The organism is Micromonospora sp. NPDC049559 (genome assembly GCF_040676675.1).
Classification (GTDB): Bacteria; Actinomycetota; Actinomycetes; order Mycobacteriales; family Micromonosporaceae; genus JBFAPK01.
The window spans coordinates 1-54503 of the sequence record NZ_JBFAPK010000028.1 but is presented as its reverse complement, the minus strand read 5'-3'; the positions used below and the strand labels follow the sequence as shown (position 1 = coordinate 54503).

Annotated in this window: 54 protein-coding genes and 6 pseudogenes (1 of these 60 running past the window's edge); 40 read left to right on the top strand and 20 right to left on the bottom strand. The window is 71.6% G+C overall.

Annotated elements, in window-relative coordinates; translation table 11 throughout:
- Positions 1–1544, top strand: the 3' portion of a protein-coding gene (locus AB0J86_RS26320) for an Hsp70 family protein (RefSeq protein ID WP_363860326.1). Its footprint begins 592 nt before the window's first position; the window shows 1544 of its 2136 coding nt (coding positions 593–2136); its start codon lies beyond the left edge, outside the window; the stop codon is at positions 1542–1544.
- Between the two features lie 74 nt (positions 1545–1618).
- On the opposite strand, the gene AB0J86_RS26315 is transcribed toward AB0J86_RS26320, so the two are convergent.
- Genes AB0J86_RS26315 through AB0J86_RS26305 form a run of 3 tightly spaced genes read right to left on the bottom strand, consistent with a single transcriptional unit; the run spans position 1619 to position 2474 of the window.
- Positions 1619–1870 (bottom strand): hypothetical protein, encoded by a 252-nt coding sequence (locus AB0J86_RS26315; protein ID WP_363860276.1) that lies wholly within the window; start codon positions 1868–1870, stop codon positions 1619–1621.
- 8 nt (positions 1871–1878) lie between these two features.
- Complete coding sequence (locus AB0J86_RS26310; RefSeq protein WP_363860275.1) at positions 1879–2274, bottom strand: hypothetical protein; 396 nt, start codon at positions 2272–2274, stop codon at positions 1879–1881.
- Positions 2271–2474, bottom strand: a complete 204-nt coding sequence (locus tag AB0J86_RS26305) for a hypothetical protein (RefSeq protein WP_363860274.1) — start codon at positions 2472–2474, stop codon at positions 2271–2273. Before AB0J86_RS26305 ends, AB0J86_RS26310 begins: the two co-directional genes overlap by 4 nt.
- Positions 2475–2838: 364 nt before the next feature.
- Between AB0J86_RS26305 and AB0J86_RS26300 the strand changes: the two genes are divergently transcribed.
- Complete coding sequence (locus AB0J86_RS26300) at positions 2839–3591, top strand: helix-turn-helix transcriptional regulator (protein ID WP_363860273.1); 753 nt, start codon at positions 2839–2841, stop codon at positions 3589–3591.
- Positions 3588–3776 (top strand): DUF397 domain-containing protein, encoded by a 189-nt coding sequence (locus tag AB0J86_RS26295; protein WP_363860272.1) that lies wholly within the window; start codon positions 3588–3590, stop codon positions 3774–3776. Before AB0J86_RS26300 ends, AB0J86_RS26295 begins: the two co-directional genes overlap by 4 nt.
- A 66-nt stretch (positions 3777–3842) precedes the next feature.
- Here AB0J86_RS26295 and AB0J86_RS26290 read toward each other — a convergent pair whose 3' ends face one another.
- Positions 3843–4250: a hypothetical protein gene (locus AB0J86_RS26290; RefSeq protein WP_363860271.1), complete on the bottom strand. Its 408-nt coding sequence runs from the start codon at positions 4248–4250 to the stop codon at positions 3843–3845.
- A gap of 89 nt (positions 4251–4339) precedes the next feature.
- On the opposite strand from AB0J86_RS26290, the gene AB0J86_RS26285 reads away from it, so the two are divergent.
- From AB0J86_RS26285 to AB0J86_RS26275, 3 genes and pseudogenes are all read left to right on the top strand, one after another.
- Entirely contained in the window at positions 4340–5050 is a 711-nt protein-coding gene (locus tag AB0J86_RS26285; protein ID WP_363860270.1) for a DNA alkylation repair protein, read from the top strand.
- Positions 5051–5326: 276 nt separating this feature from the next.
- Positions 5327–7474, top strand: a complete 2148-nt coding sequence (locus AB0J86_RS26280) for a right-handed parallel beta-helix repeat-containing protein (protein WP_363860269.1) — start codon at positions 5327–5329, stop codon at positions 7472–7474.
- A gap of 81 nt (positions 7475–7555) precedes the next feature.
- Positions 7556–7736 (top strand): annotated as a pseudogene (locus AB0J86_RS26275) (SigE family RNA polymerase sigma factor); the annotation flags it as partial.
- Between the two features lie 413 nt (positions 7737–8149).
- Here AB0J86_RS26275 and AB0J86_RS26270 read toward each other — a convergent pair.
- Positions 8150–8392 (bottom strand): hypothetical protein, encoded by a 243-nt coding sequence (locus tag AB0J86_RS26270; protein ID WP_363860268.1) that lies wholly within the window; start codon positions 8390–8392, stop codon positions 8150–8152.
- Between the two features lie 249 nt (positions 8393–8641).
- On the opposite strand from AB0J86_RS26270, the gene AB0J86_RS26265 reads away from it, so the two are divergent.
- Positions 8642–8935 carry a hypothetical protein gene (locus AB0J86_RS26265; RefSeq protein ID WP_363860267.1) on the top strand — a complete coding sequence of 98 codons (294 nt, stop codon included), beginning with the start codon at positions 8642–8644 and terminating at the stop codon, positions 8933–8935.
- 237 nt (positions 8936–9172) lie between these two features.
- Here AB0J86_RS26265 and AB0J86_RS26260 read toward each other — a convergent pair whose 3' ends face one another.
- Positions 9173–9955 carry a DUF1963 domain-containing protein gene (locus tag AB0J86_RS26260; protein WP_363860266.1) on the bottom strand — a complete coding sequence of 261 codons (783 nt, stop codon included), beginning with the start codon at positions 9953–9955 and terminating at the stop codon, positions 9173–9175.
- 483 nt (positions 9956–10438) lie between these two features.
- Here AB0J86_RS26260 and AB0J86_RS26255 point away from each other — a divergent pair, with 483 nt between their 5' ends.
- The 3 genes from AB0J86_RS26255 to AB0J86_RS26245 are packed head-to-tail and all read left to right on the top strand — an operon-like array spanning position 10439 to position 12665.
- Positions 10439–11050, top strand: a complete 612-nt coding sequence (locus tag AB0J86_RS26255) for a dihydrofolate reductase family protein (protein ID WP_363860265.1) — start codon at positions 10439–10441, stop codon at positions 11048–11050.
- 53 nt (positions 11051–11103) lie between these two features.
- Positions 11104–11427, top strand: coding sequence for a YciI family protein (locus AB0J86_RS26250; RefSeq protein WP_363860264.1), 324 nt, complete (start codon positions 11104–11106; stop codon positions 11425–11427).
- Positions 11424–12665 (top strand): DUF6596 domain-containing protein, encoded by a 1242-nt coding sequence (locus AB0J86_RS26245; protein WP_363860263.1) that lies wholly within the window; start codon positions 11424–11426, stop codon positions 12663–12665. Before AB0J86_RS26250 ends, AB0J86_RS26245 begins: the two co-directional genes overlap by 4 nt.
- A 126-nt stretch (positions 12666–12791) precedes the next feature.
- Here the strand turns inward: AB0J86_RS26245 and AB0J86_RS26240 are convergent, their stop codons facing one another.
- From AB0J86_RS26240 to AB0J86_RS26230, 3 genes are all read right to left on the bottom strand, one after another.
- Positions 12792–13280, bottom strand: coding sequence for a MarR family transcriptional regulator (locus AB0J86_RS26240; RefSeq protein ID WP_363860262.1), 489 nt, complete (start codon positions 13278–13280; stop codon positions 12792–12794).
- Positions 13281–13288: 8 nt separating this feature from the next.
- Complete coding sequence (locus AB0J86_RS26235) at positions 13289–14536, bottom strand: NAD(P)/FAD-dependent oxidoreductase (protein ID WP_363860261.1); 1248 nt, start codon at positions 14534–14536, stop codon at positions 13289–13291.
- Between the two features lie 170 nt (positions 14537–14706).
- On the bottom strand, positions 14707–15756 hold the full coding sequence (locus tag AB0J86_RS26230) for a hypothetical protein (protein WP_363860260.1): 1050 nt from the start codon (positions 15754–15756) through the stop codon (positions 14707–14709).
- A 101-nt stretch (positions 15757–15857) separates the two neighbouring features.
- On the opposite strand from AB0J86_RS26230, the gene AB0J86_RS26225 reads away from it, so the two are divergent.
- From AB0J86_RS26225 to AB0J86_RS26215, 3 genes are all read left to right on the top strand, one after another.
- On the top strand, positions 15858–16355 hold the full coding sequence (locus tag AB0J86_RS26225; protein WP_363860259.1) for a VOC family protein: 498 nt from the start codon (positions 15858–15860) through the stop codon (positions 16353–16355).
- 140 nt (positions 16356–16495) lie between these two features.
- Positions 16496–17170 carry a uridylate kinase gene (locus AB0J86_RS26220; RefSeq protein ID WP_363860258.1) on the top strand — a complete coding sequence of 225 codons (675 nt, stop codon included), beginning with the start codon at positions 16496–16498 and terminating at the stop codon, positions 17168–17170.
- A gap of 179 nt (positions 17171–17349) precedes the next feature.
- Complete coding sequence (locus AB0J86_RS26215; RefSeq protein ID WP_363860257.1) at positions 17350–17949, top strand: helix-turn-helix transcriptional regulator; 600 nt, start codon at positions 17350–17352, stop codon at positions 17947–17949.
- Between the two features lie 43 nt (positions 17950–17992).
- On the opposite strand, the pseudogene AB0J86_RS26210 reads toward AB0J86_RS26215, so the two are convergent.
- A pseudogene (locus AB0J86_RS26210) lies at positions 17993–18634 on the bottom strand (LysR family substrate-binding domain-containing protein); the annotation flags it as partial.
- A 154-nt stretch (positions 18635–18788) separates the two neighbouring features.
- Positions 18789–18929: pseudogene (locus AB0J86_RS26205) on the bottom strand (LysR family transcriptional regulator); the annotation flags it as partial.
- 72 nt (positions 18930–19001) lie between these two features.
- Between AB0J86_RS26205 and AB0J86_RS26200 the strand changes: the two are divergent.
- From AB0J86_RS26200 to AB0J86_RS26170, 7 genes and pseudogenes are all read left to right on the top strand, one after another.
- Positions 19002–19418, top strand: coding sequence for a RidA family protein (locus tag AB0J86_RS26200; RefSeq protein ID WP_363860325.1), 417 nt, complete (start codon positions 19002–19004; stop codon positions 19416–19418).
- The gene (locus tag AB0J86_RS26195) at positions 19405–20499 is read left to right on the top strand and encodes a dipeptide epimerase (RefSeq protein WP_363860256.1); all 1095 of its coding nucleotides are present in this window, start codon (positions 19405–19407) and stop codon (positions 20497–20499) included. Before AB0J86_RS26200 ends, AB0J86_RS26195 begins: the two co-directional genes overlap by 14 nt.
- A 155-nt stretch (positions 20500–20654) precedes the next feature.
- The gene (locus AB0J86_RS26190) at positions 20655–21224 is read left to right on the top strand and encodes a TetR/AcrR family transcriptional regulator (RefSeq protein WP_363860255.1); all 570 of its coding nucleotides are present in this window, start codon (positions 20655–20657) and stop codon (positions 21222–21224) included.
- Between the two features lie 5 nt (positions 21225–21229).
- Positions 21230–22378, top strand: a complete 1149-nt coding sequence (locus AB0J86_RS26185) for a TDT family transporter (RefSeq protein ID WP_363860324.1) — start codon at positions 21230–21232, stop codon at positions 22376–22378.
- Between the two features lie 178 nt (positions 22379–22556).
- The gene (locus tag AB0J86_RS26180; RefSeq protein WP_363860254.1) at positions 22557–23105 is read left to right on the top strand and encodes a nucleotidyltransferase family protein; all 549 of its coding nucleotides are present in this window, start codon (positions 22557–22559) and stop codon (positions 23103–23105) included.
- A 125-nt stretch (positions 23106–23230) separates the two neighbouring features.
- A pseudogene (locus tag AB0J86_RS26175) lies at positions 23231–23668 on the top strand (inositol monophosphatase family protein); the annotation flags it as partial.
- 251 nt (positions 23669–23919) lie between these two features.
- Entirely contained in the window at positions 23920–24525 is a 606-nt protein-coding gene (locus AB0J86_RS26170; RefSeq protein ID WP_363860253.1) for a short chain dehydrogenase, read from the top strand.
- Between the two features lie 116 nt (positions 24526–24641).
- Here AB0J86_RS26170 and AB0J86_RS26165 read toward each other — a convergent pair whose 3' ends face one another.
- On the bottom strand, positions 24642–26606 hold the full coding sequence (locus tag AB0J86_RS26165; RefSeq protein ID WP_363860252.1) for a hypothetical protein: 1965 nt from the start codon (positions 26604–26606) through the stop codon (positions 24642–24644).
- A 70-nt stretch (positions 26607–26676) separates the two neighbouring features.
- Complete coding sequence (locus tag AB0J86_RS26160) at positions 26677–27282, bottom strand: macro domain-containing protein (RefSeq protein ID WP_363860251.1); 606 nt, start codon at positions 27280–27282, stop codon at positions 26677–26679.
- Here AB0J86_RS26160 and AB0J86_RS26155 point away from each other — a divergent pair.
- Entirely contained in the window at positions 27281–27655 is a 375-nt protein-coding gene (locus tag AB0J86_RS26155) for an STAS domain-containing protein (protein ID WP_363860250.1), read from the top strand. The two genes, AB0J86_RS26160 and AB0J86_RS26155, sit on opposite strands and share 2 nt — an antisense overlap.
- Here AB0J86_RS26155 and AB0J86_RS26150 read toward each other — a convergent pair.
- The gene (locus AB0J86_RS26150) at positions 27569–28546 is read right to left on the bottom strand and encodes a sigma-70 family RNA polymerase sigma factor (protein ID WP_363860249.1); all 978 of its coding nucleotides are present in this window, start codon (positions 28544–28546) and stop codon (positions 27569–27571) included. The genes AB0J86_RS26155 and AB0J86_RS26150 overlap by 87 nt on opposite strands.
- Before the next feature lie 140 nt (positions 28547–28686).
- Between AB0J86_RS26150 and AB0J86_RS26145 the strand changes: the two genes are divergently transcribed.
- Positions 28687–29517, top strand: coding sequence for an alpha/beta fold hydrolase (locus AB0J86_RS26145; RefSeq protein WP_363860248.1), 831 nt, complete (start codon positions 28687–28689; stop codon positions 29515–29517).
- A 258-nt stretch (positions 29518–29775) separates the two neighbouring features.
- Here AB0J86_RS26145 and AB0J86_RS26140 read toward each other — a convergent pair whose 3' ends face one another.
- Positions 29776–30480, bottom strand: a complete 705-nt coding sequence (locus tag AB0J86_RS26140; protein WP_363860247.1) for a TMEM175 family protein — start codon at positions 30478–30480, stop codon at positions 29776–29778.
- A 100-nt stretch (positions 30481–30580) separates the two neighbouring features.
- Positions 30581–31810: an alpha/beta fold hydrolase gene (locus tag AB0J86_RS26135; protein WP_363860246.1), complete on the bottom strand. Its 1230-nt coding sequence runs from the start codon at positions 31808–31810 to the stop codon at positions 30581–30583.
- Positions 31811–32321: 511 nt separating this feature from the next.
- On the opposite strand from AB0J86_RS26135, the gene AB0J86_RS26130 reads away from it, so the two are divergent.
- The gene (locus AB0J86_RS26130; protein WP_363860245.1) at positions 32322–33797 is read left to right on the top strand and encodes an endo-1,4-beta-xylanase; all 1476 of its coding nucleotides are present in this window, start codon (positions 32322–32324) and stop codon (positions 33795–33797) included.
- Positions 33798–33955: 158 nt separating this feature from the next.
- Here AB0J86_RS26130 and AB0J86_RS26125 read toward each other — a convergent pair whose 3' ends face one another.
- Positions 33956–34720, bottom strand: a complete 765-nt coding sequence (locus tag AB0J86_RS26125; protein WP_363860244.1) for a hypothetical protein — start codon at positions 34718–34720, stop codon at positions 33956–33958.
- Positions 34717–35418, bottom strand: coding sequence for an ATP-binding cassette domain-containing protein (locus tag AB0J86_RS26120; RefSeq protein WP_363860243.1), 702 nt, complete (start codon positions 35416–35418; stop codon positions 34717–34719). The genes AB0J86_RS26125 and AB0J86_RS26120 overlap by 4 nt, the downstream gene beginning before the upstream one ends.
- 89 nt (positions 35419–35507) lie before the next feature.
- Between AB0J86_RS26120 and AB0J86_RS26115 the strand changes: the two genes are divergently transcribed.
- The 3 genes from AB0J86_RS26115 (at position 35508) to AB0J86_RS26105 (ending at position 38939) form a co-directional block, all read left to right on the top strand.
- Entirely contained in the window at positions 35508–36848 is a 1341-nt protein-coding gene (locus tag AB0J86_RS26115) for a histidine kinase (RefSeq protein WP_363860242.1), read from the top strand.
- Positions 36849–36913: 65 nt separating this feature from the next.
- Entirely contained in the window at positions 36914–37561 is a 648-nt protein-coding gene (locus AB0J86_RS26110) for a response regulator transcription factor (RefSeq protein WP_363860241.1), read from the top strand.
- A 121-nt stretch (positions 37562–37682) separates the two neighbouring features.
- Positions 37683–38939: a phospholipase D-like domain-containing protein gene (locus AB0J86_RS26105; protein ID WP_363860240.1), complete on the top strand. Its 1257-nt coding sequence runs from the start codon at positions 37683–37685 to the stop codon at positions 38937–38939.
- A gap of 174 nt (positions 38940–39113) precedes the next feature.
- Here AB0J86_RS26105 and AB0J86_RS26100 read toward each other — a convergent pair whose 3' ends face one another.
- On the bottom strand, positions 39114–39872 hold the full coding sequence (locus AB0J86_RS26100; RefSeq protein WP_363860239.1) for an alpha/beta hydrolase: 759 nt from the start codon (positions 39870–39872) through the stop codon (positions 39114–39116).
- A gap of 182 nt (positions 39873–40054) precedes the next feature.
- Between AB0J86_RS26100 and AB0J86_RS26095 the strand changes: the two genes are divergently transcribed.
- Both AB0J86_RS26095 and AB0J86_RS26090 read left to right on the top strand, forming a co-directional pair.
- Positions 40055–40624, top strand: coding sequence for a TetR family transcriptional regulator (locus AB0J86_RS26095; protein WP_363860238.1), 570 nt, complete (start codon positions 40055–40057; stop codon positions 40622–40624).
- A 229-nt stretch (positions 40625–40853) separates the two neighbouring features.
- Positions 40854–41798, top strand: coding sequence for an NADP-dependent oxidoreductase (locus AB0J86_RS26090; protein WP_363860237.1), 945 nt, complete (start codon positions 40854–40856; stop codon positions 41796–41798).
- A 45-nt stretch (positions 41799–41843) separates the two neighbouring features.
- Here AB0J86_RS26090 and AB0J86_RS26085 read toward each other — a convergent pair whose 3' ends face one another.
- Complete coding sequence (locus AB0J86_RS26085) at positions 41844–42608, bottom strand: BTAD domain-containing putative transcriptional regulator (protein WP_363860323.1); 765 nt, start codon at positions 42606–42608, stop codon at positions 41844–41846.
- Between the two features lie 626 nt (positions 42609–43234).
- On the opposite strand from AB0J86_RS26085, the gene AB0J86_RS26080 reads away from it, so the two are divergent.
- From AB0J86_RS26080 to AB0J86_RS26025, 12 genes and pseudogenes are all read left to right on the top strand, one after another.
- Positions 43235–43579 carry a TcmI family type II polyketide cyclase gene (locus tag AB0J86_RS26080; RefSeq protein WP_363860236.1) on the top strand — a complete coding sequence of 115 codons (345 nt, stop codon included), beginning with the start codon at positions 43235–43237 and terminating at the stop codon, positions 43577–43579.
- Positions 43576–45381 (top strand): acetyl-CoA carboxylase, carboxyltransferase subunit beta, encoded by a 1806-nt coding sequence (gene accD, locus AB0J86_RS26075; RefSeq protein WP_363860235.1) that lies wholly within the window; start codon positions 43576–43578, stop codon positions 45379–45381. The genes AB0J86_RS26080 and accD overlap by 4 nt, the downstream gene beginning before the upstream one ends.
- Complete coding sequence (gene accB / locus AB0J86_RS26070; RefSeq protein WP_363860234.1) at positions 45378–45851, top strand: acetyl-CoA carboxylase biotin carboxyl carrier protein; 474 nt, start codon at positions 45378–45380, stop codon at positions 45849–45851. Before accD ends, accB begins: the two co-directional genes overlap by 4 nt.
- Before the next feature lie 20 nt (positions 45852–45871).
- Positions 45872–47251, top strand: a complete 1380-nt coding sequence (locus AB0J86_RS26065) for an acetyl-CoA carboxylase biotin carboxylase subunit (protein ID WP_363860233.1) — start codon at positions 45872–45874, stop codon at positions 47249–47251.
- Positions 47252–47550: 299 nt separating this feature from the next.
- Positions 47551–48420, top strand: coding sequence for an SRPBCC family protein (locus AB0J86_RS26060; RefSeq protein ID WP_363860232.1), 870 nt, complete (start codon positions 47551–47553; stop codon positions 48418–48420).
- Positions 48413–48865 (top strand): cupin domain-containing protein, encoded by a 453-nt coding sequence (locus tag AB0J86_RS26055; protein WP_363860231.1) that lies wholly within the window; start codon positions 48413–48415, stop codon positions 48863–48865. The genes AB0J86_RS26060 and AB0J86_RS26055 overlap by 8 nt, the downstream gene beginning before the upstream one ends.
- The gene (locus AB0J86_RS26050) at positions 48862–50133 is read left to right on the top strand and encodes a beta-ketoacyl-[acyl-carrier-protein] synthase family protein (RefSeq protein ID WP_363860230.1); all 1272 of its coding nucleotides are present in this window, start codon (positions 48862–48864) and stop codon (positions 50131–50133) included. The genes AB0J86_RS26055 and AB0J86_RS26050 overlap by 4 nt, the downstream gene beginning before the upstream one ends.
- A pseudogene (locus AB0J86_RS26045) lies at positions 50130–51341 on the top strand (beta-ketoacyl synthase N-terminal-like domain-containing protein); the annotation flags it as partial. The gene AB0J86_RS26050 and the pseudogene AB0J86_RS26045, both read left to right, overlap by 4 nt.
- Before the next feature lie 116 nt (positions 51342–51457).
- Positions 51458–51832, top strand: coding sequence for an antibiotic biosynthesis monooxygenase family protein (locus tag AB0J86_RS26040; protein WP_363860229.1), 375 nt, complete (start codon positions 51458–51460; stop codon positions 51830–51832).
- Positions 51833–52032: 200 nt separating this feature from the next.
- Positions 52033–52401 carry a SchA/CurD-like domain-containing protein gene (locus AB0J86_RS26035; protein WP_363860228.1) on the top strand — a complete coding sequence of 123 codons (369 nt, stop codon included), beginning with the start codon at positions 52033–52035 and terminating at the stop codon, positions 52399–52401.
- Positions 52402–52674: 273 nt separating this feature from the next.
- Positions 52675–53907, top strand: coding sequence for a monooxygenase (locus AB0J86_RS26030; RefSeq protein WP_363860227.1), 1233 nt, complete (start codon positions 52675–52677; stop codon positions 53905–53907).
- Positions 53908–54294: 387 nt separating this feature from the next.
- Positions 54295–54503 (top strand): annotated as a pseudogene (locus AB0J86_RS26025) (glycosyl hydrolase); the annotation flags it as partial.

The window sequence follows — 54503 nt, the reverse complement described above, 5'->3', positions numbered from 1 at the left end:
CCGGGCTCGACGACGTCGGCGGCCTCGACCTCGACGCCGCCGTCGTCGCCCACGCCCGGTCGCTGACCACCGCCACCGGCGACGCCTGGGGGCGGCTGGAATGGCCCCGAACCCCCGCCGACCAGCGCGCCCACCAACTGCTGTGGCGCGATGCCCGTACCGCGAAGGAACAACTGTCCCGCCACACCACCGCCGACCTGCACCTACCCCTGGTCGACACGGTCGTGCACGTGACCCGCGACGAGTTCGAGACGGCGGCCCGCCCCCACCTGGACCGCACCGTCGACCTCACCGCCACGCTGCTCCGCGACGCCGCCGTACCCCGGCAACAGATCGCCGGGATCTTCCTGGTGGGCGGCTCCTCCCGGGTACCGCTGGTCGCCTCCCTGTTGCACCGCACCCTGCGCATCGCCCCCATCGCCCTCGATCACCCCGAGATCGTCGTCGCCGAGGGCGCGCTACACGCCGTACCCGGCGCGGTCGCGGCGCCGCTCGCCGACACCGGACCGGCCGGCGGCGACATCCCATCGTCGCGCCCGCCGGATCGGCCGGACGTCGCCGCCGCGCCCGACGAGCCGAACACGCGGCCCGAACCGGAACCGGAACCGGTCGGGTCGCGGCCGAAGCTCTGGCCGGCCTGGGCGCTGCTGGCCTGCGCGCCCGTCGTCGCCGTCGTGGCGTGGCTGGTAATCCTGACCCAGCGAGCCTTCGATACGGGTATCGCGGCCGGCCTCGTCGTCGTGCTGGCGGTGGCGGCCGTCGCGGCCGGGACGCTGGCACGCCGCTCCGTCGGGCGGCGAGCCGCACCGGAGGCCGCCGTGCCGACCCGCCGCCGCGACATCGTGGTCACCGGCGCGGTCATCCTGGCGCTGTTCGGCGCCGTCGCGAGTTTCGCGGTGGGGTCGCTGGTCGCCACGGTGCTGCTCGGCGGCGATCTGGTCTGGGACAACATGGCGCCGGGGCCACGCATCGCGCTGGTTCTCTGCCTGCCGGCCGCGGTCGTCACGGGCGCCGGCATCTGGATGATCCGCCGGGGGACGAGTCCGAGCCCGTCGGGCGAACCGGCACCGATCGGGTCGAGGCCGGCGTTGTGGCCGGCGTTGACCCTGCTGGCCTGCGCGCCTGTGATGGCTGTCGTGGCGTGGCTGATGGTCCTGGTCGAGGCGACCTGGCCGCGCGCGGTCTGCTACGTGGTCATGCTGGCCCTCGTGGTCGCCGGGGCCGTGACGCTGGCCCGGCGCGCCGTCGGACGGCGACCTGCTCCCCGAAGCCGCGGCCTCGTGATCGCCGGAGCGGTCGCGCTCACCCCGTCCAGCCTGGCCGCCAGTCACGAGTTCGGCGCGGTGGTCCTCGCCCCGCTGCTGGTCGAACGGGGCGTCATCGTCGGCCCTCCGACGCTGACGTTCCTCCTGTTCGCGAGCCTCACGTCCGCCGCCATCTGGCTCGTCCGCCTCGGGGCGGGAACAGGCGAGCCAGCCGACGATGCCGGAGTCCCGACCGACCAGCCGCCACCACGAGGCAACCAGCGTGCCGTTCGGCCCTGACGGCATGGTCCTCGCCACCGGCAGCCGGGACGGGACCGTACGGCGGTGAGAGGTTGGGCAACGACGCTCGTGGATCACGGTTGGGCGGGCCGCCTTCCGGCCGGACGCTTTCCGGCGAGGCGTAGTCCGGCGGGTTGCACGAAGACGTCGCGTCGTTCGACCGCGTCGCCCCGGCGGTCCAGGACGTAGCCGGTCAGCCAGCACCAGCCGTGATAGGTCTCCCAGTCCGGCACCCGCACGATGCGCAGGACGATGGCGCGGTCGTCGGCGAACTGCACCGAGGCGCGGCCGTCGACGACCACCACGTCACCCGGCTGGTACGGCACGCGCGGACTCATCGGGGCGGCAGCGGCGCGGGCAGGCCGGGGCCGTCGGGCGGCAGGCGTACCCAGCAGTCGTAGAGCAGCCCGCAGGTGGGGCAGTTGCCGTGGTCGTCGGGGGTGTGGGCGCGGGCGAGTTCGTAGCCTCGCAGCAGGATGTCGGTGGCGCTGGTGGGGCGGGGCGGTCCGGGCAGGGGAAGCCAGCCGAGGAAGCGGTTGTGCAGCCAGCCGGCGGGGATGTGGCGCAGGTCGGTGGCGGCGTCGGCGAGGCAGCCGGTGAGATAGACGGCCAGGCTGGTCAGGGCGCCGGTGAACTCGTGGCGCAGTTCGGTGCGGCGGATGTCGCAGGGCCAGTCCCGTTCGCACCAGGTGCAGGTCCAGCCGGGGCGTACCGGGTGGTGGAGGGTCACGTCTGCTCCTGTTCTTCGGTGTCTTCCTGCCGTGGCCAGTGGTCGCGGCTGATCGGGATGCGGTGAGTGGCGTGGCAGGGGAGGATGGCGCCGCAGGCGCAGCGGTTGACCAGCCACAACGGTCGGTGCCGGCGGGCGAGGGTGAGCGCGACCGCGGTCAGGTACTCCCCGTAGGTGACGCGCTCGCCGCGTCGGGTCACCGTCGGTTCCGCGCGTTGCGCGCGCGTCGCCGGTTCCGCTCTTTTCCGGGTACGCCCCAACGCCCGTCATCGGTCCGCGCGGAGGCATTAGCGGTACGTCTCATAATTGATCTCCCTGCGCTTCCGGCGCCGATTCCGGCCAATGCGGTCCGGTCTTTGATCGAGTTCTGATTGGTGGCGCGGCGCCCGTTACCGGAGCGCGTGGGATCGACGGGTATCCGGGCGCCGCGCTGCCTCCACCCTGGACTTTCACCCCCGACGGTTGGAAGATGGGCGCCGTTGACAAGTGCTCGCGTGGCGTTCTTGTGGTCGGCTGTGATGACCGGTGTGGAAGGGTGAAGACGTGAATTCTTTGGCTCTCGTGATGAAATACATCCGAGGCACCAAAGGTCTCAGCCAAGAACAGGTGGGCGAGGGCGTCCACGTGTCCGCCTCGCTCATCGGCATGTTCGAGACCGGTCGCCGGATTCCCCAACCCGATACCGCGCGTCAGCTTGACGAAGTGTTCGGAACCGGCGACCTATTCGCCAAGCTCTCCTTCCAGGAGCGCCGGGAGGGCCAACCCGTCTGGTTCCGGCCCTGGCCGGAGGTGGAGGCCGAGGCGAGGTCGCTCCGCTGGCACGAGTCGAACGTCATCCCCGGGCTCATCCAGACCGAGGCATACGCCCGAGCGGTGCTCAACAGCGGGCTGTTGCGTCCGGATGAGGCAGAGGAACAGGTGGCGATCCGGCTGGCGCGACGCGCGGCGGTCTTCGACCGGGATGAGCCACCGATCTGCACCTTCGTGATCGATGAGGCAGTTCTGCGGCGGGGCGAACCGGCGGTGCTCAAGCAACAGCTTCTCGATCTTGTAGAGATGGGGGAGCGGAGCGGCGTCTTCATCCACGTCATCCCGGCGACCGCCGGGCTGCATCTCGGCCTGGCCGGGCCGTTCGTGCTGGCCGGATTGCCGGGTGGCGAGACCGTTGGCTACGTGGACGACCAACTGTTGGGTCGAATCACCTCGGATGCCGAGTTGGTTGCCGCCTTGGAACGTGCCTGGCAGGCTGTGTGTGCGGTTGCACTGCCCTGTGATCAGTCCCGAGACCTGATTTTGAAGGTGGCGAACGACCTATGAGTACAGCGCTTCCCGTCTGGCGCAAGTCCTCGCGCAGCAACGCCAACGGAGCAGCCTGCGTCGAGGTCGCCGACAACATCCCGGGTCGGGTCCTGGTACGCGACAGCAAGGACCGCGACGGCGGTACCCTGACCTTCGCGCCCGAGGCGTGGCGCGCCTTCGTGGCGCTGGCCAAGACGCTCTGACCTCGATCATCCCGATGCCCCGGCGAGCGTGTGCCGGGGGATCTCGACGATCGCGGAGCCGCGGGGTCAGCCGCCGTCGAGAATCCTGTCCCAGTACCGCTGAAAGCCGTGCCAGCCGGCCGTCTCGTCGGGGTCGCCGGTCAGGAACTCGCCGGTGGAGATGTCGAGCGCGCGGCCACCGGTCGCGGCGACGATCTGCGTGATGACGCTCAGCACCTCGTCGCCGCTGCCACGGACGTGCAACATGACGGAATTGACGGGCTCTTCCGACCCGATGTTCAACTCCATGCTCCAGGTCTGGCCGACCAGTTGCCCCCACGCGGGGTCCGACAGGTCGAGATCCGGAAGCTCCGCGCGTAGCCGCTGCCTGATGACGGGTCCGGGGCCCAGCGGCGGCGGGCTGAAGTCCTCCGATATCTGATCGACCGAGCTGACGTCGGTCGGGGCATCGAAGATGAAAATGTCCCAGCTCACAACGTCCTCCGGCGTGCTCGGGCGACCGGGCTAGCGTACGGCGCCGGTCCGACGCGGGCCGTCACACCGTCGCGGTAGGTTGCATGGTCATGGTCACCAGCGCCGACGTCCGCCACGAGCTTGCCCGCCTCGCCGACCCGGGCCGGGCGGCGAGCGTGAGCCGGTTTCTGCAGATGGTTCCGGGTGGCTACGGCGAGGGCGACCGGGCCATCGGCGTGACCGTGCCGGATCAGCGCCGGGTGGCCGGCCGGTACTGGCGCGACCTCTCCCTGGTGGAGACGACGGAACTGCTGACGAGCGGCGTGCACGAGGAGCGGCTGACCGCGCTCTTCATCCTGGTGCGCAAGTTCGCCAAGGGCGACGAGGAGGAACGGGGGCGGGTCTACGGCACTGTCCTGGCAAACACCGGCAGCATCAACAACTGGGACCTGGTCGACTCGTCCGCGCCGTACATCGTCGGCCCCTGGCTGGTCGACAAGGACCGGAGCGTACTCGATCGGTTGGCCGGGTCGGACCTGGTGTGGGACCGGCGGATCGCCGTGATGGCCACCTTCGCCTTCATCAAGGCCGGCGACTTCCAGTGCACCTTCCGGCTCGCCGACCGGCTCCTGCACGACCCGCACGACCTCCTGCACAAGGCGGTGGGCTGGATGCTGCGCGAGGTGGGCAATCGTGACCGGGCGGCGGAGGAGGAGTTCCTGGCCCCGCGTTACCGGACGATGCCCCGCACCATGCTGCGGTACGCCATCGAGAAGTTCGAACCGCGGCGACGCCAGGAGTACCTGTTCGGCGTTGTCTAGGCCGGGGTCCTGGATCGTGCAAGCCGACGATGGCGGCGATCAGGACGAGGCTTCCCGGTACACGCCAAGCCGTCAATCTCGCCCCGGGGAAGGCCATCGGCGATGGTGAGGCCGTGGCGAGCGCTGACGAGATCATCGCAGGGCTGCGCATCCGTTTTCCGGCCGTCGTCGACGACTGGGGTCAACTGGTCCGGCCCGTGACCGCGCTGCACGAGATTGCCTGGCAGTGACGAGCTCGCCGCCCGTAATTGACCACGGACCTTAGACTGCCGAGCCATGGCGTTGCTTGATCAGGCGAATCCGGTTCTGCGGGTGGGCGAGGGTGGGCTTCCGAACATCAGGTCGGCGGTCAAGGCCGCCGGCGCCGGCGCCGTCATCGAGATCGCCGGCGGCACTTACCGTGAAGAGCTCGACATCGCCAAGGCGATCGAGCTGCGCGCGGCCGACGGATCCGGTCCGGTTCACCTGGTTCACAAGGATGCACCGCTCACCATCCGGGCGAACGCGGTGGTGCGCGGGATCAGCATCGCCGTGAGCGGCGGCGGGTGGGGCGATGCCGTCCGGATCGAGGGTGCGGGCGCCGCCCCGCTCATCGAGGACTGCCGGATCAGCGCGAGCAACGGCTCCGCCGTTAGCGCGAGCGCGGGCGCCAAACCTACCGTCCGCGGCTGCCGGATCGAGAGCTCGGACGGCAGCGGCGCCTGGGTGGAGGAGCGCGGCACCGTCCTCGTCATGGAGCGCTGTGCGATCGAGCGGTCGAGATCGGGGGTCAGCGTCTACGCGGGTGGGCTGGCGGTGTTGACCGGCAGCAACATCGACGATATCGGGTACATGGCCGTGTCCGTGTCCGGGCGAAACACGGGAGTCGAGCTGACCGGCTGCACCATTAGCGCCGTGGACGGCACCGCCGTACAAGTACAAGATCACTGTACGGCGAAGTTGACCGACTGCCAGATTTCCGGAGCGGACTGGGGCGCCGACGTGTACGGCCGGGGCGCGAGCGCCACGGTGACCCGGTCCAAGATCGAAAACACCGGCTACGGCGGGATCAAGGTCGCCGACCAGGCCCGCCTCACCGTCACCGACAGCACGCTGTCCGGCGGACGCGCGGCCCTGCAGGTGGAGGAGCGGGCGATCGTGGTCGCCGATAACGTCACGAGCGAGGACAGCACCGGCTCCGGTCTCGAGCTGTATGGCGGCGATGGGCGGTTCACCGGATGCCGGGTCACTGGCGCCGCGCAGCCGGGTGTGTACATGCGCGGCGGCACCATGTTCTTCGACCAGTGCGAAGTCAGCGGCGCCGCCGGTGCCGGCTTCTACATCTCCGGCGGCGCCGCGTCGCTGACCAGGTGCATAGCGCGCGAGAACCAGGAGGCGGGCTTCGCGCTGCACGTCGATGCGGCGCTCACCGCCTGCGCCTCGTACGCCAACGGGGAAGAGGACGAGGTGGGTGTGCAGCGGGGCGCACCAGTGCCGGTGACGAGCGTCGACGTCGGCGGCCGTACGGTCAACGAAAGCCGGCCCGAGCCGGACACCCGGCCCGCCGCCGAGCAGGGCGAGCCGCAGGCGCCGACGTCCGTGGCGGCGGAGGGCTTCGTTCACGAGTCACTCGCCGAATTGGACGCGCTGATCGGCCTGGCCGAGGTGAAGGCGCAGGTGCGGACGCTCATCGACATCATCGTCGTCGGCCAGCGCCGGGCCGCGGCCGGGCTGAAGACCCCGCCGATGAGCCGCCACCTGGTCTTCACCGGCAACCCGGGCACCGGCAAGACCACCGTCGCCCGCATCTACGGGCGGATTCTGGCCGCGCTGGGTCTGCTCGCCAAGGGCCACCTAGTGGAGTCGGCCCGGGTCGACCTGGTCGCCGAGCACGTCGGCGGTACGGCGGTAAAGACGAAGAAGGTCTTCAATCGCGCCCGCGGCGGAGTGCTGTTCATCGACGAGGCGTACGCGCTCGCGCCGGAGGACGCCGCGCGCGACTTCGGCCGGGAGGCCATCGACACGCTGGTCAAGCTGATGGAGGACCACCGCGACGAGGTCGTGGTCATCGTCGCCGGATACACCGGGGAGATGGCCCGGTTCATCGCCGCCAACCCCGGCCTCGAGTCACGGTTCGGGCGGACCATCGAGTTCCCCGACTACAGCGCGTCGGAGCTGGTGCGGATCACCGAGTCGCTGGCGACCAGCCACGACTACACCCTGACCGAGGAGACCCGCGGCGAACTGCTGGCGTACTACGCGCAGCTGCACCGTGGTGTGGGCTTCGGCAATGGCCGGACGGCGCGGCGTACGTTCGAAACCATGGTGGCCGAGCATGCCAACCGGATCGCGAAGGGCGACATCCAGGCTGCCGCAGAGCTGACCACGCTGCTGCCGGAGGACCTGCCCGACGAGTGGACCGATCGCAAGGATCCGGCCGCCTGATCTTCGATTGGCCCCAACCTTCCCCGCTACTTGTCGTCTTGGCTGGTATGCCACCTCATGTTCGGTCGGGAAGAGGCGGGCGTGGACGCTCTCGCTGCTGACCTCGACGCGTTTGTCCGGGCCGGAACGCCGGCGTTGCCCCGTTCGGCGTATCTGCTCACCGGCGACCAGCACTTGGGCCGGCGACCCCGTACAAAGCGCGCTGGGCCTGACCCATCGCGCCTGGAGGAACCTGCACGCCACCGGGAACGCCGAGGCGTACGCCCGTAGACGGTGCTGCGGCTGTCGGCGTCGGGCGCTACGCCACCTCCAACACCTGCTCTGAGTCGGCGGGAAGATCCGCGAGACGGCGCTGCCCGTCACGCAGCCGCTCCGGCGGCATCACGCGCGATGGACGCCTGCGGCGATGCGTTGTGGATCGCGACCGAGGGCGACCTATTCGTCTCACACGAGGCGAAGACTTCACCCGGCGCGCCTGAGACCGCAATCTCCGCACATGGGCGATGCCTATGCGGTGACCATCAGTAGCGCGCGATCGGCGGCAAATCCGTACACCTGATCTTCGGCCAAGGGGTTAGGGGCCCAGATCAGAATCGCCCGGCTATTCGGTGCCAGAGGCTGGCCTGTCCAGAAGCGGGCGGGGTGCCGCTGTGTCCACCGTCGCCTGATGGGCGCTCAGACAGGGGGATCAGAGTAAGCCCGCACCAAGGTGCGCAGCGCGTAGGTGAGGCCGGCGTAGCGGTCGTCGGCCGGGTCCATGGTCTGCCACTCCCGCGCAAGCATGTCGACCAGGTCAAGCATCGGCAGGTGGCTGTCGAGTAGCGCCTCGCCGCCGAACCGTTGCGCAACCTCGGCGTAGGCGTGGTTGTCTGCCTCGTTGCACCGGCGCAGGAAGCCGACGAGTTGGTGATCATCCATCCGCCGATTCTGGTGCATAGGGGGCGCTGGCCAGGATCCGCTCATCGGCCATGTCTGGACGCTCACCGGCACGCCAGCGGTCATCTTCCTTGGTGTCCGGATCGCGGCATGTGAGTGTGTTGGAGAGGCGGAATGGCGCCATGCTGGTCGTTCTGCCCTGTCGGGTCTGACCGGAGAGAAGCTCTTGTTTGCGCACATCACCTATCGTCGCTCTCGAAAGGCCAAGGCAGACGTTCATGAGGAGCCGCGGTGCCGAAGTACCCCATCCTTAGCTGGCTGGCCATGATCGGTTTCGGGCTCCTGGTGGCGTTTGTCGGGCTTATATGGGTGGCAAACCTCTTTGGTGTCGCCGACGAACACGCACGTCGAATTGCTGAGAGCCAGTGGAAAAGAGGTTGGTTCGCAAGCGAGCTAGACGCTAGGGAGAAGTTGAGGACCGGGAGCCAGGTGGGAAGGTACGTCGCGGGGGTTGGCTTTATGCTGACCGGCGTCGCGATAGCTATCTCGGCAGCGTTTCAGTTATTCGCAGGAGCTGGCGAATAAGAGTTCGATCTTGGGAAACTCAGACCAATCATTTCGCCACGATCAGGTGCACTCAACTCGGCAATAGCGGATGCCCGGCATCTGGCGTCGGCATCGCCGGCGACGCAGATCGTGGCCGTATCCGGCGCCGCCGGTGTGCTATGGGATCAACTCAGCCACGGAAAGCGCCTCGCCCAGCCGACCAGCGGCCAGGTCTTCGTGACGGATCACGAAGCTCCCGTCACTCCGGTAGTAGAACTAGTTGGCTACGGGGAAGCGGGCGAGCGACACCCACTCACTCGTCAGCCGGTGGGTCTCCTTCTCCACCTCGGAATACCATTTCGCGACCGGGATGACGATCTCGCCGGTCTTCTCGCGCCACGCGAGGGTCTGCTCCGCAATACTCTTGATCACCTCCTCGTCGGCGTACCCGCCGATATAGGCGCTGGCGTACCCGTTGTCAGGCGGCCAGAGATCATTGGCCAGGGCGCAGAGTTCGTCGAGGTGCGGCAGGTCACGCTCAAGGTCACGGGCCAACTGCTGCTGGAAGGGCGACAGGTCGTCCTCGTCCTCGTCGTCCTCGTCCGCCCCGAACCAATCGGGGAACTCCGCGCGCAGCGTGGCGCCGAGGTCGTACTGCTCGTCGACGAACGCGTGGTCGGTGGGTCCTGCCGCCACCTCGGTATCGGTGCCGGCCGGCACGTACACGACTCGCCCGTACCTCCGCTCTCCGGTGGCAGCGGCCTGCTCGTGGTCGAGGAAGAACAGCAGCGAGCCGTCTGCCGGCAGGCCGAAGCCGTCGATTCTTGGCAGCGCTGCACAGTCGACCGAGAAGATGAACGGCAACGGACTGACCTCGCCGGACGGCCAGTCCATGCCCACGGGCAGCCGGGGCAACCCGCCGAACTGCCCGACCGGAACACCGCTGGAGCCTCCGCTCAACCGGATCGACAAACGGAGGTGCTGGATGAACCGGCTGACCTCGTCGTCCGGGATGCCCAACGCGAGCGCGGCACGGCGAAGCTGCCCTTGATGATCCATAGCGCAACATGGTGCCACGAGGGCGAGCCCGGCGACCGGGTGCCCCACGGCCCACACGCGCTGTCGTAGGCATCGCTGCCACCGTGATCAGGCGCGCACATCTCGCCTTTCAGCCCTACCAGGCCGGCCTCGCGCTGCTCGCCTCACCAGGAAGTCGAGTGCGAACACGGCCGCGTTTCTCGTATCTCCGTACCGGCGTGCTGGAAGGCTCAAGTTGGGTTCATTTGCCTGCGGGTTGCGCCTTCCCAGGCGCTTGGCTGCCGTCCGGTGCTTCGCATCGTCCAGGAGGTCTCTGCGGTGGCGTGCTTGACGAGGCGGAGCGCAGCCGCTGCGAAACTCTCGTGCCGTCGGAGCGGTGACGACCGGCGTCCCCGGAAAATCCTCTGGAGAAAATTCGGGCGGGCTGTCGGATCGGGGCGGTGGCGTTCGTAGCAGGGGTGAGGCCGCCCACGAGGGGCGGCGCCAAGCAAGGGAACCGCGATCATGAAGCTGACGACCATGACCCAGGTCACCATCGATGGCGTGATGCAGGGAAACGGCGCCGCGTCGGATGAGGACCGCAGGAACGGGTTCGAGCGCGGCGGATGGGCGCTGGGCGCGGGTGACGACGAGACCAGGGCGTTCATCACGCAGACCTACCAGCGCGCCGACGCGTTCCTGTTCGGCCGGCGGACCTACGAGTTGTTCGCCGGCTCCTGGGGATCAGTCGACCAGATGCGCGCACATCCCATCGGGGTGGCCTTGAACGAGGCCCCCAAGTACGTTGCCTCGACCACCCTCACCGCGCCTGATTGGGCGGACACGACCGTTCTCCGCGGTGACCTCGCGGCGGCCATCGGTGAGCTGAAGGCCACGCCCGGAGGTGAGCTGCAGGTGCACGGCAGTGGCGGCCTGACCCGGTGGCTGCTGGCCAACGATCTGGTCGACGAGATGACTCTGATCGTGATCCCGGTGATCCTTGGCCAGGGCGCGAGACTGTTCCCGGAGACCGGTCCGGATCTCGCGCTCGACCTGGTCGAGTCGCGGGTCGACGCGAAGGGCGTGACGACCCAGGTCTTCCGGCCGGCCGGGCGTCCGCGGTACGCGACGACCTGAAGCCCCTGACCGTCGAACCACACTGTCCTGACACCATCGGAGATGATCTTCAGATGCGGTACCTGATTTCCGTAATCCACGACCAGGCCAGCCTCGCCACCCCGGACGAGGGCGCCGCGATCGACGTGTTCAACGAGCGGCTCCAGGCCGAGGGCAACTGGGTCTTCGCCGGCGGGCTCGCCGCGCCCGACACGGCCACCGTCATCGACAACCGGGGCGAGGAGACGCTGGTCACCGACGGGCCCTTCCTGGAGTCCAAGGAGTACCTCGCCGGCTTCTGGATCGTCGAGGCCCCCGACCTCGACGTGGCGCTCAAGCTCGCCGCCGCCGGGTCGAGGGCCTGCAACCGGAAGACCGAGGTACGGCCGTTCCTGTGAACAGGCACGACGTCCGCGAGGCGGTCACCCGGGCCCACCACGAGGAGTGGGCCCGGGTGGTCGCCGCCCTGACCAGGCGGTTCGGGGATCTCGACATCGCCGAGGAGGCGGCGGCCGAGGCGTTCGCGACCGCCGTCGAGCGGTGGCCGACCGACGGCGTACCCCCCAACCCCGGCGCCTGGCTGACCACCACCGCCAACCGCAAGGCCATCGACCGGATCCGGCGCGAGAACAAGCGCGACGACAAGCACAGGGAGGCTCAGCTGGTGTACGACAACACCCCACCCGAGCCTCTCGGCGCCATCGACGACGACCGGCTGCGGCTGATCTTCACCTGCTGTCACCCGGCACTGGCGATGGAAGCCCGCGTGGCGCTGACGCTGCGCATGCTCGGCGGGCTGACCGTGCCCGAGATCGCCCGCGCCTTCCTGGTGCGGGAGAGCACCCTGGAGCAACGGATCACCCGCGCGAAGACCAAGATCAAGGCGGCTCGGATCCCGTATCGCGTGCCGTCCGCCGAGGACCTGCCGGCCCGCGTCTCCGGCGTACTCGCCGTGCTGTATCTCGTCTTCAACGAGGGCTACCTGGCGACCGGCCCCGACGCCGACCCCGTACGTCACGAACTGACCGCCGAGGCGATCAGGCTCGCCCGCCTGATCCGCGCGCTCCTGCCGCGGCACGGAGAGGTGGCCGGGCTGCTGGCGCTGATGCTGCTCACCGAGGCCCGCCGCGCCGCCCGGGTCTCGGCCGGCGGCGAACTGGTCACCCTCGACGAGCAGGACCGTGGGGCGTGGGACAGGGCGCTGATCGCCGAGGGGCACCGGCTCGTGCGCGAGCGCCTCGCGGCTGCCGCCGCCGGGGTGGCTCCGGGCCGCTACCAGCTCCTCGCCGCGATCAACGCCGTGCACACCTCCGCCCGCGACATCCGCGACACCGACTGGTCGCAGGTCGTCGCCCTCTACGACCAACTCGTCCGCCTCGACCCCTCGCCGATCGTCGCCCTCAACCGGGCCATCGCGGTCGCCGAGCTCGACGGACCGGAGGTGGCGCTGGCGACCGTCGACCGGCTTGAGGACGAGCTGGCCGGCTATCACGCCTACCACGCGACCCGCGCCGACCTGCTGCGCCGGCTGGGCCGAAGTCAGCAGTCACGCGCGGCCTACGACCGGGCCATCAGGCTGGCCGGCAACACCGCCCAGACCGCCAACCTGACCCGCCGCCGCGACCAGCTGCGGTAGCGCCCACGTTTCCCGATCGAAGCCCGCGCGCGGCGGCGGCCGGCCCTGACGCAGGGCGACCGGGAGCGCGACGGCACGGGCGCCGATGTGCGCGGGAGGGTGCCGGGTCAGCCACGCGACCGGGCCTCATGCGGACCGCTGCGCGGTGTCGCCGCTGCGGAGGCGGTCCAATTCGGCGAGGTACATCGCCTGCATGCGGCCAAAGTGCCGGACCAGCAGCATGATCTCCTCGACGCTGTAGCCCTCGATGAGCCGTTCCGCCCGCTCGGCGAACCGCTCGTACGGGCGCTCCAACTCGGCGATCCGCTCCGGCCGCAGCGTGACGATCACCCGCCGCCGGTCCGCCGGATCGCGTTCGGCCGTGACGTAGCCGGCCTGCTGGAGCCGGCGGAGCATGCTGGTCACGGCCCCGGTGGTGAGGTTGGTGCGCTCGGCGACCTGCCCCGCGGTGGCGGACCCGACGTCCGCCAGGAAGTCCAGGCACTCCAGGTCGCTCACGGTGAGGCCCAGCCGGTCCGCGATGGCGTACCGGAACACCATGGACAGCCGCGAGGTCTCCCGCCCGGCGCGCATGAGGTCGGCGATCGCGGAGGCACGGTCCGGCTCGTGGGACATGCCCGCAATCATGCCTCCGGTACGGTGACCCGGTGCAGGCGCGGTAGCACGCGGGTCAGCACCCAGTGCGGCGCGGCCGCGCCCCCGGTGAGGCGGCGCATCAGCCCGGCGGCGGTGTCGACGGCGCGGAAGGCGTAGGGCACCATTTCGTCCTGGTAGCCGGCGATCGCCTCCTCCACCGGCATGCCGCTCGCCCGGGCCTCGACGAGCCTGTGGCCGAGCAGAGCGGCGTCGCGGAGCGCGGTGTTGCCGCCGTGCGCGCCGAACGGCGGCATGACGTGCACGGCGTCGCCCATCATCGTCGCCCGGGGCACCGCCCACCGTCGCGGGCGCCGGCCGGTGGCGAAGAGGTTGAGCACCGTGGCGTCCAGATCGGCGGTGTCGACCAGCCGCCGGACGAGCGGGTGGAAGTCCGTGCTCATCCGCGCGGCCAGCTCCCGCAGCGCCAGCACGTTCCCGCGGATGCCGATGGGCACCTCCTCCTGCCGGAGCAGCAGCCCCCACATGACGTAGTCGTCGCCGGTGGGCGCATAGCTGCCCGGAGCCAGGCGCGCGAACGCCTCCCGCGGGCTCTCGCCGAACCGCATGGAGGTGAAGAAGAAGGCGCGGCTCGGCCGGTCGGCGATGGCCAGGACCCCGCTGGTACGCAGCGCGTCCGGAATGACGCTCTCGCCGTTGCGCCGCAGCGGCGACCGGCCGTAGATGCCCGCCATCGGGGTGTTCGCCGGCCCGGCGTCCGGCATGATCTGCTCGCGCAGCGCCGAGCCGACGCCGTCCGCGCCCACGACGACGGTCGCCGCGACGGCCCCGCCGTCGGTGAACCGCAGCCGCGGCCCGGCCGGGCCGCCGCTGTCCACCGCGACGGCGGCCTTGCCGTAGTGGATGCGTCCGTCCAGCCCGGACATCAGGATCGACCGCAGGGTCAACCGGTCGACCTGGCGGGTCGCGTACGGCTCGTCCTTGAAGGTGATGGTGAATGCGTCCCGCAGTCGGCTGTCGGTGAAGCGCAGGCGCCCGCCGGGTTCGTCGCCCGTGGTCAGCGCCAGGCGGTACAGCGGGCGGGGCAGGCTCTCGCGCAGCGCCTCCAGCCCGTACCGGTCGAGGATGATCCGGTAGCCCTGCTGCCGGACGAAGGGGCCCGGGTCCCGCTCGTAGACGTGCACGTCGATGCCGGCGCGCAGCAGGTACTGGGCGAGGCAGAGGCCGGAGAGGCCGGCGCCGGCGATTGCCACCGAGAAGTCAGTCGATATGTCCATGCAGTTATCTTATTGACTAAGATGTTTTGGGCAAGGCCGCCGGCGTGTCAGGCCGGCGCCCGGCCCCGCCCGACGCCTCCAGCCGTGCGAGGCGCGGATAGCGGCAAACCGTCCACCGGACGTTAAAGGTGCGTCATTACGAGCAGCGATCACGATGAGGACGGCGGCGGTCAGTTCCATCCCGTGGCGTTGCAGGCAACGGTCTGGCAGTCCTCGCAGATGAAGAGGCTGCGCCAGCCGTCGCCGTACTCGCGGATCTGGTTCTCGACCGTGACGACGTGGAACATCAGCCGCCCGCAGGAGCGGCAGGACGGGTTGGTGTAGAGCCCGATCGGCGGGCCGCCGGCGGTGCCGACGACACCAGGAGTGAGCTGGATGTGCCCGTTGCAATATACGAGGTCGGCGTCGTAGCACCGAAGTTCCACCGAGCCCAGCCCGGTATCGGGGGCCTCCAGTAAGCGGTAGGTCTCCTGCTCCGCGGGTGAGGGCGGTTCGTCGTACGTGATGGCCTCACTGTGGTAGCGGCCGTAGTCGTCGATGCCCGCGTGGAGAGTCCACGAACACCCTGCCCGTATCCCGACGAGGTGTACCCGGTCGGCCGGCCAGGCTGGCAGGCCCGGCACGTCGGTGTGGCGCAGCGACAGGTAGTGCCAGGAGATCGGGGTGGTCGAGGGGCGCTGTGCTACCTGGTCGACCGGCAGGCCCACCGGGTGATCGACGGCAGCGAGTTCTCCCGGCTTGTCGATGGGGGCGAGGAAAACGGCGCGGCGGTGGGGCGAGAAGCGGTTTCGTGCTGGTCCTGTGGGTGGCACCCAGATTCCGCAGAGTTCGTACTCTTCGCGGTCTCCACCGTGGCGTACATCGTCCGCGATCGCGTCCAGGGCGGCGGCGCTGCCGATCGCGGCGAGCGCCCAGGCGTCGCGGAATGACCGGTGCTGACGCAGCCTTCGCGCCAGGTGCTCCACGCATTGATCCGGCGCGCCGCCCAACAGCAGGCACTGGTCCTCGAAGTTGACGTCGAACCGTTCCAGCATGTTGGTGATGACTGCTTCCTGGTACGGCCGGAACAGCTCCGGCCGAGTGCCCGCGAGGAAGGCGAGGTGGTCACCGAGCCCTCGGGTGTCCGAGTCGGGCCGTTGGAGGAGTTCCATCAGCGCGGCAACATCGTCCGGGGTGTCTACCGGCAGCGGTGCCATACCCGTCACGGGCCGGATCGGCATCGCGGCAAAATATCACCTCGAAATCAAGACGACCGGCTCCGGATGCCGATTGCCGTCGTAGCGGTCAAAACCTGGCCGGTATTGCTGCCAGGATTCCTGACATGAACAGTGAGATCCTGCTTCCGCAGCGGTCGGTTCCCCACGCCGGTGCCGTCCTCAACCCGTTCGTGATCGTGGATGACGCGGCCGGCCTCGTCACCTTCGTATCCGAGGTCTTCGGGGTCCAAGAGGCCACCGAGGCGAGGACGCCGCTGCCCGATGGCAAGCTGATCCATGCCCAGCTACGTCTCGGTAACGTCGATCTGATGATCGCCGATCGGCTCGACGGCTGGCCACCGCGACCCGGTCTGCTCCAGGTATGGGTTCGCGACGTGGCGACGGTGCTGCGGCGCGCCAATGGTCACGGCGCCACTACCGTCACCGAACCAACCCCGTTCTACGGTGAGTCGACCCTCGGGAGGATGCTCGACCCTTGGCAGAACGTTTGGTGGCTCTGGGCGCCGGCTCCGGGCCAGCCCGATCCGACGCCCCACTGGGACGGCGGCCCAGACGTTGTCTTCACCACGCTGGACAATGCCCTCAAGTCGTTGACGACCTGAACCGAGCCGCACCGTTCTTCGGTCACGTCCGAGGGGCAACCGAGCGGCTCGGCGCAGACTTCCAGAAGGAAACGCGGGTACAGGAAGCGGTCCTCGGGTTTCCCGTGGGTGGTAGCCCGAGGGGTAGGACGAGGCAGGACATGGAGCGAGGCACCCGCGAGGAGATGCTCGACCGCCTGGCTGAGGCGGTCGGATCCGTCACGGTCACACACCCGACGCGGGTTGCCATCGACGGACCGCCCGCCGCCGGCAAGACCACGCTCGCCGACGAGCTGGCCGCCGTCCTGCGCACCCGGGGCCGAGACGTCATCCGCGCGACAATCGACGATTTCCTCTTCCCCCGCGCGCGGCGCTACCCGCGCGGGGAGTACTCGGCCGAAGGCTGCTACTTCGACGCTCACGACTACGACACGCTGAACCGGGTTCTTCTCGATCCGCTCGGCCCGTCTGGAGATCGGCGCTTTCAACCCGCGGTCTACGACCGTACGGCGGATATCGTGCTCTCCCCGCCGGTCACGACTGCCCCCGCCGACGCCGTGCTGGTCTTCGACGGCGTCTTCCTCCTGCGCCCGGAACTGATCGGCCGGTGGGAACTGCGCGTCTTCGTGTCGACCGCGCTGGACAAGACCGTCGATCGTGCCGTGATCCGCGAGCGCCGGGTGTCATCTCGGGCCGAGGTCGAACGACGCTGGCACGAGCGTTACATCCCCTCCCAACGGCTCTACTTCGCTACGGTCCGCCCGACCGAGCACGTCGACATCGTCGTGCACAACGACGAGCCCCGGCAACCGGTCTGGGCGACCCGTACACGCTGATCGCCAGCCTCACCAGTGTTCAACTGCTGGATCAATTGTTCTTCCGCACTCGCTGACGGCCGCTCGGTACGTGCTGCGGCTGTCCGGGCCGGAGCCGGCCAGCACTCGCTGTGCCGCCGGTGTTCGGCGACTACCCTGCAACGATGCATCTCGCTGGCCGTACGCTCAGCCCCGCAGTCTTGACAGCGTTGACCTATTGGCCCGGGATCGTGCACGCAGAGCGGCCGGAACCGGTCGACCTCGCGATCCTGCCGCCGTTCTTCAACGACCTGCTGGGCGAACTTCCCTGGTGGAACACTGCCTGGCGGGTCACGCAGGTCGAACCGGCCTATCCGCGCGAGGTCGCCAGCAATCATGACCGGCAGAAGAACCGGTTCACCGAGGTCTCCGTACCAGGGACGCTCGGTGGCGATGCCGGGCAAGAGCTGGCGTTCTCCGCGCGGGTCCGTTTCGAGGGTGATCGGCTGCTGCGGTTCCAGGCGAAGATCGGGGACATGGTTGTCGGTCCAGCACTGGCGGAGGCCGGCCGCCCGGATCCGCACCCGTTCGGCGCCGTACTGCGCAAACTGATGGACAACCGCGGGGTCTCAGTGGGGGAACTGGCCAGGAAGACGTTTCGCGCCATGGCGACCATCAATGCGGCGCGAACCGGATCGCACAACCCGCACCCCGTCCTGGTCCGGGAGATCGCTCGCGCCTTGGACATACCGGAGGCGGACCTGGCCGCGATAGCCGGCGTCGACGAAACGGATGGCGATCCCCGGACCGCAGCCAGCTAGCCTCATCGGTCAGCTCGCCACGAAGGTCCGACCCGCGCGCGATCTACCGGGGTCGCGCGCCGTCGGCCAGGCGGTTGGCGCTGTCCGGCGGAGCTTGGCTGACGGTCGCCAGCAGGTGTTCGACCAAAGGGTTCCGGTCGTCCTTGCGCCAGGCGACGGCGACCCGCGTACGGGCGGTGCCGGGCTCGACCCTGCGGAAGGCCACGCCTCTGAGGCGGATGCGTCGGATACTCGCCGGCGCCAGCGAGACGCCCAGGCCGGCTTCCACGAGCGCGCACACGGTCTGCCACTCCACCGCGTGCTGACCTATCCGTGGCGTGAAGCCCGCCGCGGTGCAGAGGCCGGTGATCTGGTCGTACAGCTGCGGGCCGGCCGCGCGGGGCAGCAGCACGAAGGGCGCGTCCGCCAGCTGGGCGAGCCGTACGGTCCGTTGGGCGGCCAGCGGATGGGTGGCCGGCAGCACGGCCACGAAGGGCTCGCTGAGTATCGTCCGGAATCCGAGTTCCGCGTCGGCGGGAGGTTCGCGCAGCAGGCCGATGTCGATGCTCCTGTCGTACAGGGCGGTGAACTGCGGCGCGGTGGTCATTTCCCGGATGTCCAGCTGCACGTCGGGGAAGCGCTGCCCGAAGGTGCGCAGCAGGTCGGGCAGGACGGTCAGGGCGAGGGAGGCGGCGAAACCGATCCGTAGGCGGCCCGGCGTGGCCGCTGCCGACGGCCCGGGCCGCGGCCAGGCCGGCCGCGAGGTCGGCGAGTGCCCGCCGCGCGGCGGGCAGCAGTTCCCGGCCGGCGGGGGTGAGCGTGACCCGTCCCGGTTCGCGGCTGAACAGCGCGTGGCCGACCCTCTCCTCCAGGCGGCGGATCTGCTGGCTCAGCGGCGGCTGGGCGATGCCCAGCTGCGCGGCGGCGCGGCCGAAGTGGAGTTCCTCGGCGAGCACGACGAACGCGTGCAGTTGCGGGAGGGGGAGTTCGGGGCGCGCCATACGCCTAGAGATATCACGGCATGCCCGAGGGTGTATTGGACGTATCAGCGCCGCGCACCTAGCGTTCGGCAGATGAGAGAGCGACGCGCGATCCTCAGCGGCTCGACCTTCGAGGAGCAGATCGGCTATGCCCGTGCCGTCGTGGACGGCGACTGGGTGCACGTGTCCGGGACGACCGGGTTCGACTACACCACCATGACGATCTCCGACGACGTGGTGGAGCAGGCCGAGCAGTGTCTGCGCAACATCGAGGCCGCGCTCACCGAGGCGGAGTGCACCTTCGCCGACGTGGTGCGGGTGCGCTACCTGCTGCCCGACCGCGACGATTTCGAGCCGTGCTGGCCGGTCCTGCGCCGCTGCTTCGGCGACGTCCGGCCGGCCGCCACGATGCTCGTGTGCGGCCTCGCCGACCCTCGGATGAGGATCGAGATAGAGGTGTACGCGCGGCGGGCGCGGGCCGGCAGGGGGGATACCCGTGACAATTCGTGAGGTCCGTACCCACCGGCTCGTGGCTCCGCTGCACACGCCGTTCGTGACCGCGCTGGCCCGGCTCACGACCGTCTCCACCGTCGTGGTGGAGATCGTCGACGATGACGGTCGGTCCGGCTTCGGTGAGGCCCCGGAGGTGTGGACGGTGACCGGGTCCTCGCTGGCCAGCGCCGAGGCGTGCGTCGCCCAGATCTTCGGGCCGCTGCTGGTCGGGCGGGCGGCCGAGGACCTGGTCGAGAACTGCCGGTCGGTCGCCGCGGCGGTGATCGGCAACGAGTCGGCGAAGGCCGCGGTCGACGTCGCACTGCACGACCTGGCGGCCCGCCGGATCGGGGTACCGCTGGCCCACCTGCTCGGCGGCGCCCGACTCGCCGTGCCGACCGACGTGACGGTCTCCGCCGGTGATGCCGGCGGCCTGGCCGACGCCGCCGCGCGACGGGTCGGGGAGGGCTACCGCGTGCTGAAGGTGAAGGTGGGGACCGACGCCGACGGTGACGTGGCCCGGGTCGCGGCGGTCCGGGCGGCGGCGGGCCCCGATGTCGAGATCCGGGTCGACGCCAACCAGGGGTGGACCCCGCGGGAGGCGGTACGGGTCATCCGCGCGCTGGAGGAGTCGGGCGCCGGGGTGGCGTTCGTCGAACAGCCCGTGCACCACCGGGACCTCGATGGCCTGGCGTGGGTCAGCGACCGGGTCGAGACTCCGATCATGGCCGACGAGGCGGTCTTCGGCGTCGCCGATCTGGTCGAGGTGATCCGCCGCCGGGCGGCCGACATGGTGAACGTCAAACTGGCCAAGTCCGGCGGCCTCCGGTCGGCCCGTACCCTGCTGGAACTCGCCGAGGCCCAGCAGTTGGGCACCATGGTGGGATGCATGCTGGAGACCGAGATCGGCGTCGGGGCGGCGGCCAGCCTCGTGGCGGCGTACGGCACCAGCGTGGTCAGCGACCTGGACGCGGTCTGGTGGCTCGCGCGTGGCGCCGTGACCGGGGGCATGCGCTACGAGGGCGCGACGGTCGTGCTGCCCGAGACCCCGGGCCTGGGGGTCACCGGCGTCGCCCCCGTCGGCGGGCCGGTCACATGACGGTCGCCCGGGCCGCTGCGATCAGCTCGGCCCGGGCTGATCGCCGACCTCGGACAGGGCCACTACTTCGCCTGATCAAGAGCTTGGCCCGGCGGAGCGGTCGCCGGTGCGACCGCATATTTGACCTGGAGGTCAAATATGCCTAGGTTGAGCTCATGGGACGACCCGCGAAGTTCGAGCCGGCCGCCGCCGTCGGGATGGCCATGGATGTCTTCTGGCGCCAGGGGTACGGGGCCACCAGCCCACAGGGCCTCGCCGACGAGCTGGGTATCGGCAAGGGCAGCCTGTACAACACGTTCGACAGCAAGCACAACCTGTTCACCCAGGCATTACTCGCCTACAGCTCGTTGCGCGCCACGGCTCTCGTCGAGCTCCTGGACGAGCCCGGCCCGGTACGGTCGAGGCTGCGGGCTGTCGTCGAGGAGATGACCGGTTTCGGCGACCACCGGCGCGGCTGCCTGGTGGTGAACGCGATCGGCGAACTCGCCGAGACCGACGCGGCGGTCACCGAGATCGGCAACGCCCTCTTCGACCGGATCGAGGAAGCCTTCCGTGCCACCATCGCGTACGGGCGCTCCACGGGCGAGCTGACCGGCCACCAGCCCCCCGCCGACGCCGCGAGCGGCCTGCTGGCCACGATCATCGGTACCAGCGTCCTGGTCCGGGCCGGCGGCACCAGCGAACGCGTGCAACGCATCGTGGACTCCGCCATCGAGGCCCTGTGACCAGGATGTTCGATGCCGTGACACGCCGCGGCGGTGCCCGAGCCGTTTCGACCGAGGGTGACGCGGACCAAGAGCTTCGCTACCTTGCCCCTTCTCGGCGACCCACGGCGAACGGCGCGGGTCGTCCGCTGCTCAGCCCCAGCTGGTTCGCGGCCGTGATGGGCACCGGGATCGTCGCCAACGCGGCCGCCACCCTGCCCCGAAGCTTCCCCGGGCTGCGAACCGCCGCCACGGTCGTCTGGTTGGCGGCCGGCCTCCTGCTTGTCGTACTGATGGTCGGCTACGTCCGGCAGCGGGTGCTGCGGCTGCACGCCGCCGATCCGATACAGGCTCAATTCTTCGGCGCACCGGCCGTGGCGCTGCTCACGGTGGGTGCCGGGGCGCTGCAATTCGGTCAACCGGTGATCGGGTCGCGGGCCGCGCTGGATCTGGGCGGCGCGCTGTGGGCGCTTGGTACCGCACTCGGCCTCGCCACGGCCTGTGCGGTGCCGTATCTCATGGTCACCCGGCATCGCTTCGCGCCGGACGCGGCGTTCGGTGGCTGGCTGATGCCGGTGGTACCACCGTTGGTCTCGGCCACCACGGGCGCGCTGCTCGTCCCGCACGCGCCCGTTGGGCAGTTACGGCTGGCTCTGCTGCTCAGCTGCTACGCGTTGTTCGGGCTCGGGCTGATTGCGGTGCTGCTGGTGCTGGCCATGGTCTACAGCCGGCTGGTGCACCACGACGCGCCCACCGGCGCGATGGTGCCCACGGTGTGGATCGGTCTGGGGGCTCTCGGCCAGGTCGTGACGGGGCTGGGTGCGCTGGCCACGGCGGCGCCAGACGCGCTCCCCGCGCCGTACGCCAAGGGCGCGGCAGTCCTCGCGCTGCTGGGCGGAGTTGCGGTGTGGGGCTTCGCCATGTTGTGGCTGGCACTCGCGGTGGGATTGACCGTACGGGAGTTCCGGGCGGGGCTGTCCTTCGCGCCCAGCTGGTGGTCCTTCATCTTCCCCCTCGGGGCCCTCGTGACCGCCACCGCCGCCACCGCCGCCCGTAGCCATTCCCAGCTGTTCATCTGGCCCACCGTCGTCCTCTACGCGCTGCTCGTCGCCGCCTGGGTCGTGGTGGCCTGCCGCTCCCTGCGGCACGCCGCCGCGCACGCGATCGGACGGTGACCCGCGCCGGGCGTCCTTCCGGAACGCCGGTATTGGCGATGCCGACCGGCTCGCCCCGTCGTCATGTCGACGGTTGGCGACGGCGCGACGGCGGCCGGGCATCCCCCGAGAAGCCGCCCTCGGCCGTCGCCTCGCCGACGGTGCGTACGTCCGCTGGTCTAGGGTCCCCTGGGTGGTCATGAGCGCGCAGGACGTGGTGGGCGTCATCGAGTCGGACCCGGGAGCGATGAGAGTCCTTCGGGCTGCGGCCGGCCTTGGACTACCGGACTGGTGGATCGGTGCCGGCTTCGTACGCAACCGTGTCTGGGACGCGATCAGCGGCCTTCCGGTCTCGCCGGAGCGCGACGTGGATGTCGCCTACTTCGACCCGGCGCGGCGGGACCCACGCGAGGACGCACGCGCCGAGGCCCAGGCCGTGGCGGCCCTGCCCGGGGTGCCGTGGGAGATTCGTAATCAGGCGCGGATGCACCTGCGCAATGGCGAGAGGCCCTACACGTCGACCCTGGACGCGATCTCGCGATGGCCCGAAACGGCAACGTGCGTCGCGGTCACGTTACGGGGCGGCGGTGTTCGCCTGGTCGCCTGCCATGGGCTGGCCGACCTCGTGGGAATGGTTGTCCGCCCGTCTCCGGCCTTCGACAACGCGGCGGGCCGCGTGGAGGTGCAACGCCGCGTGGAGGTCAAGGGATGGCTCGACCGATGGGCCGGACTGCGGCTGGAGATCTAGGCCAAGCTCCGTGGGTCGGCTCTGTCGGCGGTGCTGTCGCGCGAGCGCGGCTCACGGTGGATCCAGCAGCCCGTCCTGCTCGTACGGTCCCCGTGCTCGGTCCCGGCGACGTCTATGGTTGCGTCATGTCGATCACTGACCAGGCCCTGGTCGTCGAGGCGGCGGCAGCCGGAGCCGCGGTCGTCCGTGCGCACTACGGATCATCGTTGACACGCTTTCAGAAGACCGCCGGCGACTTCGCCACCACGGCGGACGTCGAGGCCGAGAAGGCCATCCTCGACGTCCTGCGTACGGCGCGTCCGGACGACGTGGTGCTGGCCGAGGAGAGCGGCCGCACCGGTCTCGACGGGAACGGACGCATGTGGCTTGTCGACCCGTTGTGCGGAACATTGAACTACGCCGCGCGAAGCCAACTGGCCTGCGTCAACGTCGCGTTACGAACCGGGACGCGCGTTGCCGTGGCGGCTTCGGCGGACCCGTTCACCGGCGAGCTGTTCTGGACCGACGGCATCGCTGCCTACGTGCGCAGCGGTGGTGTGGACGAGCGACTCGTCCCGTCGGCCCAGGTCTGAGCCGGTATCAGGTGACCTTCCTCGGCGACGACAGGAAGTGGCGCGGCAACCCTGTGTCCGCATCCATGCCATCAGGTTATGGCTACAGGTATTGGACGGTCGCGACGGGGTGATCAAGGATCGACCACGCCAGCGGTAACAACGACGCGAGCGGAACCTATGAGCGACAGGACCGCGAAGGTCGACACCATCAACGGTCAGCCGTGGCGACACCGGCCCTGACTCCCGAAAGGAAAACCACGATGAGAATCGTCGTCGTCGGCGGCGCCGGCACCATCGGACGTCGACTGGTGCCCGCACTGCGATCCCGCGGTCACGACGTCGTCGTGGCCGGCCGCACCTCGGGCGACGTGCACGTCGACCTCACCGCACCCGCCAGCATCGAGGGCATGTACCAGGAGGTCGGGACAGTCGACGGCGTCGTCAGCATCGCCGCGCACGGGGCGCTCGACGAGTTCACGACACTGACACCGGACGCGTTGCTCGAGAACATGCGAGCCAAGTTCTTCGGGCAGGTCGATCTGGTCCTCACCGGCCAGCACTACTGCACTGACCGTGCCTCCTTCACCCTGACTTCCGGCATCTTCGCCGACCACGCATGGCCGCACGTCACTGGCGGCGGCGTCATCAGTGGCGCGTTGCACAGCTTTGTACTGTCGGCCGCGATCGAGCTACCACGGGCCATGCGGATCAACGTCGTCAGCCCCACGATGGTCGCCGACTCCGTCGACGCCTTCGCCGAACAGTTCCCCGGCATGCGTCCGGTGCCGATGGACCAGCTCGTCGACCACTACCTGCGTTGCGTCGAAGGCGACGACAACGGCCGCATCATCCGCGCGTACGGCTAGGCCGTGTCCTGCCTGGCGCGGTCTTCAACCTGCGGTTGGGCGGCATCGACCCCTACCGGACCTTACCGGCGCGGCGGCGACCAGGAGACCGGGGGCGCCCGGTTGGCGGGTACGGGTCAGACCGGGCCGGCCAGCACTGTCGCGGCGGCGCGCAGTCGCTCGTCCTCCGCGAACACCCGCCAGCCGCCGAAGTACGACAGCCGTCGTGGGCTGTCCCGCACCGCCCGGGCTATCGGGACGGCCGGTGCGGCGGGCGCGCCGATCCGGGCCAGTCGCTCCAGAGCGTTGATCATCACCGGTAGACAGCGTGCCTCGGAGAGCGGCCGTACGACCTCGGTGAGCACCGGTACCGCCACCGCCGGGTCGCCGGTGATCCGACAGTGCGCGTAGGCGGCCTCGACGCGTACCCAGTCGTCGCCGGAGCCGGCGAGCTGCCGCACCCGTTCCGCCATGCCGGCCGCGAGCCGTTCCAGCTCTCCCAGTTCCCGCAGCGTCTCGTGGCGCGGGTCGGCGTCGAGCCGGCGCGCCAACACGGAGAGCGCCACCGCCGGGTCGCCGGTGACCCGCCAGTGCGCCCAGGCGGCCGCCGGAGCCTCGGCGCGGCGTCGCAGGGCCGGCGCCGTCTCCGCTGCCGCCGGGCCGATCCCGCCGAGTGCTCTCGCCGCCGACCCACCGACCTCGTCGTGGTCGAGCAGCGGCAGCAGCAGCGGTACCGCCGGCGCGGACGCCGCACCCCACGCGCCCAGCAGCCGGCACAGGGAATGGGCCAGGCCGGAATTGTCCGCGTCGGCCAACCGGGGCAACACGTACGGCAGCAGGTGGGCGGCGTGCGCGCGCAGCGGGGCCAGCACCTCGTCGACGCTCGGCAGCCAGAACCCGGGCCAGGTGCCCGCGGCGGACATGTACTCGGGATTCTGTGCGAAACCCAGACGAGGGCCGCCCAGCCGGTCCGCGATCGCGGGTAGGCAGCGCGGATCGCCCAATCGGGCGAGCGCCCACACCGCGCCGTCGCCGACCGTGACCTGCCGTCGGGAGTCCCGCAGGGCGGCGTCCGTGACCAGCTCGGCGAGCCGACCGGCCGCCGGTGCGCTGGCGTCGGGCACGCAACCCAGGAGGTACGCCGCGCGAAAGCGAACCTCGGCCTCGTCGTCGGACAACCTTTCGATCAGGAAGTCGAGCAGCGCCGGGGCGACCGCCCGCCATTCGGCGAGCAGGTCGGCGGCCTGCGCCAGACCGGCGATCCGCTCGTCATGGTCCGAGTCGCGGGCGACGGCGAGGGCGAAACTCGTCGCGCGCGCCGGGTCACGGCGCATGAGCTGTCCGGTCGCGTTCGCGATCACCTGCCGCGAACCGCCGCCGAACCACGCGGAGTCCTGCCAGCCGGCCGCGTCGTCGTGCCGGATCGCGGCAACCGCCTCGGCGAGGCGGCTCGGCGGCAGCTCCGGTTCGGACCCGGCGAGAGCGTGCAGGGCGGCGAGGGCCAGTTGGGTGTCGGCGTTGGTTTCCGAATCGAGGAGGGCGTGCAGCTCGGAGCGGACGTCGGCGGCGCCGGGATCGCGGGCGAGCAGGTCGCCGAAGGCGAGCGCCAGATCCCAACGGGTGACCCGGTCCTGCTCGGCCCGCCAGCGCTGCCACATCGCCGAGAGAACCGGCTCGTGCGGCAGCCCGGCGCGGCTCACCAGCCAGGTTGCCTCGCGGCGCACCCGCGGGTCCGGATCGGCGAGCAGCGACAGCATCCGCGGGACCTCCCGCTCGACCGTCTCCGGCCAGTCCGGGTCGACGACGCGAGCCTGGACGATCGACGCCTCGTGGACGAAGCGGCCAATCAAGGCGACGACCACGGCGCGATGGTGGGCGGCCGTGCCGGTCGCCAGGTCCACCAGGAACGGCAGTGCGGCGGAAGCCGCCGGGCAGATCCAGCCGCCCTGGTGGTAGAGCAGGTTGTCCAACTCGTCGAGGGCCTCCCCGGCCTGGTCCGCGTCGTCCTCGGCGCACCGGCGCAGCAGCGCGGGCACCTGCGCGGCGTCGCCGTAGTTGTGTCTCAGCCGCTTCCACGGAACCCGATCAAGCTCGTCCCACACCTGGAAAACCCTTCATCTCGGCGGCCGCCCGCGCCCGGTTCGGCCCGTCGACCGCGTGTTCGGTGGGCGCTCAGTCGTGGTCGTAGACCGTGGTGGCGATGCCGCGCTCGGACAGCGCCGCGACCACCAGCGGTTCGATCCGTTCCCAGCGGCCGCCGGCCAGACCGCAGCCGATGCGCGGCATGTGGACGGAGGCGGAGAGCCGGAGCGCGTGCTCGGCGACGGCGCGCAGGCAGCGCTCGACGGCGTCGTACCGGATCGGCGGCCCGCCGCTGCCGGTACGGATGCCGCGCTGGGCGACCATGTTGGCGACCCAGGTGTCGGGGCGGACCTGGACCAACTGGGTGGCGCCGAGGCCGAAGTCGTTGCCGGCCCGCTCACGGTGCCACCGCCGATAGGCGCTTTCGGGCTCCGGCCAGCGGCGGGAGATCGCCAGGACGAAGCCCTTGCCCCACCCGCCGAGGTCGTTGCAGACGTGCGCGACGATCTTCGGCCCCTTCGCCTGCGGGCTGGTCGCGTCGCCCCTGACGATCCGCAGCGGTACCACGCGGCGGATGCTGCCATCGCCGGCACCCGCCGTCGAGCCGGTTTCGCCGCGCCGCGCCGGATGGTCGACATCCCCCGGATCCGCGTCCACGGCGGTGAGTTTCCGGGCCGCGGATGGTCCCCATTCCATGAGCGTGGTCTCCTTCTCCGTCGGTGCGACCGTCCGGCGCGCCGACATCCCTCTCCTCTGCGCCCGACTCGCCGAATCGCTCCGCGGTCGCGACGGTGCCGCCGGTGACCTCGTGGTCTGCGACGTGGCGGACGTCGCCGTGCCCGACGCGGTGACGGTCGAGGCGCTGGCCCGGCTGCGGCTGACCGCGTCGCGGTACGGCCGCAGGCTGGTCGTCGGCGGCGCCGGAGCGGATGTGCGCCGGCTCGTGCGCCTGTTCGGGCTCGCCGAGGCGCTACCCGAGGCGTCAGTCGAGGCGGGCGGGCAGCCCGAACAGCGGGAACAGGCGGGCGGTGTCGAGGAAGTTGTTGACGGCCGTGATCTGTCCGCCTGACACCTCCAGCACGATCAACGCCCACGGTTCGTGCCCCGAGCCGCCGGCGGCGGGCCGGTACTGCCCGAACGCCGGCCGGCCGCTGGCCGCGACCGGCACCAGGCGGGAGCCGCGGCAGCCGTTGCCCGTACCGGCCATCCAGGCGCTGATCTCCGCCGGACCGCGCAGCCAGAGCGGCAGCGGCGGCATGGAGAGCGTCGCCTCGTCGTGCAGCAGCGCCGTGAGCGCGTCGAGGTCGTACGCCTCGAAGGCCCGTACGTAGCGCGCGAGCAGCGCCTTCTGCTCCTCGTCGGTCGGCTCGCGGAGGGCGGCGGCGGTGTCGGCGGCCGCGAGCGTGGCCCGGGCGCGCTGGAGGGCGCTGTTGACGCTGGCCACCGACGTGGCGAGCAGGTCGGCCACCTCCTGGGCCGACCAGGCCAGCACCTCCCGCAGGATCAGCACGGCCCGCTGCCGGGGCGGCAGGTGCTGCAACGCGGCGACGAACGCCAGCCGGATCGACTCGCGCTCGGCGACCAGGTTGGCCGGGTCGTTCCCCTCCGGCAGCACCCGGCTGTCCGGCACCGGGCCGACCCAGATCTCGTCGGGACGCGGCTCGCCCGGGTCGGTGGCCAGACCTGACCCGGCCGGGCCGAGATCCATCGGCCGGACCCGCCGCTGGGCGCTGGACAGCATGGTCAGGCAGACATTGGTCGCGATCCGGTACAGCCAGGACCGCAGCGCCGAGCGGCCCTCGAAGCGCTCGTGGCCGCGCCAGGCGCGGACCATGGTCTCCTGCACCGCGTCCTCCGCCTCGAAGGCGGACCCCAGCATCCGGTAGCAGTAGCCGGTCAGCTCCCGCCGGTACTCCTCCAGCTGGGTCTCGATCGTTATCTCCGTCGCCACATCGCTCACCCGGTGACCGTAGCGGGGACCTCCGACAACGCGGGAAAAAAATTGGTACCGCCGGCGGCGATGAGTTTCCGGTGCTCGCCCGGTCAACACCAGCGTCCAGCACATCGGGAAGACGACATCGGGAAGACGAAGGAGTCATCATGACCGCGACGGAGTGGACCGCCGACACCGCCGGCTCGGGTTCGTACGCCGAGGTGAACGGGATCAACCTGTACTACGAGACGTACGGGGCGGGGCGCCCGATGATCCTGCTGCACGGGGGACTCGGCTCGGGGGAGATGTTCGGGCCCATCCTGCCCACCCTGGCCGACCACCACCAGGTCATCGCCGTCGACCTGCAGGGGCACGGCCGGACCGCCGACGTCGACCGGCCGCTCGACATGAGGACGATGGCCGACGACGTCGCCGCGCTCGTCGACCACCTCGGGCTGGAGAAGCCGGACGTGGTCGGCTACTCCCTCGGCGGCGGGGTGGCGCTCCACGTCGCGATCCGCCACCCGGAGAAGGTCGGGCGCGTGGTGGCGGCCTCGGCCCACATCCGCCGCGACGCCATCTACCCGGAGATGCTGCAGCAGCAGGGCCAGGTGAGCGCGGCGGCGGCCGAGTTCATGAAGGGCACCCCGATGTACGAGCTGTACCAGCGGGTGGCGCCCCGTCCCGAGGACTTCCCGAAGCTGCTCGACAAGATCGGCGAGGCGATGGCGAAGGACTTCGACCTCACCGAGGAGGTGCGCGGCCTGCGGGTGCCGACGCTGCTGGTCGCCGCCGACGCCGACATGGCGCCGCCGAGCCACTTCACCGAGGCGTTCAAGCTGCTCGACGGCGGTCTGCGCGACGGGGGCTGGATGGGCGAGGGGCGGCCGAAGGGCGGCCACGCGCTGGCGATCCTGCCCGGCCTCACGCACTACAACCTCTTCGCCTCCCCGCTCTTCGCGGCCGTGACGCTCGCCTTCCTCGACCAGGCGGACTGACCCGCCGAGCCCACCCCGTTCGCCCCGCCCGGCGGTACCGCCCGCAACGCTGCCTCCGCACGGCACCGCGGTTCGGTACCCGCCGGGCGGGCCGATCGGGTCCGGGATCAGGGGCAGTGCTCGAACGGGCTCTCGTACCACTGGCTGCCGTAGGAACCGCCCCACATGATGCACTTGCCCGGGGCCTCGACCTTGACCGGGGCCGGCGGCGGGGCCGGGTGGCGGGACCCGGTGACGCCCGGTCGCGGGGCCGGCCCCTCAGTCCCGGGAACCGCGCTCGCGGGCGCGTCTCAGGCTGGGGATCTCGCCCTTGATCGGCAGCCAGTAGAACGGGATGAACGCCGCGATCACCACCACGCCGGCGAAGGGGTTCAGCACGCCCACGCCGGTGCCGGCGGCGATCCACAGCGGCGCGGGGCGGAACCGTCGGCTGATCGCCCGCGCCCCGGCCGGGTCGATCGTGGGGGCGAGCAGGCGGCGGCCGTGGCGGGCGTACTCCCAGATCACGTTGAAGAGCACGGCCGCCATCCCGTACGAGAGTCCGTACAGCACGACGGCGGTCCGCTCGCCGTGCCCGGACCTGAACGCCGAGGAGAGGACCGCCGCGACGAACGGCAGGAACGCGATCTGCATCAGCAGCAGCGTGTTGAACAGCAGCACCAGCCGGTCCGCCGACCGCATGTGGTCGAACATCACGTGGTGGTTCACCCACATCTGCCCGATGAGCAGGAAGGTCAGCACGTAGGCCGCGTACGAGGGCCAGAGTTCGAGCAGTCCGTGCAGGAGCCGGCGGGTGTCCTCCGGTGGGCGGATCTCCAGTACGAGCAGCGTGACGGCGATGGCGATGACACCGTCGCTGAACGCGGTCACCCGCCGCGGATCCCGTTCCGCGCCGACCGGCCGGCTGGTCCTGGTCGCGTCCTCCGCGGCCGGCCCGCTCCCGCCCACCCGGAACCAGCGCATCAGCTTCCCGTCCCCAGCCTCGCGTCACCCGCCGGGCGGCCTTTCCCGCCCTCGTCCGCGACAAACCGAACGTCCGGGGCCCGCGGGCCAGGCGCCGACGTCAGGGGCGCATCCAACGGTCCAGCCAGCCGAACGCCTCGTCCTGCATCTCCGTTCCGAAGACGTGGCCCACTCCCGGCCAGGTCGTCGTCCGTAGCCGGGCGTCGGCCCGCTGCGAGCGCCAGACGGCGCGCAGCTTCGCGTACGCCCCGGCGGTGCCGGCGGGGGTGAACAGCGGGTCCAGCTCGCCGCCGAGGAAGAACGCCGGTCGCGGCGCGGCGATGCTCGCCACGTCGGGGATGTCGAGGTGCTGGTAGAGGCCCGGGTGCAGCATGAAGAACGCCGACTGGCCGCGCAGCGTGTTGTTGCCGACCACCATCATCTCCTTGAGGGTGGTCATCCAGCAGACCGAGACCACGGCCGACACGTGCGGCGAGAGCGCCGCCGTCTGCCAGGCCCGGTAGCCGCCCATGGAGAAGCCCAGCGTGGCGATCCGGTCCCGGTCCACCTCGGGCAGGCTCCGCAGCAGCCGTACCGCCCGGACGTCCTCGCGGGCCACCAGTCCGGCCAGCGAGGAGCCGAGGTTGAAGAGGTTGCTGGCCAGCGCCTGCTGCGCCTCGTACGTGAGGCCGGACCGGTCGCCCCAGCCGAAGGCGTCGACGGCGAGGACGGCGTACCCGCGGGCCGCGAGTTCGTCGCCGAGGAAGCGGCCACCGAAGTACCGGGCGGACCAGTCCCGTGCGGAGGCGAGCCGGGCCTCGTCGTACCAGGGGCGGATCAGCTTCTCCTTGCCGATGTCGAACCGGGAACCGTGGTCGTGCAGGAGGAGCACCGCCGGGAACGGGCCGCGCCCGTGCGGCAGCAGCATGGTGGCCCGTACCCGACTGTGCCGGGTCACGTCGAAGAGCAGGCTGCGCTGGCGGTACCCGTCGGCCGGTCGCTCGTCCACGACCTCGACCCGTAGCGGCGTGTCGTCCGGCGGCTGCCGGAGGAACTCCTCGACGGTGGCCGCGGCCGTACGCCGCCAGGAACGGAAGTCCCGAATGCGGGAGTTGCCCCAGGCGAGCGGGTAGTCCAGCTCCGCCTTGAGCCGTTCGAAGAAGACCGGCAGGTTGCCCTCGACCACGGCGGGCGACTCAACCGCCGGTCCTGGCGCCCCGGCGGGTACCGCACCCGGCGCCGCCGCCGTCGGGTCGGTGCCCACTCCGGGCGCCTCCCCGACGGGCTCGCCGGGGAGGCGCGAGTGCATCAGGGCCAGCGCGGGCAGCGCCGCCAACGCACGCCTTTTCATCGACGCCCCTCTCTGCCGAGGTGGCGCCATGCTAGGCGGCGCGGACCGCGGCGGTCAAGCGAGAAGCCCCTGGGGCAAGCCCTTTCCCCGGCTAGCCGTAGAGCAGTTCGATGTCGAGTTCGGTGACCTTGTCGACGCCGGCGCGGGGGATTCCGCGGGTCGAGGTACCCGCGCGCGTCGGAGACCGGAAGTTTCGGACAGTATCCGCGCCGCGGGGCGCTGGTGCCAGGGCCGACCGATCGCCCGCACGTTGCCCCTGGCCGTTGAACATACTGCTAGACGAGGTGTCGCGAGGCGTCCAAGGATCACCGCACCGCTGTCACGCTCCGGAAGTATTCCGGAAACTATTGTTTCAAGACCGTTGCCGTGCCAGCATGACTTGACATCGAAGTCCATCGTTCATTGGTCCGGGTCGTGCGATCCATCGACTCCCCCTCGCGCGCGAGGCGGCTGCGGTCCACCACGCGTGGTGCTCGGCGGCCGGGACGCAGAACCGAGGAAGGAGGCCATCGTGGCAACCAGTTCTCCCGCCCCCTCCGGCTCGTCGCGGAGCCGGTCGTTGCGGGTCCGGCTGCTGACCGGCGGTGCCGTCGCCGCCGTCGCGGCAATGGGTGTGGTGACGGTGATTTCGGCCGCGAACGCCGCGGCGAGCACCCTCGGCGCGGCGGCCGCGCAGTCGGGCCGGTACTTCGGCACGGCGATCGCGGCCGGCCGGCTCGGCGACTCGACGTACACGACGATCGCCGGGCGCGAGTTCAACATGGTGACCGCCGAGAACGAGATGAAGCCGGACGCGACGCAGCCCCAGCGGGGGCAGTTCAACTTCAGCTCCGGCGACCAGATCTACAACTGGGCGACCCAGCGTGGCATGCGGGTCCGCGGCCACACCCTCGCGTGGCACGCGCAGCAACCGGGCTGGATGCAGTCCCTCAGCGGCAGCAGCCTGCGCCAGGCGATGATCGATCACATCAACGGTGTCATGGCCCACTACAGGGGCAAACTCCCCTACTGGGACGTGGTCAACGAGGCATTCAACGAGGACGGCAGCCGCCGCCAGTCCAATCTGCAGGGCACCGGCAACGACTGGATCGAGGTGGCGTTCCGCACCGCCCGCACCGCCGACCCGTCGGTCAAGCTGTGCTACAACGACTACAACATCGAGAACTGGAGCTACGGCAAGACGCAGGGCGTGTACAACATGATCCGGGACTTCAAGTCCCGCGGCGTACCGATCGACTGCGTCGGCCTGCAGACCCACTTCACCGGCGGCAGCTCGCTGCCGGGCAACTTCCAGACCACACTGTCGAGCTTCGCCGCCCTGGGCGTGGACGTGGCCCTGACCGAGGTCGACGTCACCAACGCGTCCACCACGCAGTACGCCGGGCTGACCCAGGCCTGCCTCAACGTGCCCCGCTGCGTCGGCATCACCGTGTGGGGCGTACGCGACAGCGACTCCTGGCGCTCCGGGGAGAGCCCGCTGCTGTTCGACGGCGGTGGCAACAAGAAGGCCGCGTACACCTCGGTGCTCAACGCCCTCAATGCCGCCGGCCCGACGACGACGCCCTCGGTCACCCCGAGCGGCGGCACCCCGTCATCCTCGCCCACGCCGGGCGGAGCGAACCGGATCGTCGGCGCCCAGTCGGGCAGGTGTATCGACGTGCCGAACGCGTCACAGACCAACGGCACGCGGGTGCAGCTCTACGACTGCAACGGCCAGACCAACCAGGCGTGGACCCTCACGTCGAGCAGGCAGCTGACCGTCTACGGCAACATGTGCCTGGACGCCGCCGGGTCCGGCAACGCCTCGGCCGTGCAGATCTACAGCTGCAACGGGCAGGCCAACCAGCAGTGGAATGTCAACTCCAACGGAACCATCACCGGTGTGCAGTCCGGACGCTGCCTGGACGTCTGGGGCACGGGCAACGGCCAGCAGGTCCAGATCTACGACTGCAACGGGCAGGCCAACCAGCGATTCAGCCTGGCCTGACCCCGACGCGCCGAACGCGGTGTGGCGGCTTGCCGCCACACCGCTTCGCGTACTGGACACGCGGGTTCGCGTACCCGGCACGTAGGCCCACCAACATTGCGACGCGACGTGGGGCCGGCCCACGAGTCGCACCGGCGGGAGCAGCCGTCGATCCGTTCCTACCCGTCCCGGCGGCGCTGGGCGAGGTAGCCGGCCAGCAGGGCGGCTGCCGCCCACGCCGCGACCAGCGCCATCCCGCTCCACGGCCCGTACGCCCGGGCCCAGCGCGGGTCGTCGGGCGGGCCGGCCAGGTGCAGGATCACCCAGGAGCCCTGGTCGGGGAGGAACTGGGTGACGGTCCTGATCTTCGGGATGTTGCCCAGCCCCTGCGAGCCGAGGAAGAACAGCGGCAGCAGCACGCAGAGCGAGACGGTGGCGCTGCGCAGCAGGGTGGTCAGCCCCGCCGCGAAGAGCCCAACGAGCACCAGGTAGAGCCAGGCGCCCACGACGGCCTGGGCCGCCCCCGGATGATCGAGGCCGACGCGGCGGGACCCGAGCCCGGCCTGGGCCGCGGCGAAGGTGGCCGGGACCAGGACCGCAGCGGCGACCGCGAGCACGAGCCCGATCGTCGCGAGCTGGGCGGCGTACCGCACGCCACGACGCGGTACGGCGCGGAGCGCCCACCGGATCGTCCCCGACGAGTAGTCGGCGCCGACCGCGAAGACGGCGAAGGCCACGATCGCCAGCTGGCCGAGGGTGAGGCTGTAGAAGGTCGGGAAGAGCGGGTCGAACGGTGACGCGTTGTCGGGGTCGCGCCCGAGGGAGAGGCCGGCGAAATATCCGAGGCCGGCGCAGAGCGCCAGCGCCAGCAGCAGGGTCCAGGCGGTGGAGCGTACGGTGCGCAGCTTCGTCCACTCGGCCCGCACCAGGTCCGCGACGGTCATCGGGCACCCCCGACCCGGTTCAGGAAGGCCTCCTCGAGCGAGCCGGCCGCGCCGACGAACTCCCGGATCTCGGCGTCGGCCACCAGCCGCCCGCCCGAGATCACGACCAGGTGGTCCGCGGTGAGCGCCGTCTCGGTCATCAGGTGGCTGGAGATCAGCACCGCGCGACCCTCGCCGGCCAGGCGCCGCAGCAGGTCCCGCAGCCAGCGGACCCCGGCCGGGTCGAGCCCGTTGAGCGGCTCGTCGAGCAGCAGGATGGGCGGGTCGCCGAGGAGCGCCGCGGCCAGGCCGAGCCGCTGGGTCATGCCGAGCGAGAAGGTCTTCACCCGCCTGCCGGCCACGTTTGCGAGGTCTACCAGGTCGAGCACCTCGCGTACCCGGGCGGGGCCGATCCGGTGGGTCTGCGCCAACCACAGCAGGTGGTGGTACGCGCTGCGCCCGCCGTGCGCGTCCCGGGCCTCCAGCAGCGCGCCGACCTCGCGCAGCGGGTGGCGTAGCGCGGCGTACCGCCGTCCGTTGATCCGGACCGTGCCCCCGGTGGGGCGGTCGAGGTCGAGCATCATCCGTAGGGTGGTGGACTTGCCGGCGCCGTTCGGGCCGAGGAAGCCGGTGACCAGCCCCGGCCGTACGGCGAACGAGAGCCGGTCCACGGCGAGCGTGGCGCCGTACCGCTTGCTCAACTCGTGCACTTCGATCACGCCGTCAGGTTAGGGACGCGTACCCGGGGCACACAGTCCTCGAAAGTTGTCCGTCCTGGTCATCCGGGGTTGACGCGTACCCTGTCGGCATGACTCGAAGCCCGCTCGGCGCGGTGGCGGTCGGCGCCGACTGCGTGCTGCTGCTGGCGGCGCACCGGGGCTGGTGGGTCCTGGTCTTCGCGGTGCTCGCGGCGGCGACCGTGGCACTGGAGCGGCGGTGGCCGGTGGCGGCGTTCGTGGTCGTGCTGGCGCTGGCGGCCTGGACGGGGATGGGCTTCGCGCTGCTGCTCTGGGGCTCGTACCGGGCCGGGCTCGACCTCGGTACGCCGCCGCGGTTGCTGGTCACGACCGGTGCCACCGCCGGTGCCCTCGCCACCCAGCTGGCCCTGCGTGCCGCGCCGACGAACCAGGTCGGCCTCTTCGTCATCTTCGTGGTCCTGCCGCTGCTGGTCGGGCGCTACCTCGCCCAGCACCATCGCCTGCTGGAGACGCTGCGGCAACACAACCTCGACCTGCGCCGCAACCAGGAGCTGCTGGCCGACCGCGAGCGACTGCGCGAGCGCCTGCGGATCGCCCGGGACGTGCACGACGCGCTGGGGCACCGGTTGAGCCTGGTCTCCGTGCAGGCCGCCACCCTGGAGGTGGCCGACCTGCCGGCCCGGTCGCGGGAGACGGTACGGCAACTGGCCGGGTCCGCCCGCCAGGCCATGGACGAGCTGCACGAGCTGGTCGGCGCCCTACGCGGCGCGGAACCCGGTGCGGTCGAGACCGGTGACGACCGGTCACCGGGCCTCGACGCGGTCGACGGGCTGGTCGCCGGCTTCGCCGCGGCCGGGGTACCGGTCACGCTGGTGCGCCAGGGCGGGGTCGGGACGCTCGGCGGTGCGGCCGAGCGGGCGGCGTACCGGCTGGTCGAGGAGGGGCTGACGAACGCCAGCAAGCACGCACCGGGCCAACCCGTGACCGTGTCGCTGACCTGGGAGGGCGAGACGCTGATCGTGACCGTGACGAATCCGCTGCCACCGGCCGGCGGGTCGGCGCGGTCGGCGGGCGGGTCGGTGGCGGGCGCACTCGGCGGGTCGGCGCGGCCGGCGGGCCCGGCGGCGGGGGCGGGCGGTCTCGGGCACGGCCTGGCCGGGCTGCGGGAGCGGGTCGAGCTGGCGGGTGGGGTGCTGGCCACCCGCCGCAGCGACGCCGAGGGGTTCCGGCTCTTCGCGATGCTGCCGGCAGCGGCAGCGGCAGCGGCGGTGGAGGAGGAGGCCGGGCCGGACAGCGCGGTGCTGGCCGGCGCGGGTCCGGGCGGCGCGGCGGCGGACGGGGTCTTCGCGCGACCGGCCGGCCGGGCGCCGGCGAGCGTGCTGGGCTGGTTGGTGGCCGGGATCATCTTCGGCGTCCTGCCCGCCCTGACGCTGCTGGGGCCGGCGCGATGAATGGGACCGGCGCGCGTGGGACCGGCGCGATGAATGGGACGGGCGCGGCGAGTGGGGCGGGCGCGATGAGGATCCGCACGGTGGTCGCCGACGACGAGCCGCTGCTGCGCGCGGGCGTGCGCACGATAGTGGAGTCCGCCGGGGACATCGAGGTCGTCGCCGAGGCCGCCGACGGGCGGGCGGCCGTCGAGGCCGTGCTGGCGTACCGGCCGGACGTGGTGCTGCTCGACATCACCATGCCGGTGCTGGACGGGCTGGCCGTACTGGCCGAGCTGAGGCGCCGTACGCTCGACGCCCGGGTGGTCCTGCTGACCGCCTTCGGTACCGAGCCGAACGTGGTCGGCGCGCTGCGGCACGAGGCCAGCGGGTTCGTGCTCAAGCACTGCGCGCCGGACGAGCTGATCCGGGCGGTACGGGCGGCCCACGCCGGCGAGGCGTACCTCTCCCCGGCGGTGACCCGGACCGTGCTCGGCCTGGTGAAGCCCTCGGACCAGGAGCGGCGGGCCACGGCGGTGGCCCGGACGAACCGACTCGGTCCGCGCGAGCGCGACGTCCTGCGGCTGATCGGCGAGGGACTCTCCAACGCGGAGATCGCCGCGCGGCTGCGCATGAGCGAGATGACGATCAAGACGTACGTCAGCCGGATCCTGACGAAGACCGGTTGCGCCAACCGGGTGCAGGCCGCGCTGACCGCCCACCACGCCGGCCTGTGACGGGCCGGTGCCGGTGGTCCCGCGACCGGTGGGTCGCGGCCCCGGGGGCCCGGGGCACCATGTGGTGGATTTCGCCACGCGACGTTGACCGTCGGAAAATTTCCGACAACGATTCCTGTCCATGAACACGATCCGTATGGGCGCGGCGGCCCGCCGCGCGCTGGTGTGCTCTCTCGTCGCGTTGTGCGTGGTGGCGGCGCCGACCGGTCCGGCGCCGGCGGCGGTGCCGAGCGCCTCCGCCGTGGCGAGCGCCTCCGCCGTGTCGACCACCCTGGCCGGGTACCCGGTCTGGGCCCACTTCACCGACCCGACCGCCGGCCGCGACTACACCATCATCAACGAGCTGCAACGGTTGATCGACGCGGCGCCCGCCGGCTCCACCATCCGGGGAGCGATCCACTCCCTCAGCGTGGACTCCGTCGCCGACGCGCTGCTGCGGGCCCAGAACCGCGGCGTCACCGTGCTGGCGCTGCTCGACGGGAAGAACGAGTCCTCGACCGACCCGGGGATCGCCACGATCAGGCAGCTGACCAACCACCAGTTCTGCCAGAACAGCAGCGGTGGCCGGGGCTGCATCAGCACCAGCGCCGACGGCGACATGCACACCAAGCTGTTCACCTTCACCAGCACCACCGACCCGAACGGCGTCGCCCGCGGCAACGTGGTCTGGTTCGGGTCGAGCAACCTCACGTACGCCACCGGCCCGGACGCGTTCAACAACACCATCACCGTCTACGGGGACGCGACGCTCGCCGCCGGACTCAACGCCAACTTCTCCGACATGTGGAACCGTCGGCACTACAGCGGCGACGACTACTACGACGCCGCCTCCGGCCGCGGCTACTACCAGGCCGCCGCGGCCGACGCGTACGCCTCGCCGGAGGGTGCGGGGCAGACCGACACGATCGTCACCCGCCTCAACGACCTGACCCCGGACGCGGACTGCCGGCTGCGCGTCGGCATGGCGTCGGTGACCACGGGCCGGCCGCAGATCGTCAGCCTCGTGACCCGGTTCCGCTCCGCCGGCTGCAAGGTCTGGATGGTGGTGGGCACGAACGCCGACGGCGGCATCGCCATGCCCCAGTCGGTCTACAACGAGCTGCTCGGCGCCGGCGTGGCCATCCACCGCAAGGACGACGTGCACGACAAGTTCTTCGCGGCGTACGGCAAGTACGGCAGCGCCTACCAGTACCGCGTCTACACCGGCTCGCAGAACTGGACGCAGGACGCGCTCGGCGAGAACGACGAGATCTTCGTGAAGATGGCCCCGGAGAGCGGGAGCACGCATCCGCTCTACGACGGCTACTACACGCACTTCAACGACGCGTACAACACCGGGGTGACCTGCTCGAAGAGCAACTTCCCCTGCCGGTCCTGACCGACGGTGGGCCCGGCCTGGGCCGGGCCCACCGCGCTCGCGTCAGCTCGTTGGCGGCGGCGTCTCGTTGGCGGCGGCGTCTCGTTGGCGGCGGCGTCTCGTTGGCGGCGTCGTCTCCGTTGGCGCGTCACACCTGGCGCGGCGCGTCGACCGGGTCACCGCCGCCTCGACCGGCTACGCCGGAAACGTCTCGCGCAGGAAGTCGAGCAGCAGCCGGTTGACCTCGTCGGGGCGCTCCATGTTCGGCAGGTGGCCCACCCGGTCGAGTTCGAGATGGCGGGCGTCGGGCAGCAGCTCCGCGAGCCGCACGGCGATCTCCCGGAAGTCGGCGAAGTCGTCGGCGCCGGCGACGAGCAGGCTCGGGGCCGTGATGTCGGCCAGGTCGTACGGCACCCGGATCCGCTCGACCTCCTCGACGGCGGCCAGCTGCACCTCGAAGGCGTTGCGCTGCATCCGCCGCAGCCACTCCCGGGTCGCCTCGTCGGCGTGCGGCAGCCAGGTGTCGACGTTGAGTTCGGTCGCCCCGGCGACGTCGCCGGCCTCCAGCAGTGCCTCTTCGCGCTCGCCGAAGGCGAGCAGCTCCGGGCTCGGCTCGTGCCCGTCCAGCGCGGTGCAGAGCAGCGCCAGCGAGGCCACCCGATCCGGCCAGCGCGCCGCGATCTCCAGCGCCACCCGGCCGCCGCCCGAGGAGGCGACCAGCGCGGTCCGTTCGACGCCGAGCTGGTCCAGCAGCTCCAGCACGTCCCGGGCGTTGTCGTACGGGCCGTCCGGCATCGGGGTCTCACCGTAGCCGCGCAGGTCGCAGCGGACCACGCGGTAGCCGGCATCGACCAGCGCGGGCAGCTGCGGGTCCCACTGCCTGCGATCGGATGCGGTGGAGTGCAGAAGAAGTACGCCAGGACCGGTCCCGCCCACGTCATGAGCCAGGGTCATCCGATCAACCTAGACGAGATGTTCCGGATCTCGGTCGGTGGCCGAAGCGATCAGTGACCGGGTGACGGGGGCGGCGGTCCCGTTGTCGTGCCAGACCGCTGCTCTCGCGGCTGGAAGACGCTGGGCCACCGGCGACGTACGATGTCCCTGGATGGCATCACTGCCGAGGCGGACAGAGGATCATGGCGCGTTGGGAACCCGGGGCACAGGCGCGGCTGCAGAGTGCGGCGCTCGACCTGATCGCGCGGCAGGGGTTCGAGCGGACCACGGCGGCGGAGATCGCGGAAGCCGTCGGGCTGAACCGGCGTACGTTCTTCCGGCATTTTCCCGACAAGCGCGATGTGTTGTTCTCCGGCCAGGCGGAGCTCGAGGCCGCGCTGGTTGCCGGGGTCGAGCGGGCGCCGGCGGGGGAGTCGCCGATGGGTCTGGTGGGATTGGCCCTGGCCCGCGCGGCGGACGTGTTCGCGAACGTGCCGCGGGAGCGGGCGCGGGCCAACCAGGCGATCATCGACGCGGAGCCGGCGCTGCGGGAGCGTCAGCGCCAGAAGTACGCCGACCTGGCCCACCGCCTCGGTGAAGCGCTGCGGGCCCGGGGTGTCGGCGACCTCGCGGCCACGCTGGCGGCCGAGTCCGCGGCCATCGTCTTCACGCTGGCGTTCGCCCAGTGGCTGGTCGACGGCGAGTCGCGGTCCCTGTCGTTGATTACCGTCGAGACCCTGGCCGAGCTCCGCGCGCTCAACGTCCCGCGCTGACGCCACCCCGCCCGACGCCTCTCGGGGACGTCGAGGGTTTCGGCGCGTGCTTCGGGTGGCCGGAGGGTTTCCGGCACGGCGGTCGGGCTGTGCGCTGGGCTACGCGCCAGGAAAGCGGCTCTTTCCGGCGACGAGAACGGTGACCCGAGGGACGTCCTCGCACTCGCACTGTCATGTCAGTGGCTGACATTCCTCGTGCTAGGGTGATGTCACTCGGAGACATCACGGCATGGAGGACGACGAAATGAAGCGCATCCAGTACCACGAGTACGGTGGCCCCGAGGTCATGCGGCTCGAGGACTTCGAGCCAGCGCGACCCGGCAAGGGCGAGGTCCTGGTCCGGGTGCGGGCGGCGGCGGTGAACCCGATGGACGCGGGCATCCGCCGCGGCCGGCTGAAGATGGTGACCGGGCGGAAGTTCCCGCGCGCCCTCGGACACGACTTCTCGGGCGTCGTGGAGGCGGTCGGCGAAGGCGTCACCCGGGTCCGGGTCGGGGACGAGGTCCTCGGCGGGGCGAGCGTCAAGGGGGCGGGAGCGTTCGCCGAGATGGTTGTCGCCGAGGAGAACGGCGTCGCGAAGAAGCCGACGAACATCTCCTGGGAGGAGGCCGCCGCGCTCCCGACGCCCGCGGTCACCGCGTACCAGGCCCTGGTCAAGAAGGGCAGGCTGAAGGCCGGGCAGTCGGTCTTCGTCGCCGCCGCCCTCGGCGGGGTCGGCCGGTCCGCCGTCCAGCTCGCCCTGATGATGGGCGCCTCCGTGAGCGGCAGCTGCCGCGGTACCGCCAGTCAGGAGGCACGCGACCTCGGCGTCTCCCCGATCGTCGAGTTCGATTTCGACCCGACGAAACTCGCGGGGCGGTTCGACGTCGTCCTCGACGCCTCCGGCAAGCTGCCGCTCAGGTCGGCGAAGACATTGGTGAAGCCCGGCGGTCACATCGTCGACATCCACCCCGCGCCCGCGAAGTTCGCGCGGGCCGCCCTGCCGGGGCCGTACGAGGTGCTGGTCACCAGCGCGGTCCCCGCCGACCTCGAACAGGTCGTTCGGGCCGCCGAGAAGGGAGCGCTGCGGATGCCGATCGCCGCCACCGTGCCGCTGGGCGAGGCGATCCCGGCGCTCACGGAGTTCGAACGCCGGGTCGGACCCAAGGGCGGCAAGTTGATCATCACGGTCTGACGACGAGGGCCGTCGAGCTCGACGCCCGGCGGCCCGCAAGGAGGGTCAGACCCGGAACGGCTGGGCCGGGCCGTGCGCCGGTGCGCCCCGGTCGCCGGCCGGTGACCGGGGCGCCGGCCGGCCGATCGGCGCGAGGATGTCCGCGAGCAGGTCGCACATCGCCGGCGAGGGCTCCAGTTGCAGGTCGCGCAGGATCAGGTCGCGGTAGACGTAGAAGGCGTGCAGGGCCTCGTACGCGTTCCCCTCGGCCAGGTGCACCTCGACGATCAGGCGGTGCGGGGTCTCCCGCAGCGGTTCGGCGCGCATCGCCTCCATCGCCGCCTGGAGCGCCTCGCCGTGCTGGCCGGCGCGCAGGTGGGCCCGGCCGATCTCCTCCAGCATGTGCAGCCGGAGCTGGCGCAGCCGTTCCCGTTCCAGCAGGACCCAGTCGTCGTACCAGCCCGGGAGCAGGTCGTTGCGGCCGGTGGCGAGGATGCCGGCCGCCTCGCGGGGGTCCCCGCCCTCGGCGATGCGGGCGGCGGTCCGGGCGAGCTGGTCGATGTCCAGCTCGACGTTGCCGTCCAGCTGCACCGTGTCGCCGGTGGTCACCACCGGACAGCAGGCGTGCTGGCGCAGCCGCCACAGGGCCGTACGCAGGGAGGAGAGGGCGCGCTCCTCCGGGGTGTCCGGCCAGAGCAGCCCGGCCAGGTGGGTACGGGTGGCGCCCGGGCGCAGCGCGATCAGGGCGATCACCCGCTGCAGCCCGCGCGGTACCGCGGTGAGCGTCCCGTCGTGCAGCAGCCGGAACCCGTCGAGCAGGAAGAGCTGTATCGAGCGGGCGTTGCGCGGGTCCGTGGTCGGCCAGCGCCGCCCGGTGTGGACGGCCGGGCCGGCCGAGGGCGTCGCGGGGGTGGTGGTCGCACCGTTTTCCGAGGTCACGGCTCGCTCCGAGGTCACGGCTCAACCTCCTGCACCGGGAACCAGTCCCGAAGTCGTCAGCCCGCGCCACGGAGTGTCCGCGAGAGCCTACTGCCCGATATAACCTGATTGCCACTTTTAGTTATCCACGGTACTTGTCCGGGTCGGGTTTCCGACCGCCGCCACCCGCACGGCCCGTACCGTCACCCACCCGACACCCGACCGCCGCGCCGCCGCCCCGTCCCCCCGTGAGCGCGCGCCGCGTCCGGTCCGCCGCCGCCGACGCGGCGACCCACGCTCTTGAATGGGCGCTTTACCTGCTAAAACGCATCAGCATGGCGCGACCGGCGTCACCGGATCGTCACCGGGGTGGCTAGATGATCAAGCGCGCCGGGTGACACCGGATAGACGTCGGGGTCGGCATGGTGAGCCGGACATCCATTGGGATGGGCCGGCCGGACCGGACGAGGTGGACCCTCACGCGACGGCGGTCGGCGGGTTCGTGCCGGTAGGAGCATCCGGCGGTGGGGGAGATATCCATGAATCGGTTAGTGATCGTCGCCAAGGTGCTGCCGGACGCCGAAGAGCAGGTGGCACAGATCTTCGCGGAGTCGGACCGGACGGAGTTACCGGCGATCGTCGGGGTCCGGCACCGCTCCCTGTACCGGCTGGACGATCTGTACGTACACCTGGTGGAGACCGAGGACGCCGCGGCGGACGCGTTGGAGAACGCCCGGCGGCACCCCGAGTTCGTCCGGATCAGCCAGCGGCTGCGTCCGTACGTCTCGCCGTACCTGCCGACGTGGCAGGTGCCGAGCGACGCCATGGCGCACTGTTTCTACCGGTGGGATGCGCCGGTCACCGCCACCGGGAGTCCCCGATGACCCTGTCCCCGACCCTGGACGGACCGCACTGGGTGCGCTGCGCGTCCTGTTCGATGCTGCTGTACCGCAAGCGGCTCCGCCGCCACCTGGACGTCTGTCCCGAGTGCGGCGGACACCATCGCCTCGACGCCGACGAGCGGATCCGCCAGCTCACCGACCCGGGCAGCTTCACCCCGCTCGCCGGGTCCGTCGCGCAGGTCGACCCGGTGGGCTTCGTCGACTCGCTGCCGTACCCGCAGCGGCTGGCCGAGGCGCGGGCCCGTACCGGGCTGGCCGAGGCGGTGCTCTGCGGCACCGCCCGGATCGGCGGGTACCCGCTCGCGCTGGCCGTGATGGACTTCCGCTTCCTCGGCGGCAGCCTGGGCTCGGCGGTCGGCGAACTGATCACCCGTACCGCCGAGCACGCGCTCGCCCGGCGACTGCCGCTGCTGCTGGTCACCGCCTCCGGCGGGGCCCGTATGCAGGAGGGCACCCTGTCGCTGATGCAGATGGCGACGGTGAGCCAGGCCATCGCGGCGCTGCGCGAGGCGGGGCTGCTCACCGTCAGCCTCGTCACCGACCCCACGTACGGCGGGGTCGCCGCCTCCTTCGCCACGAACACCGACCTCGTGGTGGCCGAGCGCGGGGCCAGGATGGGCTTCGCCGGTCCCCGGGTGATCCGGCAGACCATCCGCCAGGCGCTGCCGGAGGGTTTCCAGACGGCGGAGTTCCTGCTCCGCCACGGGCAGGTCGACATGGTGGTGGACCGGCGCAGCCTGCGCCGGCGGCTGCAACCGCTGCTCGCCGCGGCCACCGCCCGCCGGACGGAACCGCCGGTCGCGAGGAAGGACGCGCCGGAGCCGCCGGTCGCGAGGAAGGACGCGCCGGAGCCGCCGGCAGCACGGACGGACGCGCCGGAGCCGCCGGTCGCCGGAGAACAGGGGTGGACCGGCGAGCGCGTGCTGATCACCGATCCGGGGCGGTGCCCCGAGCCGGACGCCTGGCGTAACGTGCAGACCGCCCGCGACGTCGAGCGGCCGACCACGCTCGACTACCTCGCCACCGCCTTCGACGGCTTCGTCGAACTGCACGGCGACCGGCTCGGCGCGGACTGCCCCGCGATCGTGGCGGGGCTGGCCCGGCTGGGCGAGCGGCACCTGGTGGTGGTCGGGCACCAGAAGGGACATCACACCAAGGACCTGCTGGCCCGCAACTTCGGCATGTCCACCCCGGCCGGCTACCGCAAGGCGCAGCGGGTGATGGCCCTGGCGGTACGGCTCGGTCTGCCCGTCGTCACGCTGATCGACACGCCCGGGGCGTACCCGGGGGTCGAGGCCGAGCGGAACGGCCAGGCGGCCGCGATCGCCGACTGCATTCTCACCATGACGAGCCTGCCCACGCCGGTGGTCGCGGTCGTCACGGGCGAGGGCGGCAGCGGGGGAGCGCTGGCGCTGGCCGTGGCCGACCGGGTGCTGATGCTGCAGAACGCGGTCTACTCGGTGATCAGCCCGGAGGGGTGCGCGGCGATCCTCTGGAACGATCCCACGGGTACGCCCCGGGCCGCCCGCGCGCTGCGCATCACCGCGCCCGACCTGCTGCGGCTGCGCGTCGCCGACGCGATCGTGCCGGAGCCGGCGCTCGGGGCGCAGGGCGATCCGCTCGGCGCCGCCGACCTGCTGCGGCGCGCCCTCGTGGAGTCGCTGACCCCGCTGCTCGGGGTGCCGCCCGAGACGCTGGTGCGCCAGCGCCGGCAGCGGTTCCGCCGGTACGGTGCCGCGACCCGTCCGGCCCCGGTGCCGGCGATGCCGGTGGGGTCGCGATGACCAGCGAAGCGGCCGACGGCAATCCCGTGCTCGGGCAACTGCGCGAGCAACTGCACCAGCTCGTGACCGAGGCGACCGGTCCGCTGCGCCGGGTCCGCCTGCGCAGCGGCGACACGGTGCTGGAGGTCGAGTGGCCGTACCGGGCGGCGGATTCCGATCCGCCGCCGGTCGACGCCGCCGCCCCGGTACCGCCGCCGCGGACGGTGGCGTCGACCGTGGCCGGCCCGGAGCAGCGTCTCATCCTCTCGCCGATCGTCGGTACGTTCTACCGCTCGCCGGAACCCGGCGCGGCGCCCTTCGTCGAGGTGGGCGACGTGGTCGAGCCCGGCCAGGTGATCGGCATCGTCGAGGCGATGAAGCTGATGAACCAGGTGACCGCCGAACAGGCCGGCAAGGTCGCCGAGGTGCTCGCCAACGACGGCGAGCCGGTGGAGTTCCAGCAGCCCCTTATCGCGCTGGTGTCCGGCTGACGGGCTGAGGACGGTGCCCAATGTTCGAGAAGATACTGATCGCCAACCGTGGCGAGATCGCGCTGCGGGTCGCGCGCGCCTGTCGCGAGCTGGGCGTACGGACCGTGGCGGTGTACTCGACCGCCGACGCCGACTCGGCGGTGGTCCGCTTCGCCGACGAGGCCGTCTGCATCGGACCGCCGGCCGGTCGGCTCAGTTACCAGAACCCGGCGGCGATCGTGGAGGCGGCCCGGCTCACCGGCGCCGAGGCGGTCCACCCGGGCTACGGCTTCCTCTCCGAGGACGCCGACTTCGCCGAGATCTGCGCCGACCAGGGCCTGCTGCTGATCGGCCCGCGCCCCGAGGTGATGTCGGCGCTGGCCGACAAGGCGACCGCCCGTACGTTGATGCAGTCCGCGGGCCTGCCGCTGCTGCCCGGCAGCGTCGAGACGGTGGACTCGCCCGCCGCCGCGGTGGCGGTGGCGAGCGAGATCGGCTACCCGGTGATCATCAAGGTGGCGGCCGGGGGCGGCGGGCGCGGTATGACCGTGGTCCGGTCCCCGGCCGAACTGCCACGGGCGTACGCCCGTACCCGCGCCGACGCCCGCGTGATCTTCGGTGACGACCGGGTCTACCTGGAGCGCTACCTCGCCCAGGCCCGCCACGTGGAGGTGCAGGTGCTCTGCGACGGGCACGGCAACGGGGTGCACCTGGGCACCCGGGACTGTTCCGTGCAGCGCCGGCACCAGAAGCTGGTGGAGGAGGGCCCGGCCCCGGCCCTGTCGGCCGGCACCCTCGACGCGATGTCCTCGGCCGCCGTGCGCGGCGCGCTCAGCGTCGGCTACAGCGGCGTGGCGACCTTCGAGTTCCTGGTCGACGAGGCCGAGCGCTTCTACTTCATGGAGATCAACTCTCGGATACAGGTCGAACACCCGGTCACCGAGATGATCACCGGGATCGACCTGGTGCACGAGCAGCTCTACGTCGCCAGCGGGGTACCGCTGCGACTGCGCCAGGACGAGGTCCAGGTGCGTGGCGTGGCGGTGGAGTGCCGGGTCAACGTCGAGGACCCGGACCGCGACTTCGTACCGACCCCGGGACGGATCGAGCGGTTCCGCCCGCCGGGCGGCCCGTTCACCCGGGTCGACACCCACGGCTATCCCGGTTACGTGGTCGGGCCGCACTACGACTCGCTGCTGGCCAAGGTCGTGGTCTGGGCACCGGAGCGGGACCTGGCGCTCAACCGGATGGAGCGGGCGCTGGACGAGTTCGAGGTGGCGGGCCCGGGCGTACGGACCACCATTCCCTTCCTGCGCCGGGTGCTCGACGACGCCCCGTTCCGCAAGGGCCGGTACTCCACCGGACTGGTCGAGCGGGTACTGGGCGGGCCCGCCACGGCCGCACGACCACCGGCGGCCTGACCCGCCGGCGGCCCGTGCCACCGCCGACGGGTGCCACCGCCGGCCCGACCCGGTGGTGGCCGGCCGGGCGGCGGTATCCCGGCGGGCGGTACCTGGCGGGCGGTACCCCGGCGGGCGCCTGCGCGCCCGGGGCCTGACCGGCGGGTAGCCCGGCGGACGGGCGCGGCCGCCGCCGACGGGCCCGGACGCGCGGGAGCGCGGCCGGACCGCCACCGCCCGATCCGGTACCGCACGCCCCGCCCGATCCCCGGCCACGCGTGGCCCCGGCCGACCGGCCGACCGACAGCAAGGAGGAACAGATGACCGACAGGACCGACCGAGCCGGCAACGCCACGGTCGAGGAGATCGTGTCGATACTCGTGAACAACTGTGGACTGGACGCGGACGCGGCGGCGCTCACTCCCGCGGCGTCCCTGACGGAGCTGGGCATGGACTCGCTCGCCCTGCTCGAACTCCAGGCCGTCGTCGGGCAGCGCTACCAGGTGCGCATCCCGGAGGAGACCGGTCAGCTCACCGTCCGCGAGGTCGCCGAGCTGGTCGACCGGGAGCGCGAGGACCGGGAGCGCGAGGACCGGGAGCGTGCGGAGCGGGAGCGCGCGGCACCGGCGGCGGCGGACGCGGCCGGCACCGGAAAGCCCGGCCCGCCGGGGCACACCGAGAACAGCATCGTCATCGCGGCCCCGTTCGAGCTGGTCTGGTGGCGTACCAACGACGTGGCCCGCTGGACCGAGCTCTTCACCGAGTACGCCGAGGTGGAGGTGCTGGAGCGGGCGGGCGAGACGGTGCGGTTCCGGCTGACCATGTACCCGGACGAGAACGGCGCCGTCTGGAGCTGGGTGAGCGAGCGCACCACCGACGCGGAACGCCGGGAGGTGCACGCGCACCGGGTGGAGACCGGCCCCTTCGAGTACATGCGGATCCACTGGCGGTACGAGGAACTGCCCGAGGGGACCCGGATGACCTGGACCCAGGACTTCTCGATGCGGCCCACGGCACCGGTGGACAACGCCTGGATGACCGAGCGGATCAACGCGAACAGCCGGGTGCAACTGGAGATCATCCGGGACCGGATCGAGGCGGAGGCCCGCGAGGGCGCGGGACGGACCAGCACGACGGCCGGCCGGCAGCGGTCGGGCGAGGCACTACCGACGGGAGCGGGGCATGAGTGAACACAAGCGGATCCTGGTGGCGGCGCGGGACGTACCGCCGGACCGGCGCCGCGGCGGCGAGCTGCGGGTGCTGCTCAGCCCGCGCTCGGTGGGCAGCACCTCCGGCTTCATGGGGGTGTCCCGGCTGGAGCCCGGCGAGCGGATCGCCGAGCACTACCACCCGTACAGCGAGGAGTTCCTGTACGTCGCCCGGGGCGCGATCACGGTCGACCTCGACGACGAACCGGTGGTGGTGGGCCAGGGCGAGGCGATCTACATCGCGATCAACACGCGGCACCGGGTACGCAACGTCGGCGACGAACCGGCCGAGGTGGTCTTCCACCTCGGGCCGCTCGCCCCGCGTCCCGAACTCGGCCACGTCGACACCGAGGGCACCGCGCCGACCGGGGCCGTGCCCGAGGGCGGCGCCGTCGGCCCGGCGAGCCGGCCGGAGTTCGCGACATGACGCCCCGGCGCACGGTGGTGACCGGGGTCGGGGTGGTCGCCCCCGGCGGGGTCAACCGCAAGCAGTTCTGGTCCACCCTCACCGAGGGGCAGACGGCCACCCGACGGATCAGCTTCTTCGACCCGTCGCCGTTCCGCTCGCAGATCGCCGCGGAGTGCGACTTCGACCCGCTCGCCGCCGGCCTCACCCCGCGCGAGTGCCGGCGGGCCGACCGGTACGTGCAGTTCGCGCTGGCCGCCTCGATCGAGGCGCTGGTCGACAGCGGTCTGGAGCTGGACGAGGCGCTCCGGCAGCGGACGGGGGTGGTGCTCGGCTCGGCCGTCGGGGCGACCATGACGCTGGAGCGCGAGTACGTGGTGGCCAGCGACTCGGGCACCGACTGGCTGGTCGACGCCGACTGCATGGCCCCGTTCATGTACCAGGCGATGGTGCCGAGCAGCCTCGCCGCCGACGTGGCCTGCCGGCACGGGCTGCACGGCCCGGCCCAGGTGATCTCGACCGGCTGCACCTCGGGCATCGACGCGATCGGCTACGCCCACCAGCTGATCCAGGACGGCGAGGCCGACGTGGTGGTGGCGGGCGCCTCCGACGCGCCGATCTCCCCGGTGACCGTTGCCTCGTTCGACGCGATCAAGGCGACCACGCCGGACAACGACGACCCGGAGCACGCCTCCCGCCCGTTCGACGCGGGGCGGCGCGGCTTCGTCCTCGCCGAGGGGGCGGCCGTGCTGGTGCTGGAGGAGCTGGACCGGGCGCGGCGGCGCGGCGCGCACGTCTACTGCGAGGTCGCCGGCTACGCCAACCGCAGCAACGGATACCACATGACCGGCCTGCGCCCGGACGGGGCGGAGATGGCGCTGGCCATCGTCGACGCGCTGGACCAGGGCCGGCTCGACCCCGGGGACGTCTCGTACGTCAGCGCGCACGGCTCGGCGACCCGGCAGAACGACCGGCACGAGACGGCGGCGTTCAAGCGGGCGCTGGGCGCGGCGGCGTACCGGGTGCCGATCAGCTCGATCAAGTCCATGATCGGCCACTCGCTCGGCGCGATCGGCTCGATCGAGATGGCGGCGTGCGCGCTGGCCATCGAGTTCGGGGTGGTACCGCCGACGGCGAACTGGGCCAACCGCGACCCGGAGTGCGACCTGGACTACACGCCGAACGTGGCGCGGGACGTCCGGGTCGACGTGGCGCTCTCGGTCGGCAGCGGGTTCGGCGGTTTCCAGTCCGCGATGGTCTTCCAGCGGCTGCGGGAGCTGGACCGGTGACCCCGCGTGCCGTGGTGACCGGCATCGGGGTGGTCGCGCCGAGCGGCATCGGCCTGGACGCGCACTGGAAGAGCCTGCTGGCCGGCGAGAACCGCATCGGCCGGATCACCCTGTTCGACCCGGAGCCGTACGCCAGCACGCTCGCCGGCGAGGTGCCCGACTTCGAGGCGCTGCGGTACGCGGACAACCGGCGGGTGGTGCAGACCGACCGCTGGACGCACCTCGGGTTCGCCGCCACCCGGCTCGCGCTGGCCGACGCGGGACTGCCCGAGGTGGCCGAGGACCCGTACGCCTGCGCGGTGACGCTGGCCAGCGCCTCGGGCGGGAACCTGTTCGGGCAGAAGGAGATGCAGCGGCTCTGGGGCGGGCCGACCCGGACCGTCGGGGCGTACCAGTCGATCGCCTGGTTCTACGCGGCCAGCGTGGGCCAGGTCTCGATCCACCACCAGTTCAAGGGCCCGTGCGGGGTGCTCGTCTCCGAGGCGGCCGGCGGGCTGGACAGCCTGGCCCACGCCGCCCGGACCGTACGGCGGGGCACCCCCGTGGTGATCGCGGGCGGGACCGAGTGCCCGCTGAGCCCGTACGCACTCGCCTGCCAACTGCGCAGCGGGCTGCTCAGCGGCAGCGACGACCCGCGCGGGGCGTACCGGCCCTTCGACGTGACCGCCTCCGGCTACGTACCGGGCGAGGGCGGCGCGGTCTTCGTGGTGGAGGACGCCGCGCACGCCCGCGAGCGGGGTGCCCGGATCTACGCCGAGCTGGCCGGCTGGGCGGCGACCCACGACGCGCGGCACACGGGCCGCACCGGCGGCGGGGATCCCGAGCAGTACGGCCACGCGATGCGCGAGGCGCTGCGGCGGGGCGGGATCGCGCCGGCCGAGGTGGACGTGGTCTTCCCGGACGCGCTCGGCGTGCCCCGCTACGACGTGAGCGAGGCGGCGGCGCTGCGTACCGTCTTCGGGCCCGCCGTCCCGCCGGTCACCACCCAGAAGCCGCTGGTGGGGCGGGCGCACCAGGGCGGCTCGGCGCTCGACGTGGCGAACGCGCTGCTGGCGATGCGGTACCGACTGCTGCCGCCCACGGCCGGCCTCGACCGGCCGGCCCCCGGCTGCGAGCTGGACTTCGTCCGGCGGCCCCGGCCGGGACCGGTGGAGGTGGCGCTGGTCGGCGCCCGGGGTTTCGACGGATTCAACAGCGCGCTGGTGCTGCGCGCGTACCAGGAGGGGCCGGTGCGCGCGGGCGGACCGGTGCGGGCAGCCGCGGGCGAGGGGCCGGACGGGCCGGCGCCGGCGGACGGACGGGTGCGACAGGACGGAGTGGATGGATGACGGAATCGCAACGGGCCCGGGTGGTCTTCCTGATCCGGGTGCCGCGGCAGCGTACGGACGACTTCCTGCGGGCGTACGAGCGGATCCGCTACCAGGTGGCCGAAGGGGTGGACGGCCACCTGATGGACCAGGTCTGCCGCTCCGCGAGCGACCCGGAGCAGTGGTTGATCACCAGCGAGTGGGTGTCGCTGAGGCACTTCGAGGAGTGGGAGCGCAGCGACGGGCACCGGGAACTGGTCCGGCCGATGCGCGAGTGCATGACCGAGGGGCAGTCGCTGCGCTTCACCGTCCACGCGGAGACGTCCTCGCGGTCGTCGCTGGCCGGGCTCTCCCCGTCAGCCGGCGCGGCCGCGTCCCGCCCGGCGAAGTGATCATTCGCGGCCGACGGGCCTGCTGTTCGCCGGCTGACGGTTTGACCGTTCCTGGCCGGCTGACGGTTTGACGGTTCCTGGCCGGCGGGCGGGGCCGTTCGCCGCCCGTCGAACTGACCCTACATCGGCCGGAACCGCCGGCCGGTGGCAATCGATCGAGGAGCGGTGGCCGCTCCCGTGTCACGAGAGGTGATCGAGGAATGTCGACTCTGCACGCGCTGTACTACCCGCTGAAGCCGGGCAGCGAGGAGAAGGTGAAGGAGCTGTTCCGCCTCGGTGCCCGGCCGCCGTCGGTGATCCGGGGCGAGGACGGCAGCGAGGTCGGGCGGCTGCTCGGCACGATGGTCTTCGTCGGTCGGGAACTGGCCGTCCGGGTGATCGAGATCGAGGGGCCGCTCGGCCTGGTGGCCGCCCACATGAGCCGCCAGGAGGGGGTCAAGGCGTTCGAGCGCGAACTCGCCGAGCATCTCGCGATACCGCGCGCCGAGTCGCCGCAGGCGGCCCGCGAGTTCTTTCGTAACGCCGCCATGGAGTGCGTCGTGTCCCGCCGGTTCGACGACGAGGAGTAGCGGCGCGACGCCCTCCGGTCCCGCCCCGTCGATCTAGGGCAAATCGTCGTGATTGGAGATCAAATCACGCGGATATGCCCTAGATCGCGGGGGAGGGGCGCGGCGGGGGAGGGGCGCGGCGGGGAGTAGGCGGGGCTACTACCAACGACCGGTGTCGGAGGGCGCACATATCACTCTTGGTGCTGATTCGATCCTGGTGAGTATCGGTTTTAATGACTGATGTGGGGCGCTAATTGATCAATTCGGACGCGCCCGCCGGAATCCTGGGGACGGATGGAGGCACCAGTGCGGTACCAACTGCGAACACGGTCCGGGGAGAGGTCGAGGTGGAGGTACGCGTCGGCGGCGGGGGCGCTGGCCGCGCTGCTGCTGGTCGCCTCCTGCGCGGACGGGTCGGGCGGCGCGCCGGCGCCGGAGGCGAGCGGGGCGGGGGCGGCGGGACCCCACACCGGACACGGGAAGTTCGAGCCGCCGCCCGCCGCGCCGCTGCGCGCCGGTGAGCGCTTCGTCAACATCACGATGCCGCAGCCGTACACGCCGTCGGCTCCGCAGGGCGGCACGGACGAGTACCGCTGCTTCCTGGTCGACCCGAAGCTGACCGAGCGGAGCTTCCTGACCGGCAGCCAGTTCCTGCCGCAGAACGTCGACATCGTGCACCACGCGATCTTCTTCCGGATCGCCCCGGGCGACGCGGAGGCGGCCCGCCAGGCCGACGCCCGTACCCCGGGCGAGGGATGGACCTGCTTCGGTGACGCCGGCATCGGCGACGACGCCGCGTGGGTCGCCTCCTGGGCACCGGGCGCCAACGAGCAGCTGCTCGCGCCGAACCTCGGCTACGAGCTGCCCGCCGGCAGCCAACTGGTGATGCAGGTGCACTACAACCTGCTCGCCGCCGCCGAGGCGGCGTCCCCGGCCGACCAGTCCGGGATCCGGCTGCGGCTCACCGACGGCCGGACCGAACTGGACAAGTTGGAGACGACGCTGCTACCGGCCCCGGTCGAGCTGCCGTGCGCGGCGGGAGAGTCCGGCCCGCTCTGCGACCGGCAGGCCGCGGTCGCCGACGTCACGAAGCGCTTCGGCGAGCAGGCCGGCGAGACGGTCGCGGGGCTGAACCAGTTCTGCAACGCGGGCCGGGCGCCGACCGGCGGGGTCGAGCAGCACTGCGACCATCCGGTGCGGCAGGCCGGTACGCTGCACGCCCTCGGCGGGCACATGCACCTGCTCGGCCGGACGATCAAGGTGGAGCTGAACCCGGGTACGCCGCGGGCGCAGACGCTGCTCGACGTGCCGGCGTACAACTTCGACGACCAGTCCCTGCGGCCGCTGGCCAAGCCGGTCGAGGTGCGGCCCGGTGACACCTACCGGGTGACCTGCACCCACGACGCGAGCCTGCGACAGCGGCTGCCGCAGCTGAAGACCCTGCCGGCCCGGTACGTCGTCTGGGGCGAGGGGACCAGCGACGAGATGTGCCTGGGCCTGGTGGTCTGGTCCCGCCCCAGAGGCTGACCACCTCGTCGCGCCGTGGCCGGCCGGGTCGACGACCCGGCCGGCCACGGTCGTGTTCCGGGATCGTCGCCGGAGCGCCGCCCGTCGCCGGCCTACCGCCCCGGCCCGACCGGGACCCGGCCTACCGCCCCGGCCCGACCGGGGCCGGGGCGCTGGCCAGGCATTTCCGGTCATATGTTGACTCCGTGGCGTCCGGCGAATAGCCTTCGGCCAATCTGTAAAGGTTGTGAACTGATCGGCCGTGCGGCCCGTCCCGCCGCACGGTGACCGTTGGCCCCTGGGCCGACGGCCGGTGACGTTCACCGAACCGGGCCACCGGCCCGGCCGTCCCTCGGGCCCCGCGCCCCCGCACCGGGCGCCCGACGATCCCAGTGAGGAGCCACCCCCGTGAAGCTTCGAACATCGGCCCGGAACCGGTTCCGGGCCCGCGCGCTGACGGCCCTCGCCACCGCCGCCGTCGCCGGCGCGGCGGTCACCGCCGCGGTCGTCACGGCCTCCGGCCCGGCGTACGCGGCGACCGGGACGATCACCGGGTACGGCGGCAAGTGTGTGGACGTGGCCGGGGCCAGTAGCGCCAACGGCACGGCGGTGCAGTT

Excerpts from the sequence above, each read along its gene's own strand:
- AB0J86_RS26270 (WP_363860268.1), bottom strand. The coding sequence starts at position 8,392 with ATGGATGATCACCAACTCGTCGGCTTCCTGCGCCGGTGCAACGAGGCA.
- AB0J86_RS26080 (WP_363860236.1), top strand. The coding sequence starts at position 43,235 with ATGAATCGGTTAGTGATCGTCGCCAAGGTGCTGCCGGACGCCGAAGAG.
- AB0J86_RS26295 (WP_363860272.1), top strand. The coding sequence starts at position 3,588 with ATGAGTACAGCGCTTCCCGTCTGGCGCAAGTCCTCGCGCAGCAACGCC.
- AB0J86_RS26200 (WP_363860325.1), top strand. The coding sequence starts at position 19,002 with ATGAGAGAGCGACGCGCGATCCTCAGCGGCTCGACCTTCGAGGAGCAG.
- AB0J86_RS26135 (WP_363860246.1), bottom strand. The coding sequence starts at position 31,810 with ATGAAAAGGCGTGCGTTGGCGGCGCTGCCCGCGCTGGCCCTGATGCAC.
- AB0J86_RS26190 (WP_363860255.1), top strand. The coding sequence starts at position 20,655 with ATGGGACGACCCGCGAAGTTCGAGCCGGCCGCCGCCGTCGGGATGGCC.
- AB0J86_RS26260 (WP_363860266.1), bottom strand. The coding sequence starts at position 9,955 with ATGGATCATCAAGGGCAGCTTCGCCGTGCCGCGCTCGCGTTGGGCATC.
- AB0J86_RS26180 (WP_363860254.1), top strand. The coding sequence starts at position 22,557 with ATGAGCGCGCAGGACGTGGTGGGCGTCATCGAGTCGGACCCGGGAGCG.
- AB0J86_RS26100 (WP_363860239.1), bottom strand. The coding sequence starts at position 39,872 with ATGACCCTGGCTCATGACGTGGGCGGGACCGGTCCTGGCGTACTTCTT.
- AB0J86_RS26170 (WP_363860253.1), top strand. The coding sequence starts at position 23,920 with ATGAGAATCGTCGTCGTCGGCGGCGCCGGCACCATCGGACGTCGACTG.
- accD (WP_363860235.1), top strand. The coding sequence starts at position 43,576 with ATGACCCTGTCCCCGACCCTGGACGGACCGCACTGGGTGCGCTGCGCG.
- AB0J86_RS26115 (WP_363860242.1), top strand. The coding sequence starts at position 35,508 with ATGACTCGAAGCCCGCTCGGCGCGGTGGCGGTCGGCGCCGACTGCGTG.
- AB0J86_RS26110 (WP_363860241.1), top strand. The coding sequence starts at position 36,914 with ATGAGGATCCGCACGGTGGTCGCCGACGACGAGCCGCTGCTGCGCGCG.
- AB0J86_RS26065 (WP_363860233.1), top strand. The coding sequence starts at position 45,872 with ATGTTCGAGAAGATACTGATCGCCAACCGTGGCGAGATCGCGCTGCGG.
- AB0J86_RS26105 (WP_363860240.1), top strand. The coding sequence starts at position 37,683 with ATGAACACGATCCGTATGGGCGCGGCGGCCCGCCGCGCGCTGGTGTGC.
- AB0J86_RS26055 (WP_363860231.1), top strand. The coding sequence starts at position 48,413 with ATGAGTGAACACAAGCGGATCCTGGTGGCGGCGCGGGACGTACCGCCG.
- accB (WP_363860234.1), top strand. The coding sequence starts at position 45,378 with ATGACCAGCGAAGCGGCCGACGGCAATCCCGTGCTCGGGCAACTGCGC.
- AB0J86_RS26235 (WP_363860261.1), bottom strand. The coding sequence starts at position 14,536 with ATGGACATATCGACTGACTTCTCGGTGGCAATCGCCGGCGCCGGCCTC.
- AB0J86_RS26030 (WP_363860227.1), top strand. The coding sequence starts at position 52,675 with ATGGAGGCACCAGTGCGGTACCAACTGCGAACACGGTCCGGGGAGAGG.
- AB0J86_RS26225 (WP_363860259.1), top strand. The coding sequence starts at position 15,858 with ATGAACAGTGAGATCCTGCTTCCGCAGCGGTCGGTTCCCCACGCCGGT.
- AB0J86_RS26285 (WP_363860270.1), top strand. The coding sequence starts at position 4,340 with ATGGTCACCAGCGCCGACGTCCGCCACGAGCTTGCCCGCCTCGCCGAC.
- AB0J86_RS26145 (WP_363860248.1), top strand. The coding sequence starts at position 28,687 with ATGACCGCGACGGAGTGGACCGCCGACACCGCCGGCTCGGGTTCGTAC.
- AB0J86_RS26040 (WP_363860229.1), top strand. The coding sequence starts at position 51,458 with ATGACGGAATCGCAACGGGCCCGGGTGGTCTTCCTGATCCGGGTGCCG.
- AB0J86_RS26050 (WP_363860230.1), top strand. The coding sequence starts at position 48,862 with ATGACGCCCCGGCGCACGGTGGTGACCGGGGTCGGGGTGGTCGCCCCC.
- AB0J86_RS26095 (WP_363860238.1), top strand. The coding sequence starts at position 40,055 with ATGGCGCGTTGGGAACCCGGGGCACAGGCGCGGCTGCAGAGTGCGGCG.
- AB0J86_RS26230 (WP_363860260.1), bottom strand. The coding sequence starts at position 15,756 with ATGCCGATCCGGCCCGTGACGGGTATGGCACCGCTGCCGGTAGACACC.
- AB0J86_RS26090 (WP_363860237.1), top strand. The coding sequence starts at position 40,854 with ATGGAGGACGACGAAATGAAGCGCATCCAGTACCACGAGTACGGTGGC.
- AB0J86_RS26035 (WP_363860228.1), top strand. The coding sequence starts at position 52,033 with ATGTCGACTCTGCACGCGCTGTACTACCCGCTGAAGCCGGGCAGCGAG.
- AB0J86_RS26240 (WP_363860262.1), bottom strand. The coding sequence starts at position 13,280 with ATGTCCCACGAGCCGGACCGTGCCTCCGCGATCGCCGACCTCATGCGC.
- AB0J86_RS26155 (WP_363860250.1), top strand. The coding sequence starts at position 27,281 with ATGAGCGTGGTCTCCTTCTCCGTCGGTGCGACCGTCCGGCGCGCCGAC.
- AB0J86_RS26300 (WP_363860273.1), top strand. The coding sequence starts at position 2,839 with ATGAAATACATCCGAGGCACCAAAGGTCTCAGCCAAGAACAGGTGGGC.
- AB0J86_RS26160 (WP_363860251.1), bottom strand. The coding sequence starts at position 27,282 with ATGGAATGGGGACCATCCGCGGCCCGGAAACTCACCGCCGTGGACGCG.
- AB0J86_RS26280 (WP_363860269.1), top strand. The coding sequence starts at position 5,327 with ATGGCGTTGCTTGATCAGGCGAATCCGGTTCTGCGGGTGGGCGAGGGT.
- AB0J86_RS26185 (WP_363860324.1), top strand. The coding sequence starts at position 21,230 with ATGTTCGATGCCGTGACACGCCGCGGCGGTGCCCGAGCCGTTTCGACC.
- AB0J86_RS26140 (WP_363860247.1), bottom strand. The coding sequence starts at position 30,480 with ATGCGCTGGTTCCGGGTGGGCGGGAGCGGGCCGGCCGCGGAGGACGCG.
- AB0J86_RS26060 (WP_363860232.1), top strand. The coding sequence starts at position 47,551 with ATGACCGACAGGACCGACCGAGCCGGCAACGCCACGGTCGAGGAGATC.
- AB0J86_RS26125 (WP_363860244.1), bottom strand. The coding sequence starts at position 34,720 with ATGACCGTCGCGGACCTGGTGCGGGCCGAGTGGACGAAGCTGCGCACC.
- AB0J86_RS26220 (WP_363860258.1), top strand. The coding sequence starts at position 16,496 with ATGGAGCGAGGCACCCGCGAGGAGATGCTCGACCGCCTGGCTGAGGCG.
- AB0J86_RS26255 (WP_363860265.1), top strand. The coding sequence starts at position 10,439 with ATGAAGCTGACGACCATGACCCAGGTCACCATCGATGGCGTGATGCAG.
- AB0J86_RS26250 (WP_363860264.1), top strand. The coding sequence starts at position 11,104 with ATGCGGTACCTGATTTCCGTAATCCACGACCAGGCCAGCCTCGCCACC.